Genomic DNA, 55,716 nt, shown 5'->3' with positions numbered 1-55,716 from the left:
GACTCCCGTTTTGTCCACGGAAACAGGGGAGAAGAAAGCCGCGGGGGGAGGACGGCTCGCTACGAACTTGGCAAGCACGAGGAAAAGGAGGAGGGCCAACAGGTGGCCGGCGGCTACCAGCGGGTAGGTTCGCCGGAAGGCTCGGGCCTGGGAAGGCTGCTCCCTCGGAACGGATGGTTGGCGGGAGATCGAGTCGCGCGTCACGGCACTTTTCCTTTCATTCTGATGGCGGAAGAAGAGGGCCGTCAAGGAGGAGCGGGAGAGTGCCCCGCTGGTTCCTCGGCATGGATGAGAGCTAATTGGGGAACCCCCCCGGCTTGTAGGGTGTCGAAGACGCTGACCAGATCCTGGTACCGAAGATCTTTGTCAGCCCGGACCGCGACCGCCAGATCCGGATGGACACGCAGTGCTTCCGCAACCTTGGCCGGAAGCTGAGCGATCGTGATCGGCTCTCGATTCCAATAGAGACCGCCCGCCCGAGTCACCGTGACCGTCTGGACCGAGTGGGGGTTAGGAGATCGAGGGTTGGCGGCTGCTTGCGGAAGGGAAACGTCGATTCCGCTTTCCAGGAGCGGGGTCGTAATCAAAAAGATGATCAACAGGGTGAAGGCAAAATCGAGCATCGGAGTTACGTTCAGCTCGGCAAATCCCCGTGCCGACATTCTCTCGGAAAAGCGCTTCATGGCCCTGTTTCCAGAAAGGATCGTTCCAACTCGCTCTGAAGCTCCGCGGCAAAATTTTCCATCCGGATGAGATGCGAACGAATCGTCGCAACGAGAAAATTGTAGGCGAATAGGGCCGGAATCGCCACCAGAAGGCCAGTGACCGTGCAGATCAATGAGCCCGACACTCCCGGTGCCATGGTCGCGAGAGATGCCTTTCCCACGATTGCAATGTCGCTAAACGCATCCATCACCCCCCACACGGTTCCCAAAAGACCAAGAAAGGGCGCTCCAGATGCAGCGGTCGCCAGGAGCACCATCTGCTCTTCCAGGACGAGCGCCTGGATGCCGAGCTCACGCTCGATCGCACCCTGAACCGCTTTGATTGCAGGCCCCTTCATGAGAAGATCCGGAAGGAGCTTTTCGGGAGAAGATCCCCCCAGAAGCGAAGGGAGATGGGCTTGGCGAAGGAGTTCTCGAAAGGCGGCCGCATAGACAGCGTGCTCTGGAGAGCCCGGAAATCGCTCCCGGTTGACATAGGGTCGATCCCACGATCCGCAGCGGAGTCTTTCGAGAAAACGCTGGGTCTGGCGGCGTGCGAACCGAAGTTGGCCAAACTTGACGAAGATGACCGTCCAGCTCAGCGAGGAGGCGAGGAGGAGCAGGAACAGGATCAACTTGCTCGCCAAAGTCGCCTTTTCGAAGGCGTAGACCAGACCGCCGGCGGCAAAACAGTTGACCAAATCAAAGCTTTCCATAATCTGGAGTGAGCATGCGCTTTTGGCGCTGCGGCGTCAAACGGGCCGGGCATGTCGACCGTGGCTCTTATGACAGGATGGCACTATTTAGAAAATTCGCCTAGCGGTCTCTTGTGCCTCGACCTCAGGCGGAGGTGGCGTTTTCCCAAGCGCCGCGCAGCCGTCCGCCCGTCGCCTTGTGGAGGGAACTCTTCGGCCTAGTCTGGCACACGGAGGACCCAGCGTACTTGCACAACGGCGGCTCCTCTTTGCAACGGTCCCGCTTCCGAATTCGGTCTTCCCGGCCGCTCCCCCTGCCCTGTCGCTCTCTCTTGCTCATAGAGGAGGGATCGATCCGCAAAGAGTGGGAGAGCCGCTACCGGAGGCTCCAGCAACGGCTCGGCCGGGTGCGCGAACGTATTCGCACATTTCTTTCCGTGGAACGCGAGCGTTTCCGCTGCTGGACCAAAGAGCACTTTCCCAGGTTGGCGCAGGAGATCGCGCGAGCGGAAGAGCGTCTCCATGAGCTCCGACGGCTTGTCTTTGAAGTCGAGTCGATGAGTTGCCTCAAAGGGCAAGGTCTTGCCTTGGCCTATCACAATCTGTTGGCGAGGCGCTCTTCCGGACGGCCGCCGCGGAAGCCCGATTCGCGGAAGGACGCGCGGGGTAGGTGTCTCGATTGGGCGCTCCGAGAGGGCGGGGAGATGGAGGAAAGAAGGCGGCGTCTGAAAAGGGCCTATCGGATCATGGCCAGGAGGCTCCACCCTGACGTGAATGGGGTGGGAGATGGGAAACAATTGGAGCAGTGGAGAGCCGTCCAACTCGCCTACCAAGCGGGAGACCTGGACCTATTGGAGTCGATGTGCCTTCAGAATGACGGCACCCTAGTGGAGGGAGAGACGCTTTCCTGGTTGGCCGAAAGAGTATCCCGGGCGGAGAAGGCACTGGCACGCTCGCTTCAAGAGCTAAGAAATCACCGAAAGGATTTGGCATGGGGCTGCGGGCGATGCACATGGGAGAAGACGGCGGGACCGAAGGTCGAGGATTGGCTTCGAGCGCGCTTGGCAGGGGCAAAGAAAGAGACGCAAGCGCTGGAAAATCGAGTCCGGCGGTGGAAACGCGAGTCGGAACGGATGTTTCGTGCGGAGCAGGATCGTGAACGAGAGAGATTGCCCCATGCGAACGGATGAGGGGGCTCCCTCCGCGGCAAGGTCCGGATTGCAGCGGAATGAAAAAAAGAGCCTGCGGGTCGCGGGGCTGCTGGCCTCCCTATGGTCGATTCTGCTGACGATTTTTGCCTATCAGGGCGTCCTGTCGGGATGGGAGAACAAGGTCACCCGATGGGAAGAGATTCCCCCTTCCGAGTCGAAGAGCAGCCATTTTGCCCTCATCGCCATCGACCACATACCGGCCGACCGGCCATGGCCATGGCCTCGACTCGAATATGCCCTTTGCCTGCGCGGACTCCTTGCGCAGATTCCTCAGAGCGTCGTCTTCGAGGTTCTCCTGAGCGAAAAGGGGACGAAGATGAGTTCCTTCGATCAGACCTTCGCCTCGCTTGTCCGGCGCATGGACCACGTTTGTTTCGCAGCGGACGCGCTGCTGGGCGAACAGCAGGGGGAACCGCTTCCTCTCGGGGCCATGCGCCTTCAGGGCTCGACCCAGCTCGGAAACTTGACGGAGTATCGCTCGGTGATCTGGCCGGGAATAACCTTTGCCGGAGAAAACCCGGTGGGATTGGCCAACCTCGATGTTGGCTCCGAGGAGGTTCTCTCTCTCCCACTGGTATTCCGTGTCAAGGAGGCGCTGGTTCCCTCCCTGGCGCTACAGGCAGCAGCCGTCTACCTCGGGGCGGATCTCGGCCGGGCGACCGTGCGCCTGGGCCACGCCATCATTCTTCGCGACCGGCGAGGGAAGCGAATCCGCACGATTCCCGTGGATGCCGAGGGGCGGATCGCCGTGCGTTACCGCCGCTCGCCGAAGACCATCCCGCGCCTGGGTTACGACAGTTATCTGGTTTACGCCAATCAGGCGACCCGTGGACAGTTGAGCGAGGATGAGCTTCCTCCGCTTCGCGGGCGGCAGGTCTGGATCGGCGTGACCGATGAGGCGATCGTCCCGAAAATGGCAACTCCGGTGGGACCCATGACGCCCGTCGAACTCCAGATGCAAGTTAGCCGGCAGATCGTCGAAGGAGAGCTGATCCACCCGCTCCCCTGGTTCCTGACCGCCACGGTGGGCTTTGCGCTCTGCCTTTGGGGGACGCGGCTTTTCGTCACGCTGCCTGCGCTTAGCGCAATCTCGGCGATTGCGATTCTCTTCGCCGGCACCATCGCCGTCTCCGTCACAACCTTTTTCTTCGTAGGCCTTGCCCTGCCCCTCTGCACCCTGCTGCTCGCGGCCTTCGGCGCCGTAATTTGCGGAACGGCGGTACGTCTCTGGAACTTTTCTCCCTTTCGAGAGGAAAGGACTTCCGAGAAGCCGTCGGTTGTCGTGGAAGTGGCGGCTTCCGTGCCTCCCCTTGCTGCCAGCCCCTCCGATCCGGTGCAGGAGAATCCGGTAAGGAGCCCGTCCGCGCCTGCCGAAAGCGGTACTCCTGCCTCTCCATCCCTGGCTCGCCTGCAAGGCGCCTTACGGCGCCTGGAAGAGCGACGCCGAAGAGAGGGTCTTTCGGGTGAAAGTGGCCGCCTCGGCCAGGGATGAGTCGGCGGACATTTTGTCTGCCGGAAGACGGGGAACCAAAAACAGGGGAGCCGAAGGAGCGGACCTTGCCTGGAAGCAAAAAAAGGGGCATGGAAGGATGGAGCGGCGAAGGAAACGGTAAAGGAATGAACGGTCTCCTGGAGCTTTTCGACATCGTGGATGCCGCGGACCGTGTCGTCGGACAAAAGACGCGCTCCTGGGTCCACCGGCATGGACTTCGCCATCGCGCGGTTCACATGCTCCTGTTCAATGCCCGAGGGGAGATCTTTTTGCAAAAACGCTCGCTTTCCAAGGACCTCAATCCCGGAGTTTGGGATTCTTCCTGCAGCGGCCATCTCCACGCGGGAGAGACCTACGACCAGGCTGCCAGGAGAGAGCTCGGCGAGGAACTGGGTCTCACCAAGCCGATCCCTCTTCGGCCGGTCTGCAAGCTTGCCGCCCAGCCAGAAACCGGCAATGAGTTTATCTGGGTTTACCTCGGGGAATCCGACGGACCATTTTGCCTGGATCCGGAAGAGATCTCCGAAGGGCGCTTCCTCCGAATCCCGGATCTACAAAAGGAAATTCGCGTGGGCCCGGATCGTTTTTCCCCGGTCTTCGTCCACCTGTGGAGCCGACTACGACACCAGTTTCTCCTCCACGATACGAGGTAGGGCGTTGTGGGACACGTCGGGAACGGAACGATCCGGCGTGGTTGGGCAAACTGCTCCTCGCCGTTCTCCCGGTCGTCGGCTTAAGCGCCTGCTCTCCGCTCCAGATTCGATCTCCCACTCCTCTGCTCTTCGACGTACACCTGGATACGGAGATTCGGAGCCCACCTCTGCAACCGAGCGATAGAGCCGCAAATGGCAACGTGCAGCAGAGAAGGCGGTTGCACATGGCCGAGGTGCAGTCCCTGAAGAACGCCCGCATCATCGGGGAGACCTGGAACGGGTATCTCCAATTTGTCACCGAGCCGCAGGAGAGTGCCTACCGCTCCTATGCGGAGCGAATCGTGCAGGAAGAGAATCGATCCCGCTATCTTTTCTATTCGACCGAGGCCAGAAAGCTGGGCGAAAGCCTATCCCGGGTGGAGGTACAATACGGAGAGCGGTGGCAGGACGATGCTTTCCCTGGCGAGTATCTCCAGATGCCCGATGGAAGCTGGAGCAGAAAGGAGGAGCCAGGGGAGGGGAAAAGGGGATAGCAGCCACACTCAGCGCAAGGCGGCGGGTGCTTGAATGTTCGGGTTCCTGACGAACACCGGGGAGGTGGAGTCGGGAACCCGCACTCGATGGAAGGGAGGTCCAGGGTGCTCCGGTGGAGCCGCAGCCGGACCGATCAGTTCCACGCGCTCGGGAACAAACACCGCGAGAAACTCGTCCGTGTGGGGATCGTATACGGTGAACGGAGCGACATAGCCGCGCAAGCGATACTCAAAATCGTTGTCGGAGGTCCGCTTTTTATTGAGCAGCAGCCGCCAAGGCGCCACGACGCCTCCGGGGGTCTCCTCGAATACAACCCACCTGGCCGCCGACCAAGGCTCATTGGAGCGCTTAACCCAACCCCACCCGCTTCCGTCCTTGTCATAGGAACGGTGTCCGACAAACTCCTCGACCTGGATGCCCGGCGGTGGAGTCAAGGGCTCCGGGGCCTGCTGCGGAGGCGGTAGGACGGGTTGCGCGGATGAGACCGCTTCCGTCGCTGGAGCGGCCGCAGCATCGTTTGGGTTCGTCAAATGGAGATCCGGAGCGAGTGGCGGGGCCGCCCGCGAAGGCAGCTCCTCTCCGCGCGCCGAGCAGAGAAAAAGGAGAGAAAGCAGCAGGCCGCCCAGCCAGAGAGAGCAGCGGGCGAGGATCACTGGGTCCACTTCGCTCCCTTGGACAGATACGGCAGGCTCGCGGTGGCATAGTCGGTACGTCCCACGGCCCCAACCATGGGGACCCCAAACCGTCGTTTCCACCAGAGAGAAAAGTCCTCCCCCGTGTGGCAGCCCCAGCTCTTCACCACCGCCCGCCGGAGAAACGCCTTCCGTTCGATCCGGCGTAGATCCTTTTCGTGAAGGTATCCCTTCGACATGTTGTCAAAATAGGTGCTGTAATCGAACATCAAGCAGGCTCGATTCGAATGGCCAAAATAATCGAGGGCGCCAATCGGGATGACTTTCCGATCATGTCCCGCATTCAGGTAGTTGATGAGCTGGCCAGTGGTGTCGAACCAGTAGAGAGGGAGCTTCAAGGCATTGGCCTGCTCGACGATTACGGAGAGAATGTCGAGTTTCTCTTCCCGGCTGCGAGACGCATAGGCCGGCCGATAGACAAGCCAGGTGATGGTGATCCCGGGTTTTCCTTCCGCCTGAAGCTTTAGTTGGTCGAGTCGGGCAACGGCCGCTCGAATAAAGTTGCCCCAATACTTGTCGTGCGAATCCGCTTTGCCGTGCTCGAAAAATCGGAGGGCCGGTCCGCCGCTGATCACAATCCACTCCTGCTGCGTGGGTTCCTCCGCCGGGAGTCGAGGGGTTCCGCTCAGGAGCAGGAGCGCCGAGAGGAGCGTGGGGCCAAGCCACCCACGCCAACGGCTCCGGAATGAACAAAAAGGGTCCGTCGAGGGAAGCTCAACCATCAGTGAGCTTTGTGCTGGAAGAAGGCCCATCGAAGAATTCGCTCGGGATGAGGTGACCGAGCTTGTCCACCTTGGCTTGCAGGTAGCGCCGGTTGTAACAGTTCGGCTCCCCATGGAGAGGAATGCGTTCCACGATCTCCAGCCCATATCCTTCGATCCCGATCCGCTTGATCGGATTATTGGTTAAAAGCCGCAGACGGTGCGCGCCTAAGGCGCGAAGAATCTGGCAGCCGATCCCGTAATCCCGATTGTCCGGGGCGAACGCAAGGGCCACGTTCGCCTCCACGGTATCCAGTCCTGCCTCTTGAAGCTTATAGCTCATCAGCTTGTTGAGCAAGCCGATACCCCTGCCTTCCTGCCGCAAATAGAGAAGAACTCCTTTCCCCTCCTCCTCGATTCGCGCCATAGCAAGGGCAAGCTGCTCTCCGCAATCGCAACGCAAGGAATGAAACACATCTCCCGTCAGGCATTGAGAGTGGACACGGGTCAATACCACTTCATTCGGAGACCAGCTCCCCTTCGTGAGAGCCAGATGCTCCTGCCCGGTCAGGACGTCGCGAAAGGCGGTCAAAGAAAAATGGCCGAAGACGGTCGGCAGCGAGACCGTTATGGCCTTTTCCACCAGGGATTCCGTCCGTAATCGGTAGGCGATCAGGTCCTTGATCGTGACTACCTTGAGATGGAACTCGGAAGCCACTCGAAGAAGATCGGGTACTCGGGCCATCGTGCCGTCGTCATTCAAGATTTCCACCAGCACGCCCGCCGGGAAAAGCCCAGCCAGCCGCATCAGATCGACCGCCGCCTCGGTATGGCCCGCGCGCCGGAGCACCCCTCCCTCGGCCGCTCGGAGCGGAAAAATATGGCCTGGCCGGCAAAAGTGGGCCGGCACCGCATGGGAATCGGCCAACGCGCGAACCGTCTTGGCCCGGTCCGCCGCGGAAATCCCAGTGCTCGTGCCGATCGTATAATCGACCGAAACGGTGAAGGGAGTTCCCTGGAGAGCCGTGTTCTGCTGCGGAGCAACCATCCAAGGCAGCCTGAGCTCATCCGCTCGTTCCCGAGTGAGGGGAACGCAAATCAACCCCCGGCCATGGTGCGCCATGAAGTTGATCGTCTCCGGCGAGCAGAGCTGCGCGGATGCGATGAAGTCTCCTTCGTTCTCCCGATCCTCATCGTCGACAACGATCACCAGCTTTCCTCCGCGAAGATCGTCGAGCACCTCTTCAATCGAGGAAAAGGAGGAATGAGTCATGGGGGAAGAAGAGATCTCGACCGCGTTCGGCCGCCGGTCAGGGCGTCGAAGACGACCTTTGGAGAATCGAGGATGAATTCCGAAACAGAAGACGCGAAAGGTCGGGATCGGTGCAAACGTGACTCATGGTGCGAAGTTTGTCTCTCTCCATTACGAGATTGCCTACTATATAATGGAAGATTACCCTTAGAGCAAACGGATGCGTGCAACTTCTCTCTGTTTTTCCTGTTTGGTCGCTTTCTGGACCGTCTACTTCTCCCCGGCGGCAGCCGGAGCCGCTTGGGAGCGGGACTTCGCGCAAATCGCCATTCAGGATCATGGAAGAAAGAAGCCGCTGACGAGCTTTGCCAGCGAAAGCTGTCTTCTCCTCACTGGCAAACAGAGCGTCGTCCTTCCCGATCGTGGGAAGGTGGAAGCTCTGCCGCTGCTCCTTTCCCTTTGGCTCTCCCCGGAGGGATGGGCAAAGGAGCCCATCCTCCTAGTTGGAGAGCCGATCCTGCGCGAGGCTCTCGGCCTTCCGTCTTCCCGCTCACGCTTTTCCTACGACGAGTTGAGGAGCAACCAGGCCTTGCGAGCTCTCACGTTGCGCTTAGAAGCCAGCGGGACCACGGCCGAGGGGGAGGACTCGACCAAAGCCCAGATCGAGCGAGCCGTACGTGGGCTGATGGATCGGATAGATCTCTTCTCGCGCATCGTTTCCGGTCGCGCCTTGACGATCGTTCCCGAGCCGGCGGGAACGGAGAGGAGGTGGCTTGCGCTGCCCGAAGCGAAGGTGGTCTATCCGGTCGAGGTCTCAGCTAAATTGGAGCAGACGTGGGAGAGGATGCGGAACGCCGTGCTCTCCGGCAAGCGTGATGAAGCTGGCGCCGCCGCCGTGGCCCTGGCAGAAGAGTTGCGGAGCCTAAACCCCGCCCGCTATCCCAAAACCGGGAAGCTTCGCTTCGAGGAAGCCTATCGCGAGCTGCAGCCTTGGCGGTGGGCCTGGATCTGCTACGCCGCGTCAGCGATTTGTCTTGCTCTCACCAGCGCATGGAGACGCCCACTCGGTTATGCTGCGGGATGGACCTTAGCTTTGACTGGCTTCCTCTTCCAGATCTACGGTTTTGCCTGTCGAATCCTGCTGGCTGGCCGCCCGCCGGTCACGAACATGTATGAGTCGGTGATTTGGGTGGCTTTCGGAATCGTCCTTTTTGCACTCCTGCTCGAAGCAGTCTACCGCTCCCGCTATCTTCTCTTGGCTGCAATGCCGATTGCGGTTCTCTGCCTTCTTTTCGTTCAAACCCAGCCCCTGATTTTCGACCCCTCGCTCCAGCCATTGGTCCCGGTTCTCCGGAATAATTTTTGGCTCACGGTGCACGTCCTGAGCGTCACGTTGAGCTACGCTGCCTTCGGCTTGGCGCTCGGGCTGGGGGATCTCTATCTATGGCGATGGTTGCGCCGACATGCGGACGGGAAGCGCGTCGATCCCGTTCTGACCCTCTATATCTACCGCTGCCTGCAGATCGGCGTCTTCTTCCTTGCGGCCGGGGTTGTGCTTGGGGCGGTCTGGGCCAATTACTCCTGGGGACGCTTTTGGGATTGGGATCCAAAGGAGACCTGGGCGCTGGTGTCGCTGCTCTGCTATCTGGCGCTGCTTCACGGGCGTATTGCCGGTTGGTGGGGCGAATTCGGCCTCGCCGTCGGCGCCGTGCTCTGCTTTCTGAGCGTCCTGATGGCCTGGTACGGGGTGAACTTCGTGCTGGGTAAGGGGCTGCACAGCTATGGATTCGGTAGCGGTGCCGTCGGCCCTGTGGCTGGCTTTGCCCTGGTTCAACTCCTCTTCGCACTCTGGTGCTTGTGGACTGGGTGGAAACGGCGGGCGGACCAAAGCAGGAGAGTCGCACCGTTCTCGACCTCGCAAATCGGTCGTCCCTAGCCGCCATTTCTCACCAGCGCGAGCTTTCGCGCGGGAGAGTTACAGGGTAAGCCGCTTCTGGTTCCGCTCCCGACCTCCGCAAGCGGGAAGAAGCGACGGCTATTCCGAGCGCAGTTGCCTTCGCCATCGCTCGATCTCGGCTCGCACGAAGCTAGGGCGGGAAGAGCCCTCGGTCTGCCTCCGCTCGATTGCCGCTCGAGGACTCCAGATCTCGTTCCATTCGCTGGGAAGGTTAGGGTGCAGAGGAGCCACGTCTTCGGCGGAAAGCTTGGCAAGGGAGACTTTCCTGGATTCGGCGAGCGCCACTAACCGGCCGACCGCGTGATGGGCCTCCCGAAAAGCCATCCCATGATGGGCGAGCCAGTCGACTAGATCGGTGGCGAGCAGCATGGGATCGGAAGCGGCCTGCTCGCACCGCTCCCGATGGACGACGACTCCGGGAATCAACCCCGCCAGGATCCGCAAGCAACCGAGTGCGGTGTCGGCACTATCGAACAGGGCCTCTTTATCCTCCTGTAGGTCACGATTGTAGGTCAGCGGCAGCCCCTTGAGCAGGATCAGGATCGAAAGAAGATTGCCGGAGAGGCGGGCTGCCTTCCCCCGAACAAGCTCGAGCGAATCCGGATTCTTTTTCTGGGGCATCAGGCTAGATCCGGTCGTGAATGCCTCCGGAAGCGACACAAATCCAAATTCACTGGTCGACCAGAGAATCAGATCTTCCGCAAAGCGGGAGAGATGGGTGCCAAGCAGGGCGAGTGAGGCCAGATATTCCACCACGAAGTCGCGGTCGCTCACTGCATCCATGGAATTGTGCGCCACTTGCGAGAAATGGAGAAGTTCCGCAGTCCGGCGGCGATCCAGAGGAAGAGTGCTCCCGGCGAGCGCGCCGCTCCCGAGGGGAAGAACGTCCGCCCGCTGGCGGCCCTCACGGAGCCGATCGGAGTCGCGAGAGAGCATTTCCACGTAGGCGAGAAGGTGATGGGCGAGGAGGACCGGCTGCGCCCGCTGGAGATGCGTATAGCCCGGAAGAAGGACGTCGAGCTCCCGCTCCGCCCAATCGACCAAGGCCGACTGGACGGCCTGAATCGCTGCCCGGTCGGCATCGATCTCTTCCTTCAGCCAAAGCCGAAGGGCTGTGGCGACTTGATCGTTCCGGCTACGGCCCGTGTGCAGCTTTGCTCCGGCCGGAGTGCGGGCGATCAGCGCACGCTCGATATTCATGTGAAGATCTTCCCAATCGGTCGACCAAGGGAAAACTCCCTGGTCAATCTCTTCTTGGATCGCCTCCAGCCCGCGCACGATCTCTTCGCGCTCCTCAGCGCCGAGCAGGCCCGCTTCGTGTAACATGGTCGCGTGGGCAATGCTCCCGAGAATGTCCTGTCGGTAGAGGCGCCGGTCGAAGCTGACCGATTCAGAAAAGCGCCGAAGGAGGATGTCGGGCGTCTCTTGGAAGCGCCCTCCCCAGGGAGAAGTGGAGGGATTCATAAAGAAGAACGAGCGCGGCGCCTCCCTCGGGCGGTCGGCGGAGCCGGAGCCGCTGCGTGGAGCAGCGCTTCGGTCTCGGATCGGGAAAGGAGCCGATATTGGCCGGCGGCCAGCGAGCCAAGAGCGAGCGGGCCAAACGCCACGCGGACAAGCCGAACGACCTTATAACCGAGACTTTGGAACATCAACCGGATTTGGCGCTTCATTCCCTGATGGAGCACGACGCGCAGGCGCCGGGAGCCCAGGAGATGGAAGGCGTCGAGGGAGGCCGTTCGCCCCTGGATGCGGCATCCGCGAAGAAGGGTGCCGACGCGAGCTACATCCAGGGGACGATCGCAATCCACCTCGTAGACCTTCGGAACTTTGTGCCGCGGGTGGGCCAGCCGTTGGATCAGGAGACCATCGCTCGTGAACAGCAGGAGCCCTTCGCTATCTCGGTCGAGGCGGCCGATGTAGCGGAGATTGCTCCAACGCGGGGGAAGAAGGTCATAAACGGTTTGGCGTCCCCGGGGATCGGACGACGTGCAGAGGAATCCTCTCGGCTTGTGGAGAAGAACGGTAAGGAGGGACGCTGGACATACCGGACGACCGTCGAGCGCAACCACATCCCCTTCCTCGACTTGAAGGGCGAGAGCACTTTGAACAGAACCATTGACGGTCACCCTTCCGCCGAGAATGAACTCTTCTACTCCCCGTCGGGATCCGAGGCCACAGCGGGCTAAGTATTGATTGAGGCGCACGGCACTGGTTGGTGTTTCAAATAAACTTCCCCGTCCTCCTGAACCGCATTCCACCCACCAGAGAGAGCAATCTGCCTTCTGCTCCGCGCTCCGCGGGCGAGCCGCCGGACCGACTCGACATCCGCCATCGAAAGGTCGGGGACGCCATGCCGGCGCAGCCAGAGATGGATGAGCCGCCGCTCCCGGCCCAGGGGAGAGCGCTGAAGGTCCGCGATCGCTAGCCTGCTTCTCTCGGCCCTTTCACAGACGAGCTCGGTCATCCACTCCTCTTCGGACATCCGCACCTGGCAGAATCGCAACAAGGCACGACGAACGTGGGGAGAAAAGCGCTCTTCCAGATAGGGGAGAAGCTCGTGGCGAATCCGGTTTCGGAGGTAGCGGCGATCCTGGTTCGAGCGATCCTCGCGCCACGCCAGAGCGCGGACTTTTGCGAACTCCCGCAGGATGCTTCGTTCGAGCCAGAGGAAAGGGCGGTGAAGGCGCAGGCCGCAGTGCACTTCGGTTTCCCGCATTCCCCGCCCATGGGAGCCTGCGCCGCGCAACAGTTGCAGGAGAAGCGTTTCCACTTGGTCGCCTCCGTGATGGGCCAAGGCAAGATCGCCGCATGGCACCGAGCGGGCAGCGCGCTTGAAAAAGTCGTACCGCCGTCTCCTCGCCATCGCTTCCGAACTTGGCCCATCCGAGGAGGCCTTTTCTTCCAGGAAAGCCAGCCCGTAGGAGTCGGCAAGCCGCCTGACGAAGGCCGCGTCCTCTCCGCTCTCTGGACGCCACCCATGATCCAGGTGAAGAACAATCGGCCGCTTCCCGGCCAGAACCAGCGAATCGAGGAGTACGCAGGAGTCGAGCCCTCCAGAAACCGCGGCCAGAATCCGGACGGGAAGCTCTGCTACGGCGGAGCGAATCACTTCGAGAACGGGAGAGCCAGGACCAGCCGAGTGCACGGGTTGTAGAGAGCATAGGGGGAGTCGGGAAATGACGCAAGGGAACGCCCCGGACAGAACAGAGGCTCCGGTCGAAGCTTCATCCCTCGGGAGCCCGTTCTTCGGCAAGCGAGAGGAGATAGGAGTAGGGGTAAATGCCCGTCGCGTGTCCGTCCGTCCAAACGATCTGGAGCGCATATCCTCCGACCGGCTGGAGGGAACGCACGACAAAGCTTGCCGGGGAATAGTTCTTCGGTTTGGGAGAATAGGTCGCCGTCGCGCTGCTTTCCCCCTGACAAAGGGCACAGGGACAGTTGCGCCGAAGAAGCTCCAAAGGGAGGTAGCTTTCCCTACCACCCTCCCATCGGATCGCCAGTTCGGTGCCGATGACCTGAGCATCCGCAAGAGCGAGAGGGGAGGACACAACTTAAGCCGGGCGATGCCGGCGTTTCACCTTGAGTTGAGCGAGAGACCGGGCCAGGAGGGCCGCCGTCGCCGCCTGCTCCTCTTCGCCAAGCTCCTTTTGGCGCAACGCCTGCTGCGCCCGCTCGACCGCTTCCGCCACTTTGGCTTCCTCGATCTCCTCTTCGTAAAGGGCCATATCGGACAGAAGCACGACACGCTCGGCGGAAATCCTGGCAAATCCTTCGCCGACCGCGAGAACCTTCCGCTCTTCCCCCGTTTGAAGCACAAGCTCTCCCGGCACGATGCGCGTGATCAATGGCTCGTGATTGGGAAAGACCCCCATTTCTCCTTCCACTCCGGGAAGAGTCACCATGTCTGCGTCCTGCGCGAAGCGCACCCCTTCCGGAGTGACGATATGGACCTGAAGCTGACTCATTTACCGCTCGCCACGACTTGGTCCATCGTTCCCTTCATGTAGAAATTCCCTTCGGGCACTTCGTCGTGCTTTCCGTCGAGAATTTCGCGAAATCCCCGGATGGTTTCGGCTACCGGAACATATTCCCCCTTGGTTCCGGTGAAGACCTCGGCCACATGGAAGGGCTGGCTCAGGAAACGCTGAATCTTGCGCGCCCGGTAGACCGTCTGCTTGTCCTCGGGGGAGAGCTCGTCCATGCCGAGGATCGCGATGATGTCCTGCAAGTCCTTATAGCGTTGAAGAACGCGCTGCACGCCTCGGGCCACGTTATAATGGTCCTCTCCCACGATCTCTGCCGCAAGCGCCTTCGAGGTCGAGGCAAGCGGATCGACAGCGGGATAAATCCCCTGTTCGGCAATCGAACGCTCCAGGACGATCGTCGAATCGAGGTGGGCAAACGTATTCGCCGGCGCAGGGTCGGTGAGGTCGTCGGCAGGGACATAGACCGCTTGAAACGAGGTGATCGAGCCGCTTCGGGTCGAAGTAATGCGCTCCTGCAGCGCCCCCATTTCCGAGGCGAGAGTCGGCTGATAACCAACGGCGCTCGGCGTACGGCCCAAGAGGGCGGATACCTCGGAGCCAGCTTGGGAGAATCGGAAGATGTTGTCGATGAAGAGAAGGACGTCTTGATTCATCTCGTCCCGGAAATATTCCGCCATCGAGAGAGCGGAGAGACCCACCCGCAACCGAGCTCCCGGCGGCTCGTTCATCTGCCCATAAACCAAGGCAACCTTGGATTCGGCGAGGTTTTCGAGGTTGATGACCTTGGCCTCCGCCATCTCGTTGTAGAGGTCGTTTCCCTCACGAGTCCTTTCGCCCACGCCGGCAAAGACCGAATAGCCACCGTGAGCCTTCGCGATGTTGTTGATCAACTCCATGATGACGACGGTCTTGCCGACGCCAGCACCCCCAAAGGCGCCCGCCTTCCCCCCCCGAAGAAAGGGGCAGATCAAGTCGATCACCTTGATCCCCGTCTCCAGGATCGCTGCCTTGGTGCTCTGAGCCGCCAGATCGGGCGCTCGCCGATGAATCGGATAACGCTTCGTCGCGGCCACGGGACCACGCTCATCGACCGGCTCCCCCAGGACGTTGAAGACCCGCCCGAGGATTGCAGGCCCCACCGGCACGGAAATGGGCTGTCCCGTGTCTTCCGCCTCCATGCCCCGACGGAGCCCATCGGTGCTCGACATCGCCACGGCCCGAACCCACCCTTCGCCCAGATGCTGCTGCGTTTCGAGCGTGAGCTCAACGGGAGCATCCTCCCGTTTGAAGCGGACCACCACGGCGTTATAAATCGCGGGAACCTTTCCCTCCGGAAATTCAAGGTCCACGACCGGACCGATGACTTGGACAATTTTGCCTGTACTCATGAACAGTTTCTCCTCTCCGCGCAGGGCTTCACTCGAGCGCGATCTGCGCCGTGGCGATTTCCAGGATTTCGCGGGTGATTCCTTCTTGGCGCGCCCTATTGTACTCGAGCGTCAGATCGCCGACTAACTGCTTCGCGTTTTCGGTGGCATTCTTCATCGCGATCATGCGGGCGCTATGCTCCGAGGCAAGGCTATCCAGAATCGCCTGATAGATATTCCAGTCGACGAAAAAGGGCAAAAGTGCATCCAGCAGTTCCTCGGGAGAAGGCTCGAAATTGTCCGGCACCTCCGGTGCCGCTGCTGCGGGCTGGCCCTGGGACAGACTTTCCGGCGCGAGTGGGATCAGCGGGCGAATCTCGGTCGTCTGCACCAGAGCGTTGACGAAGTGGGAATGCGCGATCTCGATCGCGTCGATCTCCCCGCTCGAAAATTTGTCCAGGAGAAAGCGGCTGATCCGCTTGCTCTCCCGGAACGTGAGGTTGTCGCGCAACTCGAAATCGGCAGCCAGAAGGGTCGCCCCCGTCGAGTTCGGCAGGCTGGCGAGAAAGCTTCTCGCCTTTCGGCCGACACTGACATAAACCCGATCGTTGCCATGCCGACGGAAAAGCTCGCGGAAGAGGTTCGTATTCAGTGAACCGCAGAGTCCCTTATCGGTCGCGATGACGAGCACCGCTCGCCGCCGGACCGGACGCGGGTTGAGCAGAGGATGCCGAAGTTGGCCCGCCTGCGGAACGAGGCTCTGCGCGATCTCCTCAAGGAGCTTGTGATAGGGCCGGCCTTCGAGCGCACGAAGCTGGGCTCGCCGCATCTTGGAGGCAGCAACCATCTGCATCGCCTTCGTGATCTGGGCAGTGTTCTTGACCGATCGGATTCTTCTTCGAATTTCGCGGGTGCTGGCCATGGATAGAGAGGCGGGAAGCGGGTCGAGCGCCTACGCGGTGTAGGTTTGCGCGAAGTTTTCGAACGCCCCTTTGAGCGACTTCGTGATCCCATCATCGAAGGCGCCTTTTTGACGAATCTCCTCGAGCACCGCCGGATAGCGGCTTTGGAGAAATTGGACGAGCTTCTCCTGAAAGGCCTTGAGTTGCAGCACCGGCACGCCGTCGAAGAAGTTGTTTTGCACGCCCCAGAGGGTAGCTGCCTGGATCTCGATCGGGACGGGGTTGTACTGGGGTTGCTTGAAGATTTCCACGATCCTCGCGCCGCGATCGAGCTTCGCCTTGGTCGCGGGATCCAGGTCCGAGGCAAATTGAGCAAAGGCCGCGAGCTCTCGAAACTGGGCGAGTTCGAGCTTCACTTTGCCGGCCACCTGCTTGATCGCCTTCAACTGCGCCGCCGATCCGACCCGCGAGACAGAAAGACCCACGCTGATCGCCGGCCGGATGCCTTGATAGAAGAGATCGGTCTCGAGATAGATCTGACCGTCGGTGATGGAGATGACATTCGTCGGGATATAAGCGGACACATCCCCGGCCTGGGTCTCGATGATGGGCAGCGCCGTCAAGCTACCGTTGCCGTACCGCTCGCTCGTGCGCGCCGCTCGCTCCAAAAGGCGTGAGTGGAGGTAAAAGACATCTCCCGGATAGGCCTCGCGCCCGGAAGGACGCTTCAGGACCAGCGAAAGCTGGCGATAGGCGGCCGCGTGCTTTGAGAGATCGTCAAAGACGACGAGGGCATCCATACCGTTCTCCATGAACCATTCGCCCATGGCCGCACCCGCGAAGGGCGCGAGGTATTGGAGCGTCACCGGGTCGGAAGCCGACGCGACGACGACGATCGTATGGGCAAGCGCGTCATGGGAATCGAGGACATCAAGCACGCGCGCAACGTTGGCGTTCTTCTGGCCGACGGCGACATAGATCGAATAGAGCGGTCGGTAGTCAGGATTCCCCTGGTTGGCGCGATTGAGACGGGCTTGATTGATGATCGTGTCCACCGCGATCGTAGTTTTGCCCGTGGCGCGATCGCCAATGATCAGCTCTCGCTGCCCGCGGCCGATGGGGATCATGCTGTCAATCGCGGCAATCCCGGTCTGGACGGGCTGACTGACGGAGCGCCGCCGGATGATTCCAGGCGCAATCCGCTCCACGGGATAGGAGATCGCCGACTCGATCGCCCCCTTTCCGTCCAGGGGTTGGCCCAAGGGACTGAGCACGCGCCCAAGGAGTTGCTTTCCTACCGGGACATGAAGCAGCTTCCCCGTCGAGCGCACCGGGTCTCCCTCGCGGATCTCGGCAAATTCCCCGAGAATGACCCCGCCGACCTCCGTCTCCTCGAGGTTGAGGGCTAGGGCACGGATCGGCTGGCCGAAAGCGTCGCGGCGGTCGGGGAATTCGAGAATTTCATTCATCCCCACGCTGCCGAGGCCTTCGATTTTGACGACGCCGTCGCCCGTTTCCCGGACGGTGCCGACATCGGTCTTGGCGACTTCCCGCCGCAGGTCGGCGATGCGATTTTCAATCTCTTGGAGTAATGTGCTCATTGTCGTGGAGTGGGTAGATTGGAGGACGGAAAAGGATTGCTTCTCAGGTTAATGAAGATTCCAATGTTTGCAATCTCTGGAAGATGGAGCCATCCCAGACCGTGCTCCCTTTCTGGATCCGTATGCCTCCGATCAGTCGCGGGCGCACGGAATAGCGCTTTTCGAGCGCGGCGCCATAGCGAGCTTCCAGTTGGGAGAAGAGCGAGCGCCCCTCGTCAGGCAGGGGGGCCGCGCTCTCGATAGAGAGGGTGTTTTCGGCGACCCGGTAGGCGATCAACTGACGCAGGCGCTGCAGGATCGGCAGATAGCCGCGCGGCTTCCGGTCGAGAAGCGCCCCCACAACTTGACGGACTCTGTCCGGCTTAAGCGCCTCGCCATCTAGGCAAAGCCGGAAGAGGGCCTTTGCTTTGCGTCGTGCTTGCCGAGAGATCTTCACGCCAGCGTTTGCCTTAGTTTCTCTGGGAATCAGCGGGAGCGAGAGTGCCGCTGCGATTCGTAACAGGGAGCTGCGCCATGGTCTCCGCACGGAGGCGCTCCTGGTCTTCGGCGGAAAGCACCTTTCCCGCCACCTTCGCGGTGAGCGCGAGCACGAGTTCTCCTGCCTCACGGCGGACGACGGCACGGCTCTCCTGCTGCTCCTGCTCCGCTCGGGCTCGAGCCTTGGCGAGGATGCGCTCGGATTCCTCCGCCGCTTCCTTGAGCAGCTTCTCCCCCTGCAGCCGAGCCGTCTGCTCGGCATCGGCGATGAGTTGGGAAGCGTGCGCATTCGCTTTTTGCAGGATCTCCCTTCGCGCCTCTTCGGCCGCCGCAAGCTCCTTCTGGATGCGCTCAGCATTTTGCAGGCTCTCGGCGATGCGCGCCCGGCGCTCTTCAAGCAGCCGCAGGACCGGCCGATAGGCGAAGCGGTTCAAGACCCAGAGAACGATGGCAAAGTTGATCAGCTGGGCAATGAACCTGGGCCAGTCGATTCCGAGCTGAACGAGCGCGTCCCCCATTGGTCATTACCTTCCGACAACGAAGAAGACCAGAATGGCGAGACCTTCGGATAGTGCCATGCCCAAGAGCGCAGTCGTAAAGACGAGACCGAAGGAGCCGGGATTCCGGCCAATGGCGCTGGCTGCCCCCAAAGCGGCGAGGCCAACCCCGATTGCGCCGCCGGTAGCCGCGAGACCCACGGCGATATTTCCACTCATTTCCGCAAGGAACATCATACTTGTCACTCTCCTAGATGATTGATGGCAGATGGTTTTCTCTGGCTCTTGTTTCGGGCCGATGCCGCGGCCGGAAAGCATCTCACTTGTGGGACTCCTCGTGGGAGCAGAGAGTCCCCGTGAAGACGATCGCAAGTAGCGTGAAGATCAAGGCTTGGATCAGCGCCACCGCGAATTCGAAGAAGTAAAACGGAACGGCCGCCAGCCCGCCAAACATGCCGGTCATGAGCACAAGCACCGACTCGCCGCCGTAGATGTTGCCGTAGAGCCGCATGGCCAGGGCGATCGAACGAATCACGATCGACAGCGCTTCCATCAGCCCGACCGCGAAAAAGAGGAGGGCGAGCGGGATCAGAATCCACCCCTTCATCCCGCCCTTCACCCCGAAGATGTGAACGAGCAGTCCCCAAGGACCGTGGTGGTATTTGAGAGCCCAGTAGAGACTCACAAAGAAGTAGATCACGGCCATGGCACTTGTCATGTTGGCATCCGAGGTCGGAGGACGCAGAAGGGAGATGTGCGGATGCTCGACGGAGTACGGAAGGGTCGCGCCTGGCTTCGCTGCCCCAAAGCCGATCGTGCCGACGCCGGGAACCAACCCCGTCAGATTGGAGACGGCGATAAAGACAAAGTAAGTGGCGACGAGGGGGAAGCACCAGTCGGCGACCTTGGGCTCCAGCAGACCTCGCGTGAGACGCTCCAAGCCTTCGACAGAGGCCTCGATCGCGTTCTGAAGGCCCGAGGGCACCATCTGCAGGCGGGCGGTTCCCAGGCGAATCACGAGAAAAAGTAGCAAAAGAATCACCCAGCTATCGACCATGGACGCAGTGATCGGGAGCGGGCCCAGATGGAAAAGGGTGGGCGCAGCTGGATGAACTAGGGGGGCGTGCCCCGAAGATTCGGTGGTCGCTAGGAAAAACATTGAGCATCCTCCTTTAGGGGACGGGGGCCGCCGATGCAAAGAAAAAATGCGGAAAATCCGAAGTCCAACTACCACTGGCGGCTGGGGCCTTCTAGCCTGCATGTCTCACAAAGTTCGTGCCCGAGGCGCGGCGAATGGGCCTGGGTGCAAGGCGGGACGCAGGTTTCCCCCAGAGGGGTGTGACGACATCCTGCGAGGAGGGCCAAAAACCCAAGCCCAACGAAAGCAGGCCGGTCCCTTTTTGCAAGCCGCAGGGGACGACTGGTGAGATTGGCAGGCTAACCCTGGGCGTCAGGATTAAGGCCGGCAACCTCGACGGCAACCAGCCGGTGGATCAGGTCGATCGAGACCCCCGTGGAGTGAGAGAGCGCGAGCAGATAGTGATGAAGGTAGCTTTCGGCCGTCAGGGCCTGCACGGTCGCGGCCAGTCGATGAAGCGCTTCCATCGCGCGGGCCACCTCCTGCGCAGGAAGCTTGATCCTCTCGATGAGGGCTTCTTGCAAGGCGTTCAGGATCCAGCCCCACATGGCCAACATCATCGGGTTCGTCACGCCGCGCCGAATGTGGATCAAGCCCACTGCTGCCTGCCACTGCCAGTAGCGGGCATCGAAAGGACCCTCGAGCGTACGCCGCCACCAGCGCCGGAGAGCCATCTCCCGTTCCCCCCGCTCGCCTGAACTGAAGACGGCGGCGGTTTCGGAATGGGCAAACAGGGTGTCGTAGAATCCCTTCGCCAGAAGATCTTCCAGGGGAGCCAAGGCGGGCGCCAGACGCAAAAGGAGAGCCTCGTCCTCGCTCGAAAAACGGCAGGCGGGCGGAAGTTGCGCTAAGATCGATTCGGTGATTTCCGCGAGGGAGGTCGACAACGATCAGTCTCCCGAGAAGTGCCAAGAGTTCTTCGGGTCCAGGGAAGCCGCCACACCGCTACTCTGCCCGATGGAGGGGGACGGCGGTCCCGGAGCAGGCCTCGGCTGCAATAGTAGAAAAAGCATCACGGTTCGTCTTGTAGCGGAGACACGCCGCCCGTGCAAAGAAAACTTGAGAGAACATCGGCAGCCTGCAGGCCGGAGGCGGCTGGGAGTTTCTACCCCCGCGCGGAAAGATCGAGCCCGGCGAGCTCGACCGCGACTAGGCGATGGATGAGATCCGGAGACATCCCGGTCGAATTAGCCAGGACGGCCAGATAATTCTGGAGGTAGCTCTCGGCAATCACAGCCTGCACGGTGGCCGCCAGACGGTGAAAGATTTCCATCAGGCGGTCGGCCTCCTGAGGCGGAAGGTTGAGCTTCTCGACAAGGGCTCCTTGCAGAGCATTCAAGAGCCACCCCCACATGCCGATCATCATCGGGTTGGTCACCCCGACGCGAACATGAATCAAGCCCACCGCCGCCTGCCACTCCCAGTAGTGCGCGTCGAAGGGGCCTTCGAGCGTACGTCGCCACCATTGCCGGAGAGCCATCTCCCGCTCCGTCCGCTCGCCTCCGCTGAGAATGCGGGCGGTTTCGGAGTGGGCAAACAGGATGTCGTAGAATCCTTGAACCAACTGGTCTTCGAGAGCGGCCAACTCCGATGCATGCCCGATGAGGAAGGCTCCATCCTCGCTCGAAAACCGAGCGGCCGGAGGAAGATGCGCAAAAACCGCATTGGTGACGCCAGTGAGGTTAGCCGCCATTGGATGCTCTCCAGCCCGACCTATCAGTGCTCTAGAACCTGACTGACCTCACTGGCTACATCCCGCGCTTCGAGATGGATTAGCCCAACATTGGCTCCGAGGCGCGCCACCACCCCTAGCACTGCTTTGGACCCCGCCGAGTAGATATACATCTGACCCTGATCCCCCGAAACGCTCGTTTCCCGGAATTCCCCGCCACCATACGTTTCGCAAATTCGCCGCCCAAGCCCCAGGGCGGTTGCCGCCATGGCGGCAAGGCGATTGGCATCTCCCGCGTTCATCGAGTGAGCGATCGGGAGCCCATCGGTGGTAGCGACCAGAGCAGCGCTCAACTCGGGTACGCTGGTGCGAAGCCGGCCCAAAAGGGTATTCAAGTCATCTGCAACAGCCATGTTGTCGTTCTCCTCTTCTTCGATTCCCTCTCCTCAGGAGCCAACGGCGATAAAGATAGCTCTTCTCCTAAGAAGTGAGGGCAATTAAGAGTAGCGAACGCTCTTTTGACAAGTGAAAAGTACGAGGTGGCGTTTCTCGCGCCAGGGTTTTTTATGAACGGTCAAGTGATTCTGCGCCAGGGAGGAAAAGAAAGGCTAGACATGAGGCGACTTTTTCGATGCCATAGGCTCGATGAAACAGCTTTTCCATTTAAGAGCCGATGGGGCAAGGGATTGCGGACTGGAAGTTTCGATTGCCAGTTCTCCCGAAGAAATCGAATGGTTCGATGGGCAGTTGAAGGAGCGCCACTATCTGGGGGCGGGGCGATCGGTGGGCGACTATTTGCGCCAGGTCATTGCCCAAGGTGGGCAGGCGGTGGCGCTGCTGGTTTGGGGGCCGGCCTGCTACGCGCTCAAGGATCGGGATCGGTGGATTGGATGGAGCGCCGTACAGCGGCTGGAGCGGCTGAAGCTGATCGTACAAAATCGCCGTTTTCTGCTGCTCACCCCCAAGGGGCAGGCACCCAATCTGGCCTCTCAAGCTTTGGGAGCGGCCTTGCGGGCGTTGCCGGGACAGTGGCGGGATCGCTTTGGCTACACTCCGCTTTTGGCCGAGAGCTTCACCGATCCGGAGGCCTATGCGGGGACCTGCTACAAGGCCAGCAACTGGGAGGCGGTAGGCTACAGCGCGGGCTACAGCCGCCATCGGGCCGATTTTTACCTGCCCAACGACCGGCCCAAGCGGCTCTGGCTGCGTCCTCTTTCGGCGCAAGCGCGGCAAACCTTGCGGGCGGCCCAATTACCCGAAGAGTGCCGCGCCGGCTTGAGCGCGAGACCCTCGGGCACGCTGCCGGTCAACGCCCAACAGCTCGACTCATTGCTGGAGGTCTTTTGGAAAGCGCCCGATCCGCGCAAGAAGAACGCCCACTACCCGGTCGGATCGGTGTTGACCTTGATCGCGATGGCGCTTTTGGCCGGGCGGCGGGAGATCGCCGAGATCGCCCGTTTTGCCACCAGTCTGACCCAGCCCCAACGCCGTCGGCTGGGCTTGCCGCTCAAGAAAGGCACGGGTGGCTTTCATCCGGTTCCCGGCCACAGTGTCTTCTACCAGGTGCTCACCCGCATGGATCCCGAAGCCTTCGCTTCCAGGCTCACCGACTGGTTGCAAGGGCAGGGCGGCCTGCTGCCGCAGGCGCTGGCCTTGGACGGCAAAATGATTCGTCATCACATTGGCCTCCTGACCTTGGCCCAACAGGAGGACGGCGCCCCGCAAGCGGTGGCGGTCCACGACCAAAAGCAGGACACGCCCCGTTGCGAACAAAGCGCGGCGGTGGCACTGCTGGAAAAGCTGCCGGCCCTGGATGGCAAAATCATCACGGCCGACCCATTGCATTGTCAGCGGCGCCAAGCCCGTCTCATCGTCGAAAAAGGGGGCGATTACCTGTTCGGGATCAAGGGAAATCAGCCTCGTTTGCTCCAAGAGGCTCAAGCCTTGGATGCTTTGCCCGACACCCCCTCTTTACCGACAACCAATCCGGTCATGGCCGAGTCGAAACCCGCGAGCTTTATGCCTTCCCCATCGAGCCCCTGGCCGTCGACTTCCCCTTTGCCCGCGCCCTGATCGTGGTGCGCAGCCAACGCACGCTAAAAAAGAGCGGCATCACCACCACCGAGTCCCGTTACTACCTCTCCAGCTCGCCACCAGATCAATATTCTCCCCAAGAATGGTTAAACTTGATCCGAGAACATTGGGGCGGGATCGAAATCCGCAATCATTGGCGACGCGATGTCCTGATGGGCGAAGACCGTTCCCGTTCCCGTCAGCCCAACCTGCTGGCCAACTTGGCGCTCATCCGTAACGCCCTCCTCTCGCTCCTCTCCGAACGCCTCGGCGAACAATCCCTCCCGCAGTTCCGCGAACGACTCCTCTCCAGTCCCAAACAATGTCTGGCCATCCTTGCCGCCGCATGAACTCCAAAACAAAAGACCCTGTCGTCCGATAGGCAGGCTAGGCTCGCTCGACGCAATCGAAGAGGCGCGCCAAGAGGTTGGCGGCGCTTTCGAGGCTGGTGGCGTTGATGGGCACGGCCGCCGCCGGGTCCAGATCGAGGTAGGAGGCGACTTCCTTGCCCTCCCAGCAGTTCGGATGATCCTGATGCGTGATCCCCAGGACCAGAGGAACCGGGTTCCGAGAGAGAAGATAGTCATAGATGCGGCGAGCCTGCGGGAAGTGGGTGGCATCCTTGCCGGAGACCAAAAGGAGCACGCCCAGAGCACCGTCCAGCAGAATTTCCCAGGTGAAATCGAAGCGCTCCTGCCCAGGGGCGCCGAAGAGGTGAATGGCATACTGATCGAGCTGTAGTTGACCGAAATCCATGGCGACGGTAGTAGACCGGTTGGCCGTCGAGCAGGGGACATCGGTGTTCACCACCGGAGACTGACTTAGAGTCTGGATGAGGGTGGTCTTCCCGGCGCCCGACGGTCCGGCTACGAGGATCTTGATCGCAGTTTCATTCATACATTTTTTCGAGAATCCCGCGGAGTCCAGCGGCGATTCGAGCCAAAACGCCGCGGAGGGGTTTGGCCGTCTTCTGGGAGCGGGTCGTAGGTTCCGTGGCAGAGCGTACCGGGGTGGGCGGAGGAGGGATGGGTGGCAGGGCGGCCTCCGGGACGACCTGCGGTTCGGCCACTGGAGCAGCCATTGAGTTCGGAACGGATGGGCCGGGCGGAGGCTGAGGGAGGGGGAGAGCACTGCGCGGAGGCGCGGATGTGACCGTCTGCGAAGGAGCGTGCAGCGGAACGATCACGCCCAGGACCCGCAGCTTGAAGAGTTCGAACTGGACATGCGGAAGCGGGATGCCGAGGGCGGCAACGATGTCGCTTGCGCAGACTCCGGAGCGGAGGAACCGCTCGGCGCTGACCCAGAAGGCGAGCAGATCTTCCGTCAACCACGGGGTCCCCTGCTCCGCCGCACGGAAGCGGGTACCGGGATGCGGAAGATGGGCGGCGAGGCGCTCCGTAGAGCGGATGGCGGCCAGGGAGGAGAGCAGGATCTGGTCGAGGGGGATCGATAAGCCGCCGAGCAACTCGCCAAAGCCCCTGCTCTGTTCCTGAAAGACGAAGGAGGCCCGTTCGTTGGTGGAAAGTCGTTGGATCGCCGAATGCAACGCAAGCATGTCGGAGATTAGCCGGCCTGCTTCGGAAGCGGAAACAAGCTTCCCCGCAGACAGGCTGAACGAGAAGCGCTCCCCTGTGGCTTTGTCCGTAATCTGCAATTTCCCGTTTCGATCGCGCAGCAGCCGGAGAATTTCCGGGAAGGGGAGTTCGCTTAGGTCGCCGGAGAGGGGCATGGATGATCGTTGGCGTTTCGGCGGAGGACGCCGCTCAGCGGATGGGCCCCGCGTCGAGGCCCGATGCGGCTTCCTCGTTTGGCTTGGGGGTTAGGGCCCTTCACGAGTCTGCAGGTGAAGACTTCTTTTGACATGACGATGGTTCTCTCGCAAGGAGAAAGAGGCTGCTTTCGGCAGGATGGAGCTTCCCTCTTTTCGCCCCGTTCATTAGCCTTGGGCAATGGATCTGCTGGGAGAAGAGGCTCGGGAGGCCGTCCGCCGCGCCTTGCAAGAGGACTTGGGCCAAGGGGACGTGACCTCCAGCGGCTTTCTCCCGAAAGAGGCATCTTGTCGCGCGGAGATCTTGGCCAAGGAGCGGGGAGTCGTCTGCGGGCTGCCGGTGGTGCAGGCCGTCTTTCGGGAAGTCTCCCAGGAAAGCCTGCAGATGGAATGGGCACGCGAAGAAGGCGCGCTCGTCGAAGCCGGAGCGACGGTCCTGTCGGTGTCGGGGCCGGCGGCGCAGATTTTGGCCGCAGAGCGAACCGCGCTCAACTTCCTCCAGCATCTCTCGGGTGTGGCCACGCTCACCCGGCGATTCGTCGAAAGGATCGATGGGACGGGGGCTCGACTTCTCGATACGAGGAAAACGCTTGCGGGTTTGCGCTCGCTGGAAAAGTACGCCGTCCGTCGCGGCGGGGGGGCCAACCATCGCGTTTCGCTCGGGGACCATGTGCTGGTGAAAGACAATCACTTGGCGCTGCTCAAGGCGGCCTATCCGGGTTCGTGGAGCAAGGAACTGGGCTTGCGAGCGGATAGGATTCGCCGCTTGCGGCCGCTGGTCCGCGTCGAAGTGGAGGCGCAAAGCCTGGAGGAGGTGGCGGAGCTCCGCTCCCTCCCGCTCGATCTACTGCTCCTGGACAATATGAGCGTGGAGGAGTTGCAGAGAGCGGTCCGCATCGTGGACGGCCGCATGCGCCTGGAGGCTTCGGGCGGTGTCTCCTTGGAAAACGTTCGTGCGATCGCCCAAACTGGCGTTGACTTCATCTCGGTCGGGGCATTGACCCACAGCGCGAAGGCGATGGATTTTTCCTTGCGCGTTGCGTTATCATGAAACCTTTCGCAGCCGCTACGGTGTTGATGGACTCTCTTTCTGCGCGAGGAGTGAAGGAGCAGAGCGGACCGGTCGAATGCCGGGTCCGCGTGCCGGCGACGACCACGAACTTCGGACCGGGCTTCGACACCTTCGGAGCCGCCCTGCGCTTGTATAACTGGATCGTATTGCGGATCGGCGTCGACGCCTCCGCCGACAGCCATCCACCGATGGCGCGAGAAGCGGCGGAGGCGTTTGCCAGGGCCACGGGCTCCCCGAATGCCCCATTCGAATGCACGATTTCCGGCGATGTTCCCTGCGCGAGGGGCCTGGGGAGCAGCGCCACGGTGCGCGTAGGAGTCTTGATGGGATGGAATGAGGTCCGTGGACGACCGCTCTCGCGCGAGCAGCTAGTGGCGCTGGGCAGCAAGCTCGAGGGACATCCCGATAATGTTGCCGCTGCGGTCCTCGGAGGATTCACGATCTCCACCGGCGACGGCCAGACAAGAGTCCCGCTGGGAAACCGGTTAGAGTTCGTCGCGTTCGTCCCAGATATGGAAATGGAAACGGAGTGGGCCCGTTCGGTCCTGCCCCAAACTGTTTCGCTGGGGGACGCGGTTTGGAACCTGCAGCGGGCCTCCCGGATCGCTGCTGCCATCTGCTTGCGCCGATACGAAGAGCTGAGCGGGCTCTTCGAAGACCGCTGGCATGAGCCCGCTCGGGTCAAACGCCTCGCCGGATGGGAATCCATGCGGAAGAGCGCCTATGAAGCCGGTGCCTCCGGGTTCTATCTGAGCGGAGCGGGCTCCACCATGATGGCGCTTGCGGCTGGGCGCGGAGCGGAGGTGGCTCAAGCGATGACACGCGTCGCGTCCAAGGCCGGGCTAACGGGAAACTGCCTGCAAGTGAAGGCGGAAAATCGGGGAGCCAGGGCATGGGTGCGACCCCTCCCCCGCCGCATCGTGCATGGAGGGAAGAAGCGTGTTTCTTAGTTGGTCGCGTCCTGTCGTGCTGGTCGTGACGACGATCGGGCTCCTCTTCGGAAGGAGTTGCTTCGGACAGGACGAGGAGTTCCTGCGACAGCTTCCGGAAGAGCCGATGGAGACGGCCACCGCGGAAAGGGAACGACCGTCGGAAAAAGGGCCGGGAGATCGAGCCGGGGAGCGAATCCAGCACGGGAAGTACCTCGTGGAGGCGGTAGCTCTCTGCAGCGAGTGCCACACTCCCCGCAACGAACGAGGCGAGCTGCTCCGCGAGAAATGGTTGCAGGGAGGAGTCGTTCCAGGGCTCGGCACGGAAAGCGCTGGGCCGCTCGTGCGCGAGGCCCCCCCCATCGCGGGCCTGCCGGAAGGATGGAGCCAGGCGGACATGGTCCAATTCCTGGAAACCGGGATGACGCCCGCCGGCAAATACCCACGGTTGCCCATGCCCCCTTATCGGATGAGCCATGCGGACGCCTTGGCCATCACGCTCTACTTGGAAGGACTTAAAAGCAAGCCAGCAGCCCCAGCGGACGGAGTTCCGCCCTGACCAAGCTGGCGGGGTTATCTGGTCTCCAAGGCGCAGAGATGCGCATGAAGGCAGCGGGCCAGTGCGTCGAGTTGATAGCCCCCTTCCAACACGGAAACGAGTTTGCCGTGGCAGTGCCGCTCGGCGACCCCTCGAAGAAGGGTCGTCATCTCCGCAAACCCATCTTCGCTGAGCAGAAGATGGCCCAATGAATCGTCCCGGTGAGCATCGAATCCCGCGGAGACGAGGACGAAATCGGGCTGAAACGCATCGGCGGCGGGAAGCACCTTTTCCTCGAAGGCGGTCCTGTATTCGGCATCGCCCGATCCGGGCTTCATCGGCAGATTCAAGGTAAAGCCCTCTCCTGCCCCTTTTCCTCGTTCCGAGGCATCCCCCGTGCCCGGATAGAGCGGGTGCTCATGGAGGCTAATGAAAAGGACGGACGCGTCCTCCTCGAAGATCTCCTGCGTGCCGTTTCCATGGTGAAGATCCCAGTCGACGATCAAGATGCGCCGATAGCCATGTTTCCCCTGTGCGTACCGGGCCGCGATCGCGATCGTATTGAAGAGACAGAACCCCATAGGAGCGTTGGGCCGGGCGTGATGGCCAGGCGGCCGGACAAGCGCAAAGGCATTGGCCGCTTCTCCCGAAGCCACCTGGTCGATCGCTGTCGCCGCCGCCCCAACCGCCAAGAGCGCGGTGTCGAAAGAGTGCGGTCCGGCAAATGTATCCCCTTGGTCTAGAATGATTAGTCCGTTCTGCGAGGCCTCCTTGACCCGCCGGATATGAGCCTCGGCGTGGACAGAGCGAAGCAGATCGCTTTCCCCCATCCGAGGGTCGAACCAGCGGATTGTTTTCGGGAGAGAGGAGCGCAGACGCGGGAGGGTGGCCGTGATCCTTTCCGGGCTCTCCGGATGCCCTCGCGGGGTGGGATGCCGGGCAAAGTCCGGATGCGCTACCAGAATGGTGGGAAGCGGCATAAATCGATAGGATACGCTTAATTCTTCCTCCGCGGAAGAGACGAGGGACTGAATTGGCCTTCTTTTGCCGCAGAGAGGCCAGGAAGCCAAGGGAATTCAAGCCTGCCCGTCTCACAAGCGTTCTCCTGCGGCTTGCGAAATGTACCAGTCTGCTTCGTTTGGGGTTTGCTTTTTTCCCTCCTCGCAGTATGTCCGTCATACCACTAAGGGGGAAAACCTGCGCTCCGTCTTGCATCCATGCCCATCCGCTGCGCCTCGGCTACGAACTTTGTGAGATGGGCAGTCTAGGGCGACCGGAACACGGAAAGGAAAGCCGAATCAACCCTATGGTTGACTTCACGGTGGGTCCGTTGGGATAGGGAAGAGATGACACAGAGTGGACAGAGGGAAGTCAGCCTGGGGCATTCTCCGGATGCGGACGATGCGTTCATGTTCTACGCCTTGGTGGCCGGGAAGCTTTCGAGTGGGGCCATCCGGTTTCGCCAGGAGGTGACGGATATCGAGAGCCTCAACGAACTGGCGAGGAAAGAGGCCATCGATCTGACCGCCGTTTCGATTCACGCCTACGGCTTTCTGCGGGACAAATACTGGCTTCTCCCTTGCGGCGGAAGCATGGGAGAGGGCTATGGGCCCCGTGTCGTCGCGGCGCGAAGCATGACCCGGGACGAACTCTCCCGCGCGCGCATCGCCATTCCGGGGCGGAAGACGAGCGCAGTGATGGCCTTGAGCCTCTACCTCGGAATCGGGCCCGAGAAGCTTCCCCTCATCGTGCGCCCCTTCGATCGCATCCTGGATTGCGTGCGTTCGGGGGAAGCAGGGGCCGGGCTCGTGATTCATGAAGGGCAACTCACCTACGCGGACGAGGGTTTGGCGCTCTGCGTCGATCTCGGCCAGTGGTGGAAAGCGGAGACCGGTCTCCCTCTTCCCCTGGGCGGGAATGCGTTGCGAAAAGATCTGGGAATTGATGTGGCCAGGGAATGCACACGGCTGCTTCGGGAAAGCATCCGGTGGGGATTAACGCACCGAAGCGAAGCCTTGAAGTACGCCGCAGGGTTTTCCCGGGGATTGAGCCCCGAAAAGGTCGATGAGTTTGTGGAAATGTACGCCAATGAACGAACGTGCGATTACGGCACCGAAGGTCGCCGGGCCATCGAGGAGTTCCTGAGGCAAGGAAGAGAGCAAGGCATGCTGCCTAGCAGCGCTGGTGTCGACTGGTTACCGGAATAGAAGGCTTGCCGCTATTCCTCACAAGCCCATTTGCGGCGCCTCGGCTCAAAATTTGCGGGAAATAGTGGCAAGGGGCCAAGCCTTACGCGCCCTGGAAAGATGCGACCGTGCTCTGGTCGCACGACCCCCGCTGTCGTTCGCGCTCACGGTGTGCTATGGATTGGACAGAAAGGGTCATCAGGACCCTCGTAAAGGCTCGTAGAAGACGACAAGGCCGTGCAAAATCGAACTGGTGGACAGATGGACCCAAAAGAGAACAGAGATCCACTCCATGTGGCAGGCCGGGATTTTTATTCGCGCTTGCTCATCGGCACCGGTAAATTCGGTTCCCATGCGCTCATGGCGGAAGCGCTCGAGGCAAGCGCAACAGAGATCGTAACGGTGGCCTTGCGGCGTGCGGAAATGGGGGCAATCCGACCGGAGGAGAATATCCTCTCCTTCCTCGATTCGGAACGGTTTCTCCTCGTGCCAAACACGAGCGGCGCAGCAAACGCGGAAGAGGCGGTGCGGCTGGCCCGTCTCGGCGCCGCCGCCGGGATGCCGCGATGGGTCAAGCTCGAGATTCACCCGGAGAGCCGTTATCTTTTCCCCGACCCGGTGGAAACGCTCCTGGCGACTGAGGTGCTGGTCCGAGAAGGGTTCGTCGTGCTCGCCTACATTAACGCCGATCCGGTCCTGGCCAAGCGACTGGAGGAAGTGGGAGTCGCCGCGGTCATGCCGCTTGGCTCTCCGATCGGCTCGATGCGCGGCTTGGAGACCAGGGCCCAATTGGAAATCATCGTAGAACAGGCAGGGGTGCCGGTCATCGTGGATGCGGGCCTAGGTGCTCCCTCCCATGCGGCCGCCGCCATGGAGATGGGTGCCGACGCCGTCCTGGTCAACACCGCAATCGCCGTGGCTGAGGATCCCTGTGCCTTGGCACGGGCATTCCGGATGGCTGTCGAAGCCGGTCGGATCGCCTACCGATTGGGCCGGCTGCAGCGTCAAACCCAGGCGGTCCCGACGAGCCCCCTCACCGCATTCCTCTAGCGCGATTTCCCACCAGTACGAACTTTTCGCGCGAGAGAGGTGTCGGTCGAGTCGCTTGCGAGGAGTTTTGGCAGGGAAGAGGGGTTCCTGGGGCAGGATCGAGCAAGATTTCCGTTCGATTTGCCTTTGCCTTAACACGAGCGCTGTAACCTGCATGTCTGACAAAGTTCGTACCCGAGGCGCGGCGTCCGGTCATGTCGGATGCCGGCGGTGTGTGGCTCGGCCCGACCCGAAGCGGTACGCGTAGGCTCTAGTGAATTCCGCGCCCAGGAACAAGATCTGAGCGGAGTAGTAGATCCAGAGAAGAAGAATGAGGAGCGATCCGACGGCGCCGTAGAGCGAAGCGATCGAACTATGGCTTAGAAAGAAGCTCAAGCCGGAACGGCCGACCTCGAACATCAGCGCGGTTCCCATTCCTCCGAAAAAAGCCTCCTTCCAGGTCACGGGCCCCTGGGGCAGGACACGGAAGAGAACGACGAAAAGCAACACGACGACCAGGAAAGAGGTGAGCACCCGCGCGACATCGTAAAAAGCCGGGTACCATGGGAAGGCGCTGGAGAGCGGCTGAGAGAGGGCGTCCATGGTCGTGACAGCCAGCGGAGCGACGAGCAGGAGCATCCCCACGACGGCAACCATCACGAAGGAAACAGCACGGTCCCAGATTAGCGCCAGGAGAGGCCCGTGTGTCCTTTCGGTGACTCCCCATATCGTGTTGAGAGAGTCGCGCAACTCGACGAAGACACCCGAGGCGCCAAAAAGCAAGGAAACGGTTGCGGATAAGGCTGCCGGCGTACCGGGGCGCGGCGGCCAAGCGGTGGTCAAAAGCATTTGAACCGCGGATGCCATGGGCGCGCCTCCCAGGTCGTGGAGCGCCAGGGCGAGGTAGGACTGCGCTTCTTTCATGCTGAAGAGGATGCTCGTGAAGGAGAGGAGGAAGAGGACCATCGGCGCGATCGAAAAGATCGCGTAGCAGGCGAGAGCCGCGCCCATCTTGGGAGCCTTGTGCCGTAACCAGCCCTTCAGGGCATCTCCGAAGAGGAAAGAAGCGCGAAGAGAAAAGCGCTGCATCCGCCGAAGCAGTTTGCCGGACAAGGGCGAGCGTGCGCCGGAATGCGGAAAGAAAAAGGGGTGCAAGGCGTTCCCGTGTTTAGCCGTAGGGTGTCAGCTTATAGGCAATCGGCGGGATCCGTCCAACCTCCAAAAGGAGGAAAAGAACCTCGGTGCCATTCCTGGGATTCGAAATCGCGAAGGGCGTATCGGTTTAGCCGTTGTGTCGCACCGGGTCCTCGAAACGAGTGTAAAGCGCATTAAAACGAATCGCAATCTTGTCGGTCGGCCCGTTCCGTTGCTTTGCCACGTGCAGAGAATAGGGGATCTCCGTGGGCGGACTCTCTTCTTCGGAGTCCGGACGATGAAGCAGCAGGACCACATCGGCATCTTGCTCGATCGCACCCGACTCTCGGAGATGGTGAAGCGCGGGTTCGGCCTTCCCCTCTTCGACGCGCCGATTGAGCTGGGCCAGGACGATCACCGGGATATCCAACTCCTTGGCCAGTCCCTTCAAGCCTCTGGAAATCTCTGCAATCTCGACCTGGCGGTTTTCGCGAGCTTGCGGGGAATCCGAGCGAAGGAGTTGGAGATAGTCGACGATCAGCAGGTCGATCTTGTATTGATCCTTCATGCGGCGCGCCTTGGCGCGCAGTTGGTGGATCGTCAGGCCGCTGGAATCGTCAAGGTAGAGGGGCCATTCCTGAGCATCGGCCGAGATGCGCCGCAACTTTTCGAGCGCAGAATCGTCCAGCTCGCCGCGCCGAATCTTGTGAAGGCTTTCGGAGGCGACGGAAGCGAGAAGTCGAAGCATGATCTGGGCGTTCGTCATCTCCAGCGAAAAAAAACCGACCGGGTGTCCCGGTTGGACCCAGGCATCCTTCTCGGCATCGTAACGTTGACGAATGGCCTGTCGTGCAAGGGTGAGTGCAAGCGCGGTCTTGCCGACACCAGGACGAGCAGCGAGAACAATCATGTCGCCCTTCTGCCATCCCGTAGTAAGGCCATCGAGTTCATAGAAGCCGGTAGGAATGCCAAAAAGCTTGCCCTTCCGTTGATGGAAGGAGTCGATGAGATCCAGGGCACGCCGGAGTTCGACAGAAACGGGAACGGTCGACCGCGTCAGGGAGAGGTTCGTGACGCGAAAGATCTCCCGCTCGGCATGATCCAGGACGGCAGAGGTCGACTGCGGTTCATCGATGATATGCTGGACGATGCTGCTGCAGGCTCGATGGAGATGGCGGAGAAGGCTTTTGTCTTTGACCAGCTGCAGGTAGGTGCCAATGTTGAGATGGCTGGCAAAAGACGCGGTTAATTCGGCAAGGATGGCGGGACTCCCCACCTCGGCCGCAAGCTTGCTGTCCACGAGACTCTGGTGGACGGTGAGAACGTCAACCGCCTGATGGTGTGCGTCCATCGCTCGAATGAGATCGAAAAGAACGCGGTGAGCCGGGACGAAGAAATCCTCGGACGAAAGAGTCTCGAAGGCTTGGTTGAGAACGAGGTCGGGGTGGAGGAGCAGGGATCCCAAAACAGCCCGCTCGGCCTCTGCGCTGTAGAGGACGGCGGGGAGTGGAGCATGGTATAGTGGCTCTTGGACCAGGGCCTTGGCGCGGGACACGGAGCGAAGATATCGAAAAGAGAAAAGGAGACCGAGAAGGAAACTCTTTCTTGGAGCGGAAAAGGGCGAGGAAGGGATGCGTTGGCCCAAGAGATACGATGTGATCGTGGTGGGAGGAGGGCATGCGGGCGTGGAGGCGGCCCTGGCTGCGGCTCGCATGGGATGCGAGGTACTGCTTCTGACTCTCCAGCTCGACGCGATCGGTCAGATGTCCTGCAATCCCTCGATCGGAGGGGTGGCGAAAGGCATCTTGGTCCGAGAGATCGACGCGCTGGGAGGCGTCATGGCGCAGAATGCCGATGCGACCGGCATTCAATTTCGCATGCTCAACCGGCGGAAGGGTCCGAGCGTCCAAGCGCCCCGGGCTCAGTGCGACAAGAAGGCCTACCAGCTTCGGCTCAAAGCAATTTGCGAGTCGACACCAAACCTGGACATCCAACAGGGAGCCGTCGCAAGCATATGCGTGCAAGATGAGGCCGTAGAAGGTGTTGTCACCGATATGGGGATCGCCTTCCAGACAAAGGCGCTTGTCATTACTACCGGAACCTTCCTTCGCGGCCTGATCCATGTGGGATCGGAGCAGCGGCCCGGAGGGAGGGCGGGCGAAGGTAGCAGCGGGTTATCACTCGAGCTCAAGAAACTGGGATTTGAAGTCGGTCGCTTGAAGACGGGAACTCCGCCGCGCGTCAACGGACGGACCATTGCTTTCGAGGCCTGTGAGCAGCAACCGGGTGAGGCTCCTCCTCCCACGTTTTCCCATTTTCTCGACGAACTGGCGGGAAGGGAGGAAGAGGTTTTTACCCTAAACCGGTGGGACGGACAAATGTTCCACGTAGAACAACTCCCCTGTTGGATCACCTATACGACTCCGGCCACGCATCGGCTGATCCGAGACAACCTGCACCTTTCCCCCATCTACTCGGGGCAAATCGAAGGTGTCGGCCCGCGTTACTGTCCCTCGATCGAGGATAAGGTGGTCCGATTCGCCGAGCGCGACCGACACCAGATTTTTCTTGAGCCCGAAGGAAGGCATACCCAGGAATTCTATGTCAATGGATGTTCGACGAGCCTTCCTTTTTCGGTCCAATGCGCTTTCCTCCAGACCATACCCGGGTTGGAGAAGTGTCACATCCTGCGGCCAGGCTATGCGGTTGAGTACGACTATTGCCCCGCTACGCAACTTCTTCCTTCGCTCGAAACCAAGCGGATCGCACGCCTCTTCCTTGCGGGGCAGATCAATGGAACCTCTGGCTACGAAGAAGCTGCGGCGCAGGGCATCGTGGCAGGCATCAACGCCGTTCGGGCGGTCCGCGGGGAGCCCGCGCTCGTGCTGCGTCGAGATCAAGCCTATATTGGCGTTCTGATCGATGATCTTGTGACTCGTCCCATCCGAGAGCCATACCGGATGTTCACGGCGCGTGCCGAGCACCGGCTCGTGCTGCGTCAGGACAATGCCGACTTCCGTCTTTGCGAGATCGGTGCGTCCGTGGGATCGCTCCCGACGCAGCGGCGGAAGAAGTGGCTTACGAAAAAGCGGCGCGTCGAGGCTCTCCTACGAGCTTTGAACGAAACCAAAACAGCGGGGCGTTCGCTCGTGGAATGGCTTCGGCGACCTGATTTCGATTGGAAGGATCTTCCGGAGCCGTTCCAAAACGTGGAGCCGGAGATCGCCGCGCACATTGAGTGCGAAATCAAATACGCGGGATATATTGCTCGGGAGCGGGAGCAGATCGAGCAGATTCGAGCGATGGAGGAAACCGTTCTTCCTTCCTGGCTTGATTTTCAGAGTGTCGTTGGACTCAAAGGCGAGGCGCGCGAAAAGTTGCATCAGATCCGTCCAACAACGCTGGGGCAGGCGTCGCGGATTCCGGGCGTCAACCCGGCTGACCTCGCCGTGCTTCGCATCGCCCTCAAAAAGGGAGCCCCGCGCCAAACGTCAGGCGGAGTGAACACTCTCCCAGAGGCATAATCATGACCGCAAGATCGCGCTACCGACTCCTTCTCACTTCCTTGCGGCAGCGTGTCCCGGAGATCCCCCCTACTCAAGCCTTTCGAGGTATGCGGGAACAGAAAGGGGTCTGCATCGACCTGCGCCACGCGAACCAATGGGCAGCCGGCCACCTGCCGGGAGCAATCCAGGTAGAGCTTGGCCAGCTGCCCGCTCAAATCGAATCCAGAGTCCCCTGTGGCGACCTCCCCTTGCTCTGCTACAGCAGATCCGGCGAGCGATCCCTCATCGCCGCCGACCTCCTCCGCCAAATGGGCTTCGCGAGGGTCTCCTCTCTTGCTGGGGGTTGGGAAGCTTGGCGAAAGGAAGGTCTTCCATCGGAGGTCGGAGCTCTCCCCGCTTGTCGTCCCCCCAACGAGTGTCTGGCCGGGATCGCGCAGCTCCCTCATCTCATCGATTCGATCCAGCGTCTCTCTGCGGGACTGGTGCCATCCCACGTCCCATTCGTTCGCAAAGAGGATCGCGCCGTCATCGAGTTTCTCTGCATTGATCCGGTGGCAATGGAGCAGATCGTTCTCTCCTCTGGCTCTGACGCCGAAATCGTGGCCCGGCTCAAGGGTGAACTCGGACCCTCATGGCCAAGCGATCACGCGATACGCGAATTCAACGCGCGAATCCTCCATCGCCGGAAAGTGCCGGAATCGACGAGTGAGCTCTAACCGCCATTTCTCACCAATTTCGTAGCCGAGGCGCCGCAAATGGGCTTGGATGCAAGGCGGGACGCAGGTTTCCCCCGGAGCTGTAGGAGGACATGCTGCAAGGATGGAAAACCAAGCCCAACGAAGCAGACAGGCCCATTTTGCAAGCCGCAGGAGAACGCTTGGCAGATAGGCAATTTATTGGTAGGGGTCCCGAAGTTCCCCAAAAGACCACACTCGCCGCGATCACCTCCGATCTCATGCGCGGAGTCGTGCAGCCATGCGGACCAATGAGACAGGCGTATCCGGCCGGCAGGCAGACCCGACGCCCCAGCGGAATGGCGTGCGCGCTCCTCTGCTGATCCCTGCATGGATTTTCGCGGCTGGCTGCTCCTGGGGTTCCGGATCGCCGACTCTCTTCTGGCCCAGCGTGGCAACCGTCGCTCTCCTGGGCGCGCTTTGGCTTCGCGCCCCTTCTGCCCAACGTTCGCTCCTTCCGTTCCTCGGAGTCCTATTCTTCTTCGGTGTCTCGGCCGCCTCGTTTCATCGTGGGTGGAGACCGACGGATGACCTACGTCATCTTCCGCAGACGAAGCTTGGCGCTGAATGCTGGTGGGAGGGAACGCTCCAAAGCGTGCCCGTCGAAAAGGAACGCACCGGGGACCAGATCACGACGGCAATCTTCGCGATCCGCCGAGCTTCGATTTCCGGGAGTTCGCGATCGGCGTCGGGTCGAGTGCTCCTCGAGGTTCGTTCGACTCCCCCCGGCAGCTTGGTGCTCTCCCAGAGGCTTTTGGTCCGAGGAGCCCTGCAGCGGCCCGGGGAACAGCGCAATCCGGGAAATCCCGACTGGAGAGAGATCTTGGCTGTTCGTCGTGTCGCCTACCGTTTGAAAGTGCCTTGGAGCGATATCCATCCGCTCAATGCCGGAAACTGGCTCGGACGCCAAATTGGAATGGCCAGGCGGTGGGCCTCTCGTCTCTTGCAGACGGGGATTGAAAACGACCGAGAGGCCGTCGCCCTTCTCCTGGGGATGATTTACGGACAAACCGGAGGGCTCCCCGCGAAAACCGAAGAAGAATTTCGGCTGGCCGGGGCCTATCACGTCTTCGCCGTTAGCGGGCAAAACGTCGGTGCCTTTCTTGCCGTGGGCCTAGCCTTGCTCGAGGCAGGGAGGATTTCTCGCTGGAGATGGGGTTGGGCTCTTTTACCTGCCGTCGCATTCTACGCACTTTTCTCCGGCGGCTCCGCCAGCGTGGGCAGGGCGGCCCTTCTCTCCTCGCTCGTCTTGGCCGCCTGGCTGATCCGCCGCCCGGTGAGCCTCTTGAACCTTTGGGGAGCCTGTTTGCTCCTTTTCCTCGCTCACGATCCGCTTTCCGTCCAAGACGTGAGTCTTCAACTTTCCTTTGGCGTCGTCCTGGCGCTCCTCTTGCTGAGTACTCCTCTCTCCCGTTGGATGTCATCTCCTTTCGCGCCCGATCCGTTCATCCCCCGAAGCCTTCTCCCCGGCGCGGCGCGCTTCCGGGAAACGGTGGGCGGAGGATGCGCCTTCCTCTTGGGCTCTTCCCTCGCAGCCTCGATGGGCGCCCTCCCGTTCGAGATCGTTCATTTTCACTTTGTGAGCCTGGTGGGTCCGCTTGCCAACCTGCTCATTGTTCCACTCGCGGAACTCATCGTGACAGTCGGAACCCTTTCTCTCTGCTTCGGGACTCTCTCTTCTCTCCTTGGATCCCTTCTCAACAACGCCAACTGGCTTTTCGTTCACGGCCTACTCGCGACGGTTGCCATGGCCGCGCAACTTCCCGCACCTTGCTCTCCAAAACGCCGAGCCTCCACCTCCTCTTTCCGGCAATCCCTTTGGGCTCCGCTGCCTAGTGCAGTGGCGACGAAAGGTGCTCCTGATCAAAGCGTCAGAAAAGGAAGTCCTCTGGAAGAGACTCGATCCAATCCGGCGCTCCTACGGGTGGAACTGGATGGACGCGACGATTCGAAGAGAGCGGGGGAGCTGGTGGTTCGCCGGGCGCACTCCCTGGGGAGTGGACGGCGCTTTCGCGCCCATGGAGCAATTCTCTCTGGCGAACGGCCTTGACTTGCAGCCGGTTACTCATCGGTTCCAAAATAGTGAAGGTGCGCCCGATCCGGCTTCTGCCTTGCTTCTTACCGGCAAGGAGATAACTGCCCTCACGCTCCAAGTGGATTCCTCGTTCGCCGGACCGGGCGGGGGCCAGCGCCAAGGGAAAATGGATCTTCTCCTGGAGAGAAAAGCCGCGCGGGTTCCTCGCGCGGTGAGCGAGGCCCTTTTCCTTTCCTTGGAACCAAGAGGCGCTCTGCTCGAGGAACTCGACTCGCAAGGGATGCCAAGAAGCGTACACAACCTTGGCAAGTCAGCGGTCGAGGTCAAACTCGCACCTCGTCGCATCGAGTTTCGGCCCTATCGCCGGGCTCCTATCTGCTATGTCGTCGACCCTGTCCCAGAAGAGGAAGGGGCCACGAGCCAAACCCCCTCTTCTCCCGAGGGAACCGTCCAGCAGGCGAGCGGTTCGAATCCAGTCGCCCGGAGAAGCTGTTCAAATCCGCCAGAGGTAAAACGATAGCTCGAAAAGAGCCGAAGGGGCGTTCCTCCTAGGACAGTGACAGAGGAACCGTCCTCGAGGAGGATCTCCCGGTTTCTCTTCCACCGCACCGTTGCCTCGTACCGAATCCATCCGCCCCGCTCGATAGCCTTCATCGCATATCCCTCGACCATATCCCGCAATCCCCAGTCGCGGAGGATCTCTGTCAACCAGAGACGGGTCGATGGGTTCGCATACTGCGGCAGAATTCGCTGGGCCGAGGCCCAATAGCTCTGTCCGTTCTCGTCCCAAGCGGGCGCGAGATTCACGCCCAAAAGAAGCCGATCTTGGGGGGCGGCCTGCGTCCGCAAGCCACACAAAAAGGAGTCGGGGGAAAGATTGGGGATCAATCCGAAGGCGGTGATCAAACGAGCCATCCCTTCTCGCGGCGCGAGCCGCCGAAGAAGATCTTCGAGCAGGACGTCCGCCAAGACGAGCCGGACCGCTTTTCCGCGATTCTGGCAAACGCGCCCCGCTTCCAGGAGCAGTCCGAGACTGCCGTCGATGCAGATCCAATCCGGTTTCCAGGAACGAGCGTTGAGCTCCTCGTAGAAAAGCAACTCCTTTTCTGCGGTTCCACAACCGAGAGAGATCAGCTGGTCGGGCTCTCGGGAAAGGAGGGCGACAGCCTCTTTGGAGATCCGAACGTAAAGAGCCCTTCCCTGATCGGCGGAGAAGGGCGAGTAGCGCCGGAAGAGCTTCATCCAGAGGTTGGCTTGCCGGGCTGTCGCATAATGGAACACTGGCGCCATGTCTCCTTGCTCGAGGGATGCTCGCTTCGCCGCAAGCCAAACGGAGGGGAGATGCGAAGCGGCAACTTCGAGGTGGGTGAATCCCTTTTTCATGCCGGTTTACCGCCATTTCTCACAAATTTCGTAGCCGAGGCCCCGCAAATGGCCTTGGATGCGAGGCGCGGCGCCGGTTTTCCACCGGAGCTGTATGACGACATCCTGCAAGGATGGAAAACCAAGCGGGAGCGAAGCAGACAAGCCGATTGTGCAGGCCGCAGGAGAAAGCTTGTGAGAAATGGCGGTTTACCCTTTTCTTTTATAAGAGAAGCTGCGCAGGAGAATGGAACCATCGCAATCCAAAAAGGTGGCCCTGGTGACCGGAGCCGGCCGTGGCCTTGGCGCGGCTCTGGCTCGCAAACTAGGCAAGGATGGCTGGGCGGTTGCCGTGCACTACCACTCGAGCAAAGAAGGCGGAGAGGAGGTTGTCCGGCAGATAACGGAGACAGGCGGGGAGGCCGAGGCATTCGGCGCAGACTTAGGGTGCCAGGCAGAAGCCCAAGCCCTTTTAAGGCAGGTAGAAGACCGATTCCTTGGATTGCGGCTCCTCATCAACAACTCGGGCGTCTATCTACCGGTCAGGCTTCTCGAAACCAGGGAAGAGGACTGGCAGGTCGGGTGGCGGACGACGGCAACGGCGATGCTCTTCACCACACTGGCTGCTCTTCCCCTGCTCCGAGCTTCTGGCGCAGGAAGGATCGTGAACATCGGCGATTCCGCCTGCGACCGGCTCGGTGCACGAGAGATGGCACTGGGCTATCATATCGGAAAGATGGGAGTATACCTGCTCTCTCGCTCCCTGGCCAGGCAAGAGGCCCGGCATGGCCTCACCGTGAATGTGGTCTCCCCCGGCTATCTCGAGGAGAGTCTCGATCTTCCCACACCGTCCAAGATCCCCGCGGGTCGCTTTGGAACGAACGAGGACGTCTGGCGCGCAATCCAGTTCCTGATCGACGAGGAAAACAGCTACGTGACCGGCGCCCATATCGTCGTCAGCGGTGGATGGAACCTCCGGTAGGGCGCTCATGTTCACCGGCATCGTCGAAGCGGTGGGGAGGGTTCAAGCGAAACCAGCGGAAGCCCATCCCGTACTCTGGATTGACGGCGGGAAGGTTGCAGCATCCCTCAAACCTGGGGACAGCTTGGCGGTCAACGGATGTTGCCTCACCGTGACGCAAATGGAGAAAACCTCGCTGCGGTTCGACACCCTCGAGGAGACCCTGCGACGAACCAACTTGGGCAGATTGGAGAATGGAGATCCCGTGAACCTCGAACGGCCCATCTCGGTCGGCTCCCGAATGGACGGCCACTTCGTGACCGGGCACGTGGACGGACAGTTACGCCTGGTGGAGATTCGGAATCGAGGCCAGGAACACGAACTCTGGATCGAGCGTCCCAAGGAGTGGGATGCGGCGATTGTCCCCAAGGGAAGCATTGCACTCGATGGAATCAGCTTGACCACCGGCATCACGAAAGCAGATCGATTCTCGGTCTGGATTACTCCCTTCACCTGGCAGGCAACCAATCTTTCTGCCAGACGGACAGGAGCCCTCCTCAATATGGAGATCGATATCCTCGCCCGCTATGTTGCCGCTCAGTTGGGCAAACCTCTGTCCGAGAGCCTCTGATGCACGGCTTCCTTAGCCTGCATGTCTCAGAAAGTTCGTACCCGAGGCGGAGCGGATGGGCCTGGATGCAAGACGGGGCGTAGGTTTTCCCCCGGAGCTGTATGACCACATACTGCGAAGAGAGAAAACCAAGTCCCAACGAAGCAGACAGGTCCATTGCGCAAGCCGCAGGAGAACGCTTGGGAGACATGCAGGTTAGCGTGTTGCGAGCCAACGAAGGAGTCCTTTTTGCACGTGGAGGCGATTTTCCGCCTCATCAAAGATGTCCGGAGCCCTTTCCTCGAAGAGCTCTCCATCGATCTCTTTCCCCCGATAGGCGGGCAAGCAGTGGAGGACTAGCGCATCGGCCTTTGCCCGGCGGACCAACGACCGATTGATCTGGTAGGGAGCAAAGGCCTTTTCCCGAAGGGCGCTTTCCTCCTCCCTGCCCATGGAGATCCAGACATCGGTGTACAAGAGGTCAGCACCTCGAACCGCTTCGTCGGCCAATTCAGTTTGCACGATCCAAGGATTCTCTACGTCGCAAAAGAAGGCGCGGGGGGCTCCGAAGCGGAGGTGAAACCGGAAAAGAGAGGCGGCCAGCGCCCAGGATCGCGCCACGTTGCAGGAGGCGTCGCCCAGGAACGCAACGGTCTTCCCCGAGAGCGGACCGCGCTTTTCCTCAAAGGTAAAGATATCGGCGAGCACCTGGCAGGGATGCTCCTGATCCGTGAGGGCGTTCACGGTGGAAATCCCGCTGCTTCGGGCGAAGGTCTCGATCTCCTCTTGCGCGAATGTCCGAATGACGGCGCCTTGAACCATCCGGCCCAGCACGCGCGCCGTGTCTTCCATTGGCTCTCCCCGGCTCAACTGGAGTTCAGTCGCGCTCAGGAAGAGAGTGGATCCGCCGAGTTGGCGGACCGCAAGATCGAAGGAGATTCGGGTTCGCGTGGACGGCTTCCGGAAGAGAAGGGCCCATACTTGGCCCTGCAAAGGGAGATCTGACCCGACCCCCTGGACACCGCCCCGCTTTTGGTGCGCCACCTCTTCGAAAATCTTCCGAGCATCTGCCTCGCTGATGTCGGCCACGGAGAGGAAATGACGGGGCAGGAAAGAGGAAGCCATGAACGGGTCACACGATATAGGGTTAATTGCTACTCTCGGACGCCATCGATCGGCGGCCTACTGTCTCTACGGCCTTTCTCTTCTCCTTCCCATGGGGCAAAAGCTGGCGAGCCGCCAAGAGTTCGGCCTCTTCCGAAGACGCGCGTCAACAGGTTGCCTCCTCCGCCCGGCTGGCTGCACCGAGGATCGCAATCGCCTCCGACATTTCTTCCGTGGATACGTTGAGCGGGGGAAGAAGGCGGACGACATTTCCCGCAGCTGGCGCGACGAGCAGTCCTCGATCCAACAGCTCCTGAGCCACCGTTCGGGCATCCCGTCGCACATGCACCCCCAAAAGCCCTCCCACTCCGGAAACAAATCGGACCAATCCCCGATCCGGAGAAGCAAGCGCCTGCAGTTCGCTGCGCAACCATTCCCCCTTCTCCTGGATCTGCCTGTCGATCCCACGTTCCTCGATATGCTCGAGTACGGCAAGTGCAACCGCGCAGGCCAGGGGCGCGCCGCCGAAGGTCGATGCATGGGAACCGGGGCCGAGCAGATCGGCATACGGCTCCCGAATCCATGTTGCTCCAATGGGATAGCCGCCTGCCAGTCCCTTTGCCATCGCAATCCCATCCGGCAGGAAGCCAGCCTCCTTTCCAGAGCCTTCCATGAGTCGTTGAAAGGCTAGAAACCGCCCCGTACGGAAAGCGCCAGTTTGCACCTCGTCAAAAAGCAAGAGCAACCCATAGCGGTCACAGATCTCGCGCAACCCTTCCAGATACGATCGGGTAGCCGGACGGATCCCGCCCTCGCCCTGGATCGGCTCGACGAGAATCGCAGCCGTCGCTGGCCCGACCGCTCGTTCCATCTCTGCCAGCTCCAGGAAGGGGACGTGACGAAACCCGGGCACCGGCGGACCGAATCCCTGCCTCACTTTGTCCTGACCAGTGGCCGCCATCGCGGCCAATGTCCGCCCGTGGAAGGAGCCCTGCGCGGTCAAAATTTCAAATGCGCCGCGTGGCTCTCCAAAGCGCCGCGCGAGCTTGAAAAGGCATTCATTGGCTTCCGCTCCGCTGTTCGAGAAAAATACTTTCCCAGCGCCGATCCAACGCACGAGGGTCTCCGCCAGCTTCGCCCCCATCGGATGATAATAGAGATTGGAGCAGTGAAGCAACCGACCAGCCTCCTCTGCCAGCGCCTTTGCGACGACCGAGCTCGCATGCCCCAGGACGTTCACGGCGATCCCGCCGCAAAAGTCGAGGTAACGACGATCCTCGGCATCCCAAAGGTAAGAGCCCTTCCCTCGCACGAAGGCCACGGGAAAGCGGGCGTAGGAGGGGACGACAAATCGACCGTAGCCCTCCAAGATTTCCGCAGTCCCAGGGTCAGCCATACGATTGGTCATCAGAGGAGATCGGGCCGAGGGGAACAGGGAGTGTCGGAATCTCGGTTCACAAGATAAGTTCCGTGCCGACCCCAGAATCGGTGAATACTTCCAGGAGAAGCGCGTGGGGAATTCGCCCATCCAAAAGGTGAACCTTCCCGACCCCGGCCCGGAGAGCCGCCAAAGCCGACTGCACCTTGGGTAACATACCTCCCCGCAGCACGCCCCGCTCCTGGAGCACGGCAACATCCTTGGGAGTCAGGACCGAGATCGTCGATTTTGGATCCTGCGGATCCCGAAGGACGCCATTGACGTCCGTCAAGTAGACCAGCTTTTCCGCTCGCAGTGCGCCGGCCAAGCAGCCGGCAGCGGTATCGGCGTTGATGTTGTACAAGTCGCCATCCTCTCCGTGTCCGAGCGGAGAAACGACGGGAATGACGCTCTCAGCCAACAGCGATTCCGTCAATTTCCCGTTGACGGAGTCCGGCTCTCCGACAAATCCCAGGGCGCCCTTCCCTCCGTGAGGTTCCGTCCTCCCAAATGGCTTCACGGAAAAGACCCCTTGGCCGAGAACTTGCCGCGCCTTCCCGCCCAGACTCTCGATCATCTCCACGAGGGCAGGGCCGAGCTCACGGCAGAGCACGCGCTCGATCACCTGCATGGTGGCGGCATCGGTGACCCGCAAGCCGTCCACGAAAGAAGAAGAGATCCCCGCCTCTTTCAACGCGCGGCCGATCGCGGGTCCGCCTCCATGGATCAGCACCACTTGAATTCCGACCGCCTCGAGCAGCACCACATCTCGAAGAGTGTGGCGCACCAGCTCCGGATCGTCCATGGCTGCACCGCCGTACTTCACCACGAAGCGCGCGTTCCGAAAGCGCTGCACATAGGGTAGCGCCTCGAGAAAAATCTTAGCCTTATCGGCAGGTGTCATAGGATGTCCCCGAAGAGCGGCGCAGACTTACGGTAGTTAGGGATCTCGCGCCTCACAAGAAAAAGCAATGGCTATTCCCCCTTGTTGATCCGAACATAGCGTTCGCTCAGATCGGTGGTGAGAAGCCGGAAATGACCGGACCCGATTCCCAAGTCGATGAGGATCGTAAATTGCGGCAGGCGGGCGACCTCTCGCAGAAGCCGGGCAGAGGAACGGGAACGCCGCGCCCCGCCTGCAACCGCCTGCACCCCGTTATAAAAAATATCCACGCGCTCTCCGTTCACTGCGGCCCCCGAATAGCCGATTGCGGCCAAGATTCGCCCCCAATTGGGATCCTCCCCATGCCAGGAGCACTTGACAAGAAGCGAATGAGCCACGGCTCGAGCCACGCGTTCCGCTTCCCGATCATCGGAAGCCCCCTGAACCAGAAGCTCGATCACTTTGGCAACTCCCTCACCATCCTCCACGATCATCCGAGCCAATCGGACCATGAGGAGCGAAAGCGCCGACTGGAAGAGACGAAAATCTCCGCCCTCTCGAGTGATCGGGCGGTTGCGTGCCAAGCCATTGGCGAACACCAAGACGGTGTCGTTGGTCGAACAGTCTCCGTCGATGCTGATGCGATTGAAGCTGTCGGCCACGGATCGCTGTGCGGCGGCAGCAAGCGCTTCTTGCGAAACGTCCCCGTCGGTAGTGATCACGCAGAGCATCGTCGCGAGATGAGGATCGATCATGCCCGCACCCTTGGCGATGCCGCCCAGCAACAACTCCTGCTCCCCCAAGCTGACCCTGAGCCCCGCCTTTTTGGGATAGGTATCCGTCGTCAGAATTCCCACTGCCGCATCATCCCCGCCCTGGGGACTGAGCCGCTCAAGCGCCTGATCGATCCCCCTGCGGACCTTTTCCATCGGCAACGGAATGCCGATCCTGCCGGTCGAGCAGACGAACACCTCCTCTGGCGCACAACCAATTCCAGAGGCTACCCTCTGCACCATCTCGGTGGCATCAGCCATCCCGCTCGGGCCTGTGCAGGCATTTGCGTTGCCGGAGTTGATGACAACGGCGCGTCCTACACCCTGCGCGGCATGCCCTCGCGAAAGCACCACCGGCGCGGCGGGCAGCCGGTTCTCGGTAAAGAGCCCCACGACGCGCCCGGCCCGCTCGGAACAGATCAGCGCAAGGTCCTTCTCGCCGCCGGTCTTGATCCCGCAAGCGACCCCGGCGGCTCGAAAGCCACGCGGGGTCGTTACGCTCCCTTCGTCGACCGGGGTAATATCTTCGGTCACCGCAAGAGCCCTTCCTCTTCCGGAAGCGCGAGGCGGACATTCATCGCTTGCACCGCTTGACCGGCCGCTCCTTTTCCCAGATTGTCGATCGCGCAAAAGAGCAGGAGACGACGGCGCGCGACGTCACATTCCAGCGCAATCTCCGCCCGGTTCGTCCCCACGACGCGGCGGAGGGCGGGAAGATCCCCAGGCGGCAGCACGCGAACGAAAACATCGCCCTGATAGGAAGAGAGGTAGCGCGCACGGGCCTCATCCGGCCCCACGGCAACCCGGAGGGGGCAAACGATCGTCGAAAGAATGCCCCGAGCAACCGGAATCAGGTGGGGAACAAAGGAGAGGTCCACCTTGCGGCCCGCCATCCTGTCGATCTCCTGCTCCATTTCGGCCATATGACGATGCCGGGGTACCCCGTAGGGACGCGCATTCTCGCTCATCTCGCTAAAGAGAAGAGGCACTTCCGGTCTTTTCCCTGCCCCGGAGGTTCCACTGAGCGAGCTGGCAACGATGCCTGCCTCACCGACCCAATCGGCGGCAAGAGCAGGATAGAGAGCCAGGAGAATGCTTGTCGGGTAGCATCCCGGCACCGCAAGCAGATCCGCCTGACGAATCCCTTGCCGGTGCAGCTCCGGAAGAGCGTAGATTGCCTTCGAAAGGAGGATCGGAGCAGGGTGATACCAGCCGTAATCGACCTCGTAACGCTGTGGATTCCTCAAACGAAAATCCGCGCTCAAATCGACAACGATCTTGCCCGCTTCTCGCAGAGAAATCGCATATTCTGCAGCGGCCCCATGAGGCAGAGCCAAAAAAATCAGATCGGCCTCGCAGAGGCGCGCGATCTCCGGCTCTTCGAACACAAGTTCTCCGGTCGCATCCGGTAGTCCCGAGATCACCTCGTCCGCTCGCTCTCCCCGGTGCATACGGGAGGTCAAGAGCGAGAGAACAACGCTGGGATGACGAGAAAGAAGCCGAACAAGTTCTTCCCCCGCGTAGCCCGCCGCGCCGACCACCGCGACTCGGTACAACCCCATGTTGGTCTCCGTTTCGGAGAAAAGGCATCACTCGGTCTGCCCAAAACGCTTCTGGGTAAACCAAGAAGCGCTACCGTTTCGAAAATTGAAACCGTTTCCGCGCGCCGGGCTGACCGGATTTTTTCCTCTCCTTCATGCGAGGATCTCGGGTAAGGAGGGAAGCCTCCTTAAGTTTCGGCCGGGTTTCCGGTTGCCAACATACCAAGGCCCGGCTCAACGCTAGGGACAACGCTTGCGCCTGTCCGCTCAAGCCGCCACCTCTTACGTGGGCTTCGAAATCGAATTTCTTCAGCGTTTCGCTGAGTTCCAACGGCCTATAGACAGCCAGACGTTGGGTGGCCTCCGGAAAATACTCCTCGAGCGTTCGGCGATTGACGTGAAACGTCCCTGTTCCGGAAAGGAGCCTAACCGAGGCAACCGCCGTCTTGCGCCGGCCCGTTGCCTTCCATTCACTTTGCGTCGTCATAACCTTGTCAGAGCGTCGGTGCGGCTACAGGCTGCTGAGCGCTATGCGGATGATCCGCGCCTGCATAAACATGAAGCTTTCGGAAAACTCTTCGCCCCAATCGATTGTGAGCGATCATCCCTTTGACGGCATGTTCGATCAAGAATGCCGGCTTCTTTCCCCGAACGTCCCGCACCGTATCGGAATGGTGACCGCCGATGAAGCCCGAATACCGCATGTAAGTCTTGGTCCCTTCTTTTTTCCCGCTAAAAATGGCCTGCCCGGCGTTGATCACGACGACATGATCACCGGTGTCGACGTGTGGCGTATAATCCGGCTTGTGCTTGCCGCGAAGCAAAACTGCCGCGCGCTCCGCGACCCGGCCTACCGGCTGGCTTGCCGCATCAATGATGTACCAAGAACGACGAACCTCGGCGGGTTTCGCGCTAAAAGTTTTCACGGGAAGGAAGATAATAAGGAAGCGCGAAACGACTGTCAAGCCCGCCGCATCAACTCTTCTTGTTTCTCGCGTTCCTTTCTTTACCTGCCTGTCTCACAAAGTTCGTGCCCGAGGCGCGGCGAATGGGCTTGGATGCAAAAGGCGGGGCGCAGGTTTTCCTCCGGAGCTGTATGACGACACATCCTGCAAGGAGGGAAAACCAAGTCCGCAACGAAGCATACAGGTCCGTTTCACAAGCCGCAGGAGAACGCTTGTGAGACAGGCAGACTAAGGTTCGAACCGGAATGTGAGGTTCGGGGGGGTGCAGAGAATCAGCGGCAATCGGCTCTACGCCGCTGTCTAGTCGTTTCCGGCGGAAAAGGAAAGCGTGCGCCATGGGAATTAACGCATCGACCCCAGCCCGATTCATCCAGAAAACAAGACAGGGCCAGGCAGGCAAAGCCCGCCCGACCCCACACATCCGGAGAAAGGCTCCTCCGGCTAGACGATCCCCTTGCCGTTCATGTGAGGGCCATAAGCCTTGTCGATATTTGGGATATGGTTGTAGAGCCAATCCCTTACGAAGGCGGTTGTCTCCGGAGTCACCTCCGCTGCACCGGCATGGAACTTCTTTTGCAGATCCACACAGGTGTCGACTAGCTTGTCATGCGCCGCTTTGTGGGCCGCAAGACCGGGATAGCCGCTCTTCACCATGTTCGCTTCTTCCGATGCAAAGTGCTTCCCGACCACATCGATTAACGAGTCCAAGGCTGCTCCGATTGCCCCTCGGTCTCCCGAGGCAAGCGTCGAGTCCAGGTTGTTCAGCCTCTCGAAGAGGGACTGATGTTCTTGATCGTGAACGGAAACATTCGTGCCGAACTGTTCTCGTGTCCAAGTAATGAGTGCCATAGCGGCAGTTTTCTCTCCACCTGATTTTTCGATCAAGCTTCCCTTGATCGGTCATCACCCCAGACGTATTTGCCATACATAACCGGGTGGTATCCGATTTTTTCCTCAGCAGGCGCGCGGGCTTTCCCTCAGTTCTCGATCCAGCGCTTCGGCCAACCCCTTCTCCGGATCCAGATTCATGAGTAGGTCCCGGGGCCAAGATTTTCCAAAGTCCGCCTGGACGAGAATCGGCGTTGGATCTAGATTCTAATTTTCTCTCCCTGCAGAAGAAAAAGCTGAGCAATAGGACATCCTCCGGGCTATATGCGAAACGTGAGCCGCAAGGACCTCCAGAAGACTGCCCGACCGGCCGAGCCCTCCGGGCAGGGCTACAAGAACGGCGCCGACGCCGTCGTGGCCGCGTTGGAAAAGGCAGGAGTCGACACCGTTTTTGCCTACCCCGGCGGGGCCAGCATGGTTCTCCATCAATCGCTGACCCGTTCCCGAAAGATTCGCACGGTTCTGCCTCGTCACGAGCAAGGTGGCGCCTTTATGGCCGAGGGATACGCCCGGGCCAGCGGGAGAGTGGGAGTCTGCATGGCAACGAGCGGCCCGGGTGCGACGAACCTCGTCACCGGAATCGCCGATGCTTACATGGATTCCGTGCCGCTCGTCGCCATTACGGGCCAGGTGAAACGAGAGATGATCGGCCGGGGGGCCTTTCAAGAGACCGACGTCTTTGGGTTAACACTTCCGATCGTCAAGCACAGCTACTTGGTCATCTCGGCGGACGACATTCCTTCGATCATCCAGGAGGCGGTTCTGCTCGCGCAAACTGGGCGGCCGGGCCCCGTGCTGCTGGACATCCCGAAGGATGTCCAGCAATCCTCTGTCCATCCGCAGCACTCCGACCGATCGTTCGGAGGATGCAAACCGGTACCCCGAGCCTCCGACGAGGAATTGGAATCGCTGTTGGTGGCGCTGGAAAGCGCAGAGCGCCCATTGCTCTACGTCGGCGGAGGCATTCTCTCCGGCGAAGCTTGCCAAGCGCTGAGGCGCTTTGCGGAAAAGACCCGCGTGCCGGTGGCGACGACGCTCATGGGAATCGGCTGCTTTCCCGAAACGCACGACCTGTCCCTCCGATGGTTGGGAATGCACGGAACAGTCTATGCCAACTATGCCACCGACGCCTGCGATCTTCTCTTGGCGATGGGGGTCCGCTTCGATGACCGCGTCACCGGAAACGTCGAGGAATTTGCCAAGCACGCTAAGATCATCCACGTGGACGTCGACAGTTCCGAGCTCAATAAGAACAAGAGAGCGGACCTACCGATTCTCGGCGACATCCGGGACGCCCTGGACCGGCTGAACGAGATGCTCGAAACCGAGGGACGCCCAAGGAAGGATCATCTAGCTTGGCATGCGCAAATCGCCCAGTGGAAGTCACGCTACCCTTACTCCTACTGCCGCGTCCCCGGAGCGATCCTGCCACAGCAGGTCGTCGAAGAAACCTTCCGCTTGACAAAGGGCGAGGCGATCATCACTACCGGCGTGGGACAGCACCAGATGTGGGCCGCCCAGTTTTACCAATTCACCCGGCCGCGTAGTTTTCTCTCTTCTTCTGGCTTGGGCACGATGGGCTTCGGCTACCCGGCCGCATTAGGGGCGAAAGTAGCTTTCCCGGATCGACAAGTGATCGATATCGACGGCGATGGAAGCTTCCTGATGAATATCCAAGAGCTTGCCACCGCCATTACCGAGGGAATTCCCGCGAAGGCGATCATCCTCAACAACCAGCACCTCGGAATGGTTATGCAATGGGAGGATCGTTTCTTCGCTGGGAACCGCGCCCACACCTTTCTGGGGGACCCTCGGAACACGGAGCGTTACTATCCTAGCTTCAAAAAGATCTGCGAGGGCTTCGACGTTCCTGCGGAAGAAGTTCACCACCCCGAAGACCTGCGTCCCGCGCTCGAGCGCCTCCTTTCGGCCGAAACTCCCTATGTCGTCGACGTCCATGTTCCCTATACCGAACATGTTCTGCCTATGATCCCGGCTGGCATGACCGTGCGGGACGTTATCCTGGGTCCCCTCCCCGACGAAGCGGATTCGACGTCTGCCGAGCGCCAAAGAGCCTCATCGCCCGGACAACGCCCAGGACTCGGCTGACTTCGTGAGTGCGCAGCAGGTCCGTCTGGCCAAGAATGGCGAGGACCGCGAAAAACGGTTCCGCACAGCGCACTTCCTCCTCGAAGCATTCGAAGGCGTGGGGCAGCGCGTGGCAGACCGGCCAGCCCAGCTCATGGAGGCGAAAGGTTCCCAAGAATATTTCCATTTGCCGCTCGATCCGCAGAACTCCGTCCTGGAGGTTCGGATAATAGAAGCCTAGGCCCGGATCAATCCAGAGCCTGCGGACACCGGCCTTTTCGACCAAGCGGCAACGCGTTTCAAAATACGGCAACAGGGCGCCCACCGCATCGGAAGAGAGGCGGACCGGGCGTGGATCGCGCACGTGCGTGCCTTCCACGAAGTTCAGGATCAACCCCGCATCCACCTTCGCAATGTGCGGAAGAATCTCTTCCAGCCCCTCTCTTCCGGTGAAGTTGATGACCGCAGCCCCTGCGCGGAGGGCGGCCTCTCCCACCTGAGGATAATAGGTTTCAACGGAAACAAGGATCTGATGAGCAGTCAAGCCTTCGACGACGGGCATTAGCTTGCGAATCTGGACTTCGGGTTCGACGCGAACCGCGTAATCCAGCGAGGACTCCGTCCCCACGTCGACGAGGGACGCCCCCGCGTCGACCAGAAGCCGCCCACGGCGGATCGCGGCTTCCGGCGTAAGGGCAACACTCTCTCGATACCAGGAGTCAGGAGAGAGGTTGATCACTCCCATGAGGTGGGGAGAGGAGGCAGCCGGTCGGCCACCAAAGGTCCGGCGCCGGAGATCGAACGCGTTGGTCGGTCGATCCAAGAGCGGAGCGTATTGCTCGGCCAGGCGGATCAGATCGAGCAGCGAAAGCATATCCCATCTTTCCCGGTGTGCGTCACAAGACCCCCTTCGTACTGGGGATATCGACGACCCGCTCGTCTTTCTCCACGCTCATCGCCAGGGCGCGCGCCACCCCCTTGAACGACGCCTCGAGCAGATGATGCGGGTCCCTCCCGGAGCGAATCTCGAGGTGGAGCGTCAACATCCCGTGGACCGTCAGCGCTCGCAGAAACTCCTCGAGGAGCTGCGCGGAAAAGGAACCCGCGTAAAGGAGGGAGAGGGGGGGAAGATTGGCGGTACCCAAGGCGAAAAACGGCCTGCCGCTCAGGTCAATCGCCACCTGAGCCAAGGCCTCGTCCATCGGAATCAACGCGTATCCGTAGCGGCGAATGCCTTCCCTCTGGCCGAGCGCCCTGCCCACGGCTTGCCCAAGGCAGATGCCGACGTCCTCGACGGTGTGGTGGAAGTCTACCTCCCGATCGCCGCGCGCACGAACCTGAAGGTCAAAGAGTCCATGTCGAGCAAAGAGGGAGAGCATGTGATCGAAGAATGGAATCCCGGTCGCGCTCTCCGCCCTTCCGGAGCCGTCCAACTGGAGGGAAAGGGAGATCTCGGTCTCTTTCGTCGATCGCTCGACCGTCGCCGTTCGTGGAGGCATCATTGAATTTCCCTAGCAGAAACCGCCTTCCTTCGCAAAGAGCAATGGTGGCCGGAGCGCTGCTAAGAGCCCGCAGCCTCTCCGCATCCCCACGACCCTCGCAAACGCGATCGCCTGGACTTGGAATCGGCGGCCCGCTGCCCTATAGAAGATGGCGCTGGTAGGACCCTCTCCGTGGATCTTCTGCAGAACGAACGCATTCTCGCGGCTGCCGTCGCCCGCCATTGGCTGGAGGAACCACGACTACCCGCGATTCGTGCCGCCTTGGCAGCCCTGCCCGGGGCGAACGCCGCGGATCTTCTGTGTGAACAGGGGATCATCGACTCTGACCAGAGGATTGCACTGGGGCGACAAGAGACCGAGCTCCGAGAAGAAGTGCACCAGGAGCCATACGTCGATCGGTGTCTGACCGAAGCCGCCGAGCAGGGGGCATCCGATCTGCACTTGGTCCCGTTTCATTCTCCTCTCTGTCGTTCCCAGGAGTTGCTGCGAAGTCTGGGAACGAGCTGGGAGACCCTCTCCCCGCGACAAGTAGAGGAGATGGTCGAGCGGATTCTTCCGTCCCGCGATCGCCACGAACTCGAACGTCGCGGATGGGTCTCCCTCCCCTACGGTCGAGGGCGGCCGGTGACCCGACTGATCATCGGCCGAGAGGGCAAAAGCTATTTTCTGAGCTTTCGCTTGCCATCTCCCGAGCCGATCGAACTTCCTGAGATCGGAATGGAAGAGGCAGCGGAACTGGCCGCGATCCCATCGGGGCTGGTGGTCGTCGCAGGCGGCGCCGGCCAGGGGAAATCGACTCTTTTCGCGGCCCTTGCCCGACGCATCCACCGCGAGCGCCCCGGAAGGCTCGTTCTCTTGGAGGAGCTTCCGGAACACACCTGGAAGGAAGATGGCCGCGCGATCGTCCGCATCGCCTTTTCCGGCCTTCGGGCAGACCGCGATGAGGTTCTTCGCGCGGCTTTCGCTCTCGACCCCGATGTCCTCCTCCTCGATGCCTCCGTCGGACGGAGCGCTCTTCGCCTGTTGGTCGAGGAAACCGCCCGGACCGGCGCGCTCGTGATGGCGACGCTCGGTCGTCGAAGCGTAGCGGAGGCCCTGCGGGACCTTTGTGCGGAACTGCCCAAAGGGGCGAACCGCTCCTTGCTCGTCCGAACCCTGCGGACCGTCCTCGCGCTGGCGCTGGTGCCGCGCGCAACCGGCAAAGGGCGCGTAGCCGCCTGCGAGATCTTTCGGAATGTTCCGGCGGCGGGAGTCGGCTTGATGAAGGCCGAACCGGGTCAGATGGAGAGCGTTTTCGCCGCAGGGGGCGGATCTCATTTTCAGCCGATCGACGACTCTCTTTGGCGGCTATTTCAACGAGGTCTCATCACGATGGAAGCCGCTTATCGCCGCTGTCGATACCGGTCGCGCTGGGTGGAGAGACTGCACGCGCCCAATGCTTCCAGCACCTCATGAACGATCTTGACGACATCCTGGGATCGGCCCTTCAAAGGCGAGTTGCGGCCATCCATCTCTTCGAAGGGGAAGCACCATCCGCGCGGGTGAACGGAAAGCTCCACCCGTTGCCGTTCGCTCCGGTCTCGCGCCAGCAGGCGATTCTTTGGCTACAAGGGCTGGTCGGCCCGGATGGCTGGAGCGAAGCGGAGCGAGTAGGGACTGGTCGCATTCTTTTTACCGGTCCCAATGGCGTTCTCTTTCGTGGTCGATTCCTTGCGGGAGAGCAGCGTCTTGGCATCGTCCTTCTCCCCATCCTTCCCCCACCACCGATCGAGGAACAGACCCTCCCTTTGGCCCTTCGTCATTTAGCCGACCTTCGTGGACTCGTCGTTCTCTCGGGCGGGATTGCCACGGGCAAGACAACCCTCCTCGGCAGCCTGGTCGCGTGGCTGAGCCGCACGCAGTCCTGGCGTATTGTCACGCTCGAAGAGTCACCCACTCGCTTCTCCTATCGCCCGGAACGAAGCTGGATCAGCCAGTGGGAGATTCCTTGCCATTTTCCGGATATGGCCAGCGCACTGGCCTCGACTCTTGCTCTGGATGCAGAAATGGTGGCCATCGATCCCCTCTACGAGGCAGCGGCCATCGAGGCCGCTCTAGATCTAGCAGAATCCGGCAAGCTCGTGCTCGCCGCTCATGAGGCCGAGGGTGGAGCCCCCGCCGCGATCACAAACTTGATGCGAACGCTCGACCAAAACGGCAAGGGATCGGAAGCCGAACGGCTGGCCGCAACGCTGCGCGTCGCCGTTTCCCTAACGCTCTTGGCGCGTCGGGACGGGCAAGGAGTCGTGGCCCTCCACGAGATCCTTCCCGGTCATCCCGCGGTGGCGGCAGCGATTCGCGCCGGAGCGTCCGCTTCTTTGGGAGAGTTCGTCCAAGTCGGCCCACAGGGAGGGAAGCGTCTCGACGAAGCCATCCTGGAACTCTGTAAAGCTGGAGTCGTCAGCGCCGAAGAGGCGGTTCGCCATGCCAGGGAGAAAGAGCGCCTACTCATTCACCTCGAGGGGGTTTAGCCTGCATATCTCACAAGCGTTCTCCTGCGGCTTGCGAAATAAACCCGGCTGCTTCGTTGAGCTCTTCGTTTTCGCTCGTCGCAGTATCTCATCATACAGCTGTGGGGAAAAACCTGGGCCCCGCCTTGCATCCAGGGCCATCGGCCCTCGCCTCGAATACGAACTTTGTGAGATATGCAGGCCTTAGCCTGCATATCTCACCAGTACGAGCATAGGGGGAGGCAAAAAATCCGGCAAAAGGGCATAGGAAAGGCCGTCTTTCCCTGGTATAAGTGCGTTAACAAGACGTTACTACAACTAGAAAAAAGAAACGGCCTTCGATGACAGAGTGTATCCAAGAGACTTTTGCGTTTACAGATCATTTTTCGCGACGAGTGGAAGCGGGATTTACCGCGGGTCGGATCTCAAGCGATGGGGGCGCAATCCTGTTGCGGGAAGCTGATCGGAAGATCGGCTTGTTAAAACGGCTGGAGGGCTGCTTCCGGGATCGGCGCCATCCGAAACGCATTGTGCATCGGGTACGGGAGATGCTCGCCCAGCGCGTCTTCGGGATTACGCTGGGTTACGAAGACCTCAA

Annotated in this window: 58 protein-coding genes (1 of these 58 running past the window's edge); 21 read left to right on the top strand and 37 right to left on the bottom strand. The window is 60.8% G+C overall.

The genetic code is table 11. From position 1 onward, the window contains the following. The 3 genes in view from A37A_RS0106275 to A37A_RS0106265 are tightly spaced (at most 41 nt apart) and all read right to left on the bottom strand, a layout consistent with a single transcriptional unit that may run on beyond the window. Positions 1-204, bottom strand: the beginning of a protein-coding gene (locus tag A37A_RS0106275) for a TonB family protein (protein WP_155996499.1). It extends 648 nt beyond the left edge of the window; only the first 204 of its 852 coding nucleotides appear in the window; the start codon lies at positions 202-204; its stop codon lies off the left edge, out of view. A 41-nt stretch (positions 205-245) separates the two neighbouring features. Next, the gene (locus A37A_RS0106270; RefSeq protein ID WP_018290670.1) at positions 246-683 is read right to left on the bottom strand and encodes a biopolymer transporter ExbD; all 438 of its coding nucleotides are present in this window, start codon (positions 681-683) and stop codon (positions 246-248) included. Next, positions 680-1,420: a MotA/TolQ/ExbB proton channel family protein gene (locus tag A37A_RS0106265; protein WP_018290669.1), complete on the bottom strand. Its 741-nt coding sequence runs from the start codon at positions 1,418-1,420 to the stop codon at positions 680-682. The genes A37A_RS0106270 and A37A_RS0106265 overlap by 4 nt, the downstream gene beginning before the upstream one ends. Before the next feature lie 113 nt (positions 1,421-1,533). Between A37A_RS0106265 and A37A_RS0106260 the strand changes: the two genes are divergently transcribed. The 4 genes from A37A_RS0106260 (at position 1,534) to A37A_RS0106245 (ending at position 5,288) form a co-directional block, all read left to right on the top strand. Then, positions 1,534-2,589, top strand: a complete 1,056-nt coding sequence (locus A37A_RS0106260) for a hypothetical protein (protein WP_020494100.1) — start codon at positions 1,534-1,536, stop codon at positions 2,587-2,589. Beyond that, positions 2,576-4,102: a CHASE2 domain-containing protein gene (locus tag A37A_RS0106255; RefSeq protein ID WP_018290667.1), complete on the top strand. Its 1,527-nt coding sequence runs from the start codon at positions 2,576-2,578 to the stop codon at positions 4,100-4,102. The genes A37A_RS0106260 and A37A_RS0106255 overlap by 14 nt, the downstream gene beginning before the upstream one ends. 125 nt (positions 4,103-4,227) lie before the next feature. Beyond that, positions 4,228-4,755, top strand: a complete 528-nt coding sequence (locus A37A_RS16145) for an NUDIX domain-containing protein (protein ID WP_040888500.1) — start codon at positions 4,228-4,230, stop codon at positions 4,753-4,755. Between the two features lie 41 nt (positions 4,756-4,796). Further along, positions 4,797-5,288, top strand: coding sequence for a DUF1318 domain-containing protein (locus A37A_RS0106245; protein ID WP_018290665.1), 492 nt, complete (start codon positions 4,797-4,799; stop codon positions 5,286-5,288). A gap of 9 nt (positions 5,289-5,297) precedes the next feature. On the opposite strand, the gene A37A_RS0106240 is transcribed toward A37A_RS0106245, so the two are convergent. The 3 genes from A37A_RS0106240 to A37A_RS0106230 are packed head-to-tail and all read right to left on the bottom strand — an operon-like array spanning position 5,298 to position 7,955. Continuing rightward, positions 5,298-5,951, bottom strand: coding sequence for a hypothetical protein (locus tag A37A_RS0106240; protein ID WP_155996497.1), 654 nt, complete (start codon positions 5,949-5,951; stop codon positions 5,298-5,300). Continuing rightward, positions 5,939-6,703 (bottom strand): hypothetical protein, encoded by a 765-nt coding sequence (locus A37A_RS0106235; RefSeq protein WP_018290663.1) that lies wholly within the window; start codon positions 6,701-6,703, stop codon positions 5,939-5,941. The genes A37A_RS0106240 and A37A_RS0106235 overlap by 13 nt, the downstream gene beginning before the upstream one ends. Further along, entirely contained in the window at positions 6,696-7,955 is a 1,260-nt protein-coding gene (locus A37A_RS0106230) for a bifunctional 3,4-dihydroxy-2-butanone-4-phosphate synthase/GTP cyclohydrolase II (protein WP_018290662.1), read from the bottom strand. The genes A37A_RS0106235 and A37A_RS0106230 overlap by 8 nt, the downstream gene beginning before the upstream one ends. A gap of 199 nt (positions 7,956-8,154) precedes the next feature. Between A37A_RS0106230 and A37A_RS0106225 the strand changes: the two genes are divergently transcribed. Further along, complete coding sequence (locus A37A_RS0106225; protein ID WP_020494099.1) at positions 8,155-9,870, top strand: cytochrome c biogenesis protein; 1,716 nt, start codon at positions 8,155-8,157, stop codon at positions 9,868-9,870. Positions 9,871-9,969: 99 nt separating this feature from the next. On the opposite strand, the gene argH is transcribed toward A37A_RS0106225, so the two are convergent. From argH to A37A_RS0106150, 15 genes are all read right to left on the bottom strand, one after another. Further along, positions 9,970-11,355: an argininosuccinate lyase gene (gene argH / locus A37A_RS0106220; RefSeq protein ID WP_018290660.1), complete on the bottom strand. Its 1,386-nt coding sequence runs from the start codon at positions 11,353-11,355 to the stop codon at positions 9,970-9,972. Beyond that, the gene (locus tag A37A_RS19035) at positions 11,352-12,095 is read right to left on the bottom strand and encodes a pseudouridine synthase (RefSeq protein WP_196799519.1); all 744 of its coding nucleotides are present in this window, start codon (positions 12,093-12,095) and stop codon (positions 11,352-11,354) included. The genes argH and A37A_RS19035 overlap by 4 nt, the downstream gene beginning before the upstream one ends. Next, on the bottom strand, positions 12,074-13,036 hold the full coding sequence (gene tilS, locus A37A_RS0106210; protein ID WP_018290658.1) for a tRNA lysidine(34) synthetase TilS: 963 nt from the start codon (positions 13,034-13,036) through the stop codon (positions 12,074-12,076). Before tilS ends, A37A_RS19035 begins: the two co-directional genes overlap by 22 nt. Before the next feature lie 79 nt (positions 13,037-13,115). Continuing rightward, entirely contained in the window at positions 13,116-13,439 is a 324-nt protein-coding gene (locus A37A_RS0106205; RefSeq protein ID WP_018290657.1) for a DUF971 domain-containing protein, read from the bottom strand. Between the two features lie 3 nt (positions 13,440-13,442). Further along, entirely contained in the window at positions 13,443-13,856 is a 414-nt protein-coding gene (atpC, locus tag A37A_RS0106200) for an ATP synthase F1 subunit epsilon (protein ID WP_018290656.1), read from the bottom strand. Beyond that, the gene (atpD, locus tag A37A_RS0106195) at positions 13,853-15,265 is read right to left on the bottom strand and encodes a F0F1 ATP synthase subunit beta (protein ID WP_020494096.1); all 1,413 of its coding nucleotides are present in this window, start codon (positions 15,263-15,265) and stop codon (positions 13,853-13,855) included. Before atpD ends, atpC begins: the two co-directional genes overlap by 4 nt. Positions 15,266-15,293: 28 nt before the next feature. Continuing rightward, entirely contained in the window at positions 15,294-16,166 is an 873-nt protein-coding gene (gene atpG / locus A37A_RS0106190; protein WP_018290654.1) for an ATP synthase F1 subunit gamma, read from the bottom strand. Positions 16,167-16,196: 30 nt separating this feature from the next. Continuing rightward, positions 16,197-17,747: a F0F1 ATP synthase subunit alpha gene (atpA, locus tag A37A_RS0106185; RefSeq protein WP_018290653.1), complete on the bottom strand. Its 1,551-nt coding sequence runs from the start codon at positions 17,745-17,747 to the stop codon at positions 16,197-16,199. A 43-nt stretch (positions 17,748-17,790) separates the two neighbouring features. Continuing rightward, positions 17,791-18,183: a F0F1 ATP synthase subunit delta gene (locus A37A_RS0106180; RefSeq protein WP_018290652.1), complete on the bottom strand. Its 393-nt coding sequence runs from the start codon at positions 18,181-18,183 to the stop codon at positions 17,791-17,793. Between the two features lie 13 nt (positions 18,184-18,196). After that, the gene (atpF, locus tag A37A_RS0106175; RefSeq protein WP_018290651.1) at positions 18,197-18,742 is read right to left on the bottom strand and encodes a F0F1 ATP synthase subunit B; all 546 of its coding nucleotides are present in this window, start codon (positions 18,740-18,742) and stop codon (positions 18,197-18,199) included. Between the two features lie 6 nt (positions 18,743-18,748). Next, on the bottom strand, positions 18,749-18,940 hold the full coding sequence (locus A37A_RS0106170) for an ATP synthase F0 subunit C (RefSeq protein ID WP_231363784.1): 192 nt from the start codon (positions 18,938-18,940) through the stop codon (positions 18,749-18,751). 100 nt (positions 18,941-19,040) lie between these two features. After that, positions 19,041-19,763, bottom strand: coding sequence for a F0F1 ATP synthase subunit A (locus tag A37A_RS0106165; protein ID WP_196799517.1), 723 nt, complete (start codon positions 19,761-19,763; stop codon positions 19,041-19,043). A 395-nt stretch (positions 19,764-20,158) separates the two neighbouring features. Further along, the gene (locus A37A_RS0106160; protein WP_018290648.1) at positions 20,159-20,746 is read right to left on the bottom strand and encodes a protoglobin domain-containing protein; all 588 of its coding nucleotides are present in this window, start codon (positions 20,744-20,746) and stop codon (positions 20,159-20,161) included. A 218-nt stretch (positions 20,747-20,964) separates the two neighbouring features. Next, a complete protein-coding gene (locus A37A_RS0106155) occupies positions 20,965-21,552 on the bottom strand; it encodes a protoglobin domain-containing protein (RefSeq protein WP_018290647.1) in 588 nt (195 codons plus the stop codon). Between the two features lie 23 nt (positions 21,553-21,575). After that, positions 21,576-21,944, bottom strand: coding sequence for a roadblock/LC7 domain-containing protein (locus A37A_RS0106150; protein ID WP_018290646.1), 369 nt, complete (start codon positions 21,942-21,944; stop codon positions 21,576-21,578). 232 nt (positions 21,945-22,176) lie between these two features. Between A37A_RS0106150 and A37A_RS18215 the strand changes: the two genes are divergently transcribed. Both A37A_RS18215 and A37A_RS21280 read left to right on the top strand, forming a co-directional pair. Continuing rightward, positions 22,177-23,604 (top strand): ISAs1 family transposase, encoded by a 1,428-nt coding sequence (locus A37A_RS18215; RefSeq protein WP_018290645.1) that lies wholly within the window; start codon positions 22,177-22,179, stop codon positions 23,602-23,604. Further along, positions 23,562-23,954, top strand: a complete 393-nt coding sequence (locus A37A_RS21280; RefSeq protein ID WP_231363882.1) for a transposase — start codon at positions 23,562-23,564, stop codon at positions 23,952-23,954. Before A37A_RS18215 ends, A37A_RS21280 begins: the two co-directional genes overlap by 43 nt. Positions 23,955-23,991: 37 nt before the next feature. Here the strand turns inward: A37A_RS21280 and A37A_RS0106135 are convergent, their stop codons facing one another. Together A37A_RS0106135 and A37A_RS0106130 are read right to left on the bottom strand one after the other, a co-directional pair. Beyond that, positions 23,992-24,501 (bottom strand): ATP/GTP-binding protein, encoded by a 510-nt coding sequence (locus tag A37A_RS0106135; protein ID WP_018290643.1) that lies wholly within the window; start codon positions 24,499-24,501, stop codon positions 23,992-23,994. Beyond that, positions 24,494-25,333, bottom strand: a complete 840-nt coding sequence (locus A37A_RS0106130) for a DUF4388 domain-containing protein (protein ID WP_018290642.1) — start codon at positions 25,331-25,333, stop codon at positions 24,494-24,496. Before A37A_RS0106130 ends, A37A_RS0106135 begins: the two co-directional genes overlap by 8 nt. Before the next feature lie 220 nt (positions 25,334-25,553). Between A37A_RS0106130 and nadC the strand changes: the two genes are divergently transcribed. Genes nadC through A37A_RS16130 form a run of 3 tightly spaced genes read left to right on the top strand, consistent with a single transcriptional unit; the run spans position 25,554 to position 27,932 of the window. Further along, positions 25,554-26,423 carry a carboxylating nicotinate-nucleotide diphosphorylase gene (gene nadC / locus A37A_RS0106120; protein ID WP_018290641.1) on the top strand — a complete coding sequence of 290 codons (870 nt, stop codon included), beginning with the start codon at positions 25,554-25,556 and terminating at the stop codon, positions 26,421-26,423. Then, entirely contained in the window at positions 26,420-27,394 is a 975-nt protein-coding gene (gene thrB, locus A37A_RS16135; RefSeq protein ID WP_018290640.1) for a homoserine kinase, read from the top strand. The genes nadC and thrB overlap by 4 nt, the downstream gene beginning before the upstream one ends. Beyond that, positions 27,384-27,932 carry a cytochrome C gene (locus A37A_RS16130; protein WP_155996494.1) on the top strand — a complete coding sequence of 183 codons (549 nt, stop codon included), beginning with the start codon at positions 27,384-27,386 and terminating at the stop codon, positions 27,930-27,932. Before thrB ends, A37A_RS16130 begins: the two co-directional genes overlap by 11 nt. A 14-nt stretch (positions 27,933-27,946) precedes the next feature. Here A37A_RS16130 and A37A_RS0106105 read toward each other — a convergent pair whose 3' ends face one another. Beyond that, positions 27,947-28,891, bottom strand: a complete 945-nt coding sequence (locus A37A_RS0106105) for a histone deacetylase (RefSeq protein ID WP_018290638.1) — start codon at positions 28,889-28,891, stop codon at positions 27,947-27,949. Between the two features lie 366 nt (positions 28,892-29,257). Between A37A_RS0106105 and A37A_RS0106100 the strand changes: the two genes are divergently transcribed. After that, positions 29,258-30,118: a menaquinone biosynthesis family protein gene (locus A37A_RS0106100; RefSeq protein WP_020494090.1), complete on the top strand. Its 861-nt coding sequence runs from the start codon at positions 29,258-29,260 to the stop codon at positions 30,116-30,118. A 240-nt stretch (positions 30,119-30,358) separates the two neighbouring features. Further along, complete coding sequence (locus A37A_RS0106095; RefSeq protein ID WP_020494089.1) at positions 30,359-31,147, top strand: thiazole synthase; 789 nt, start codon at positions 30,359-30,361, stop codon at positions 31,145-31,147. 192 nt (positions 31,148-31,339) lie between these two features. On the opposite strand, the gene A37A_RS16125 is transcribed toward A37A_RS0106095, so the two are convergent. Both A37A_RS16125 and dnaB read right to left on the bottom strand, forming a co-directional pair. After that, a complete protein-coding gene (locus A37A_RS16125; RefSeq protein ID WP_051076250.1) occupies positions 31,340-32,215 on the bottom strand; it encodes a YihY/virulence factor BrkB family protein in 876 nt (291 codons plus the stop codon). A 193-nt stretch (positions 32,216-32,408) separates the two neighbouring features. Then, on the bottom strand, positions 32,409-33,815 hold the full coding sequence (dnaB, locus tag A37A_RS0106085; protein ID WP_018290633.1) for a replicative DNA helicase: 1,407 nt from the start codon (positions 33,813-33,815) through the stop codon (positions 32,409-32,411). A gap of 76 nt (positions 33,816-33,891) precedes the next feature. Here dnaB and mnmG point away from each other — a divergent pair, with 76 nt between their 5' ends. From mnmG to A37A_RS0106070, 3 genes are all read left to right on the top strand, one after another. Beyond that, entirely contained in the window at positions 33,892-35,784 is a 1,893-nt protein-coding gene (gene mnmG / locus A37A_RS0106080; protein ID WP_018290632.1) for a tRNA uridine-5-carboxymethylaminomethyl(34) synthesis enzyme MnmG, read from the top strand. A 2-nt stretch (positions 35,785-35,786) separates the two neighbouring features. Then, a complete protein-coding gene (locus A37A_RS18210) occupies positions 35,787-36,482 on the top strand; it encodes a rhodanese-like domain-containing protein (RefSeq protein WP_051076249.1) in 696 nt (231 codons plus the stop codon). Positions 36,483-36,741: 259 nt separating this feature from the next. Beyond that, positions 36,742-38,550 carry a ComEC/Rec2 family competence protein gene (locus A37A_RS0106070; RefSeq protein WP_018290630.1) on the top strand — a complete coding sequence of 603 codons (1,809 nt, stop codon included), beginning with the start codon at positions 36,742-36,744 and terminating at the stop codon, positions 38,548-38,550. Between the two features lie 363 nt (positions 38,551-38,913). Here the strand turns inward: A37A_RS0106070 and A37A_RS16110 are convergent, their stop codons facing one another. Further along, a complete protein-coding gene (locus tag A37A_RS16110) occupies positions 38,914-39,825 on the bottom strand; it encodes an L-histidine N(alpha)-methyltransferase (protein ID WP_196799516.1) in 912 nt (303 codons plus the stop codon). Between the two features lie 319 nt (positions 39,826-40,144). Between A37A_RS16110 and A37A_RS0106060 the strand changes: the two genes are divergently transcribed. Together A37A_RS0106060 and A37A_RS16105 are read left to right on the top strand one after the other, a co-directional pair. Further along, entirely contained in the window at positions 40,145-40,879 is a 735-nt protein-coding gene (locus A37A_RS0106060) for an SDR family NAD(P)-dependent oxidoreductase (protein ID WP_018290627.1), read from the top strand. Then, entirely contained in the window at positions 40,860-41,489 is a 630-nt protein-coding gene (locus A37A_RS16105; protein WP_196799515.1) for a riboflavin synthase, read from the top strand. The genes A37A_RS0106060 and A37A_RS16105 overlap by 20 nt, the downstream gene beginning before the upstream one ends. Before the next feature lie 195 nt (positions 41,490-41,684). On the opposite strand, the gene argF is transcribed toward A37A_RS16105, so the two are convergent. The 8 genes from argF to A37A_RS0106015 all read right to left on the bottom strand — a co-directional run bounded on the left by argF (position 41,685) and on the right by A37A_RS0106015 (position 49,000). After that, on the bottom strand, positions 41,685-42,593 hold the full coding sequence (gene argF, locus A37A_RS0106050) for an ornithine carbamoyltransferase (protein ID WP_018290625.1): 909 nt from the start codon (positions 42,591-42,593) through the stop codon (positions 41,685-41,687). Between the two features lie 145 nt (positions 42,594-42,738). Next, on the bottom strand, positions 42,739-43,980 hold the full coding sequence (locus A37A_RS16100; protein WP_155996493.1) for an acetylornithine transaminase: 1,242 nt from the start codon (positions 43,978-43,980) through the stop codon (positions 42,739-42,741). A gap of 46 nt (positions 43,981-44,026) precedes the next feature. Further along, positions 44,027-44,893 carry an acetylglutamate kinase gene (gene argB, locus A37A_RS0106040; RefSeq protein WP_018290623.1) on the bottom strand — a complete coding sequence of 289 codons (867 nt, stop codon included), beginning with the start codon at positions 44,891-44,893 and terminating at the stop codon, positions 44,027-44,029. 71 nt (positions 44,894-44,964) lie between these two features. Further along, positions 44,965-46,179, bottom strand: a complete 1,215-nt coding sequence (gene argJ, locus A37A_RS0106035; protein ID WP_018290622.1) for a bifunctional glutamate N-acetyltransferase/amino-acid acetyltransferase ArgJ — start codon at positions 46,177-46,179, stop codon at positions 44,965-44,967. Next, on the bottom strand, positions 46,176-47,207 hold the full coding sequence (gene argC / locus A37A_RS0106030) for an N-acetyl-gamma-glutamyl-phosphate reductase (protein WP_018290621.1): 1,032 nt from the start codon (positions 47,205-47,207) through the stop codon (positions 46,176-46,178). Before argC ends, argJ begins: the two co-directional genes overlap by 4 nt. A 70-nt stretch (positions 47,208-47,277) precedes the next feature. Next, the gene (gene rpsI / locus A37A_RS0106025) at positions 47,278-47,673 is read right to left on the bottom strand and encodes a 30S ribosomal protein S9 (RefSeq protein WP_018290620.1); all 396 of its coding nucleotides are present in this window, start codon (positions 47,671-47,673) and stop codon (positions 47,278-47,280) included. Positions 47,674-47,680: 7 nt separating this feature from the next. Next, a complete protein-coding gene (rplM, locus tag A37A_RS0106020; RefSeq protein ID WP_020494083.1) occupies positions 47,681-48,151 on the bottom strand; it encodes a 50S ribosomal protein L13 in 471 nt (156 codons plus the stop codon). Positions 48,152-48,592: 441 nt separating this feature from the next. Continuing rightward, positions 48,593-49,000, bottom strand: coding sequence for a bacteriohemerythrin (locus A37A_RS0106015; protein WP_018290618.1), 408 nt, complete (start codon positions 48,998-49,000; stop codon positions 48,593-48,595). Between the two features lie 303 nt (positions 49,001-49,303). Between A37A_RS0106015 and ilvB the strand changes: the two genes are divergently transcribed. Beyond that, the gene (gene ilvB, locus A37A_RS0106010) at positions 49,304-51,148 is read left to right on the top strand and encodes a biosynthetic-type acetolactate synthase large subunit (protein ID WP_018290617.1); all 1,845 of its coding nucleotides are present in this window, start codon (positions 49,304-49,306) and stop codon (positions 51,146-51,148) included. Here ilvB and A37A_RS0106005 read toward each other — a convergent pair. Further along, a complete protein-coding gene (locus A37A_RS0106005) occupies positions 51,057-52,001 on the bottom strand; it encodes a dihydropteroate synthase (RefSeq protein ID WP_018290616.1) in 945 nt (314 codons plus the stop codon). The two genes, ilvB and A37A_RS0106005, sit on opposite strands and share 92 nt — an antisense overlap. A 22-nt stretch (positions 52,002-52,023) precedes the next feature. Next, positions 52,024-52,629 carry an imidazoleglycerol-phosphate dehydratase HisB gene (hisB, locus tag A37A_RS0106000; protein ID WP_018290615.1) on the bottom strand — a complete coding sequence of 202 codons (606 nt, stop codon included), beginning with the start codon at positions 52,627-52,629 and terminating at the stop codon, positions 52,024-52,026. 171 nt (positions 52,630-52,800) lie between these two features. On the opposite strand from hisB, the gene A37A_RS0105995 reads away from it, so the two are divergent. The 3 genes from A37A_RS0105995 to A37A_RS16095 all read left to right on the top strand — a co-directional run. Beyond that, a complete protein-coding gene (locus A37A_RS0105995; protein WP_018290614.1) occupies positions 52,801-54,084 on the top strand; it encodes an ATPase, T2SS/T4P/T4SS family in 1,284 nt (427 codons plus the stop codon). After that, positions 54,081-55,139, top strand: a complete 1,059-nt coding sequence (locus A37A_RS0105990) for an ATPase, T2SS/T4P/T4SS family (protein WP_018290613.1) — start codon at positions 54,081-54,083, stop codon at positions 55,137-55,139. Before A37A_RS0105995 ends, A37A_RS0105990 begins: the two co-directional genes overlap by 4 nt. 320 nt (positions 55,140-55,459) lie before the next feature. Further along, positions 55,460-55,716 (top strand): transposase (locus A37A_RS16095; RefSeq protein WP_020494082.1); only part of this gene is annotated, 257 nt, incomplete at its 3' end.

This window comes from Verrucomicrobium sp. 3C (assembly GCF_000379365.1).
In the GTDB taxonomy this organism is placed as follows: domain Bacteria; phylum Verrucomicrobiota; class Verrucomicrobiia; order Methylacidiphilales; family Methylacidiphilaceae; genus Methylacidimicrobium.
The sequence above is the reverse complement of the archived record's forward strand: the minus strand, read 5'-3'. Positions and strand labels throughout refer to the sequence as shown.

Bases quoted from the DNA above. Each gene is read 5' to 3' on its own strand.
- A37A_RS0105990 (WP_018290613.1), top strand. From the start codon at position 54,081: ATGAACGATCTTGACGACATCCTGGGATCGGCCCTTCAAAGGCGAGTT.
- argF (WP_018290625.1), bottom strand. From the start codon at position 42,593: ATGGCTTCCTCTTTCCTGCCCCGTCATTTCCTCTCCGTGGCCGACATC.
- A37A_RS0106005 (WP_018290616.1), bottom strand. From the start codon at position 52,001: ATGCTTTCGCTGCTCGATCTGATCCGCCTGGCCGAGCAATACGCTCCG.
- A37A_RS0106225 (WP_020494099.1), top strand. From the start codon at position 8,155: ATGCGTGCAACTTCTCTCTGTTTTTCCTGTTTGGTCGCTTTCTGGACC.
- A37A_RS0106235 (WP_018290663.1), bottom strand. From the start codon at position 6,703: ATGGTTGAGCTTCCCTCGACGGACCCTTTTTGTTCATTCCGGAGCCGT.
- thrB (WP_018290640.1), top strand. From the start codon at position 26,420: ATGAAACCTTTCGCAGCCGCTACGGTGTTGATGGACTCTCTTTCTGCG.
- A37A_RS0106015 (WP_018290618.1), bottom strand. From the start codon at position 49,000: ATGGCACTCATTACTTGGACACGAGAACAGTTCGGCACGAATGTTTCC.
- A37A_RS0106060 (WP_018290627.1), top strand. From the start codon at position 40,145: ATGGAACCATCGCAATCCAAAAAGGTGGCCCTGGTGACCGGAGCCGGC.
- A37A_RS0106255 (WP_018290667.1), top strand. From the start codon at position 2,576: ATGCGAACGGATGAGGGGGCTCCCTCCGCGGCAAGGTCCGGATTGCAG.
- A37A_RS0106130 (WP_018290642.1), bottom strand. From the start codon at position 25,333: ATGCCCCTCTCCGGCGACCTAAGCGAACTCCCCTTCCCGGAAATTCTC.
- A37A_RS16145 (WP_040888500.1), top strand. From the start codon at position 4,228: ATGAACGGTCTCCTGGAGCTTTTCGACATCGTGGATGCCGCGGACCGT.
- A37A_RS0106100 (WP_020494090.1), top strand. From the start codon at position 29,258: ATGACACAGAGTGGACAGAGGGAAGTCAGCCTGGGGCATTCTCCGGAT.
- nadC (WP_018290641.1), top strand. From the start codon at position 25,554: ATGGATCTGCTGGGAGAAGAGGCTCGGGAGGCCGTCCGCCGCGCCTTG.
- A37A_RS0106135 (WP_018290643.1), bottom strand. From the start codon at position 24,501: ATGAATGAAACTGCGATCAAGATCCTCGTAGCCGGACCGTCGGGCGCC.
- A37A_RS18210 (WP_051076249.1), top strand. From the start codon at position 35,787: ATGACCGCAAGATCGCGCTACCGACTCCTTCTCACTTCCTTGCGGCAG.
- A37A_RS16125 (WP_051076250.1), bottom strand. From the start codon at position 32,215: ATGCAGCGCTTTTCTCTTCGCGCTTCTTTCCTCTTCGGAGATGCCCTG.
- atpA (WP_018290653.1), bottom strand. From the start codon at position 17,747: ATGAGCACATTACTCCAAGAGATTGAAAATCGCATCGCCGACCTGCGG.
- A37A_RS0106230 (WP_018290662.1), bottom strand. From the start codon at position 7,955: ATGACTCATTCCTCCTTTTCCTCGATTGAAGAGGTGCTCGACGATCTT.
- A37A_RS0106070 (WP_018290630.1), top strand. From the start codon at position 36,742: ATGCGGACCAATGAGACAGGCGTATCCGGCCGGCAGGCAGACCCGACG.
- A37A_RS16110 (WP_196799516.1), bottom strand. From the start codon at position 39,825: ATGGCGCCAGTGTTCCATTATGCGACAGCCCGGCAAGCCAACCTCTGG.
- A37A_RS0106270 (WP_018290670.1), bottom strand. From the start codon at position 683: ATGAAGCGCTTTTCCGAGAGAATGTCGGCACGGGGATTTGCCGAGCTG.
- argB (WP_018290623.1), bottom strand. From the start codon at position 44,893: ATGACACCTGCCGATAAGGCTAAGATTTTTCTCGAGGCGCTACCCTAT.
- A37A_RS0106170 (WP_231363784.1), bottom strand. From the start codon at position 18,940: ATGAGTGGAAATATCGCCGTGGGTCTCGCGGCTACCGGCGGCGCAATC.
- A37A_RS16100 (WP_155996493.1), bottom strand. From the start codon at position 43,980: ATGACCAATCGTATGGCTGACCCTGGGACTGCGGAAATCTTGGAGGGC.
- A37A_RS0106150 (WP_018290646.1), bottom strand. From the start codon at position 21,944: ATGGCTGTTGCAGATGACTTGAATACCCTTTTGGGCCGGCTTCGCACC.
- hisB (WP_018290615.1), bottom strand. From the start codon at position 52,629: ATGATGCCTCCACGAACGGCGACGGTCGAGCGATCGACGAAAGAGACC.
- atpD (WP_020494096.1), bottom strand. From the start codon at position 15,265: ATGAGTACAGGCAAAATTGTCCAAGTCATCGGTCCGGTCGTGGACCTT.
- A37A_RS0106155 (WP_018290647.1), bottom strand. From the start codon at position 21,552: ATGGCGGCTAACCTCACTGGCGTCACCAATGCGGTTTTTGCGCATCTT.
- argH (WP_018290660.1), bottom strand. From the start codon at position 11,355: ATGAATCCCTCCACTTCTCCCTGGGGAGGGCGCTTCCAAGAGACGCCC.
- rpsI (WP_018290620.1), bottom strand. From the start codon at position 47,673: ATGACGACGCAAAGTGAATGGAAGGCAACGGGCCGGCGCAAGACGGCG.
- atpC (WP_018290656.1), bottom strand. From the start codon at position 13,856: ATGAGTCAGCTTCAGGTCCATATCGTCACTCCGGAAGGGGTGCGCTTC.
- A37A_RS0106265 (WP_018290669.1), bottom strand. From the start codon at position 1,420: ATGGAAAGCTTTGATTTGGTCAACTGTTTTGCCGCCGGCGGTCTGGTC.
- ilvB (WP_018290617.1), top strand. From the start codon at position 49,304: ATGCGAAACGTGAGCCGCAAGGACCTCCAGAAGACTGCCCGACCGGCC.
- argC (WP_018290621.1), bottom strand. From the start codon at position 47,207: ATGGGGTTGTACCGAGTCGCGGTGGTCGGCGCGGCGGGCTACGCGGGG.
- A37A_RS0106095 (WP_020494089.1), top strand. From the start codon at position 30,359: ATGGACCCAAAAGAGAACAGAGATCCACTCCATGTGGCAGGCCGGGAT.
- mnmG (WP_018290632.1), top strand. From the start codon at position 33,892: ATGCGTTGGCCCAAGAGATACGATGTGATCGTGGTGGGAGGAGGGCAT.
- atpG (WP_018290654.1), bottom strand. From the start codon at position 16,166: ATGGCCAGCACCCGCGAAATTCGAAGAAGAATCCGATCGGTCAAGAAC.
- atpF (WP_018290651.1), bottom strand. From the start codon at position 18,742: ATGGGGGACGCGCTCGTTCAGCTCGGAATCGACTGGCCCAGGTTCATT.
- A37A_RS18215 (WP_018290645.1), top strand. From the start codon at position 22,177: ATGAAACAGCTTTTCCATTTAAGAGCCGATGGGGCAAGGGATTGCGGA.
- A37A_RS0106105 (WP_018290638.1), bottom strand. From the start codon at position 28,891: ATGCCGCTTCCCACCATTCTGGTAGCGCATCCGGACTTTGCCCGGCAT.